The organism is Vibrio sp. 10N.222.55.B11 (genome assembly GCF_041473705.1).
GTDB classification, from domain to species: domain Bacteria; phylum Pseudomonadota; class Gammaproteobacteria; order Enterobacterales; family Vibrionaceae; genus Vibrio; species Vibrio crassostreae_C.
The window spans coordinates 1-41,395 of record NZ_JBFRST010000045.1 but is presented as its reverse complement, the minus strand read 5'-3'; the positions used below and the strand labels follow the sequence as shown (position 1 = coordinate 41,395).

30 protein-coding genes and 10 pseudogenes are annotated in these 41,395 nt (G+C 42.3%); 25 read left to right on the top strand and 15 right to left on the bottom strand.

Translation table 11 applies throughout. The features are described 5' to 3' along the window. The 7 genes and pseudogenes from AB4503_RS16705 to AB4503_RS16675 form a co-directional block, all read right to left on the bottom strand. Positions 1-404: pseudogene (locus AB4503_RS16705) on the bottom strand (IS21 family transposase); the annotation flags it as partial. A gap of 220 nt (positions 405-624) precedes the next feature. Further along, positions 625-849 (bottom strand): annotated as a pseudogene (locus AB4503_RS16700) (transposase); the annotation flags it as partial. A gap of 534 nt (positions 850-1,383) precedes the next feature. Continuing rightward, the gene (locus AB4503_RS16695) at positions 1,384-3,414 is read right to left on the bottom strand and encodes an ATP-binding protein (RefSeq protein ID WP_017100853.1); all 2,031 of its coding nucleotides are present in this window, start codon (positions 3,412-3,414) and stop codon (positions 1,384-1,386) included. After that, on the bottom strand, positions 3,414-4,649 hold the full coding sequence (locus tag AB4503_RS16690) for an ABC transporter substrate-binding protein (protein ID WP_017100852.1): 1,236 nt from the start codon (positions 4,647-4,649) through the stop codon (positions 3,414-3,416). Before AB4503_RS16690 ends, AB4503_RS16695 begins: the two co-directional genes overlap by 1 nt. 148 nt (positions 4,650-4,797) lie before the next feature. After that, complete coding sequence (locus AB4503_RS16685; protein ID WP_017097882.1) at positions 4,798-5,985, bottom strand: EAL domain-containing protein; 1,188 nt, start codon at positions 5,983-5,985, stop codon at positions 4,798-4,800. Positions 5,986-5,994: 9 nt separating this feature from the next. Further along, positions 5,995-10,254 carry a CHASE domain-containing protein gene (locus AB4503_RS16680; protein ID WP_231904336.1) on the bottom strand — a complete coding sequence of 1,420 codons (4,260 nt, stop codon included), beginning with the start codon at positions 10,252-10,254 and terminating at the stop codon, positions 5,995-5,997. A 417-nt stretch (positions 10,255-10,671) separates the two neighbouring features. Next, positions 10,672-12,159 (bottom strand): annotated as a pseudogene (locus tag AB4503_RS16675) (IS3 family transposase); the annotation flags it as partial. A 1,031-nt stretch (positions 12,160-13,190) separates the two neighbouring features. Here AB4503_RS16675 and AB4503_RS16670 point away from each other — a divergent pair. Further along, positions 13,191-14,237 (top strand): replication initiation protein, encoded by a 1,047-nt coding sequence (locus AB4503_RS16670; RefSeq protein ID WP_017099008.1) that lies wholly within the window; start codon positions 13,191-13,193, stop codon positions 14,235-14,237. A 172-nt stretch (positions 14,238-14,409) separates the two neighbouring features. Here the strand turns inward: AB4503_RS16670 and AB4503_RS16665 are convergent, their stop codons facing one another. Continuing rightward, positions 14,410-15,564: an RNA-guided endonuclease TnpB family protein gene (locus tag AB4503_RS16665; protein WP_198594979.1), complete on the bottom strand. Its 1,155-nt coding sequence runs from the start codon at positions 15,562-15,564 to the stop codon at positions 14,410-14,412. A gap of 44 nt (positions 15,565-15,608) precedes the next feature. Between AB4503_RS16665 and tnpA (AB4503_RS16660) the strand changes: the two genes are divergently transcribed. Beyond that, on the top strand, positions 15,609-16,037 hold the full coding sequence (gene tnpA, locus AB4503_RS16660) for an IS200/IS605 family transposase (RefSeq protein WP_102535129.1): 429 nt from the start codon (positions 15,609-15,611) through the stop codon (positions 16,035-16,037). Between the two features lie 151 nt (positions 16,038-16,188). Here the strand turns inward: tnpA (AB4503_RS16660) and AB4503_RS16655 are convergent, their stop codons facing one another. Together AB4503_RS16655 and AB4503_RS16650 are read right to left on the bottom strand one after the other, a co-directional pair. After that, positions 16,189-17,142 (bottom strand): ParB family protein, encoded by a 954-nt coding sequence (locus AB4503_RS16655; RefSeq protein ID WP_371691487.1) that lies wholly within the window; start codon positions 17,140-17,142, stop codon positions 16,189-16,191. A gap of 1 nt (position 17,143) precedes the next feature. Next, positions 17,144-18,391, bottom strand: coding sequence for a ParA family protein (locus AB4503_RS16650; protein ID WP_017098231.1), 1,248 nt, complete (start codon positions 18,389-18,391; stop codon positions 17,144-17,146). Between the two features lie 663 nt (positions 18,392-19,054). Between AB4503_RS16650 and AB4503_RS16645 the strand changes: the two genes are divergently transcribed. The 6 genes and pseudogenes from AB4503_RS16645 to AB4503_RS16620 all read left to right on the top strand — a co-directional run bounded on the left by AB4503_RS16645 (position 19,055) and on the right by AB4503_RS16620 (position 24,615). Then, entirely contained in the window at positions 19,055-19,222 is a 168-nt protein-coding gene (locus tag AB4503_RS16645) for a hypothetical protein (protein ID WP_372115407.1), read from the top strand. A gap of 64 nt (positions 19,223-19,286) precedes the next feature. Then, positions 19,287-19,565, top strand: a complete 279-nt coding sequence (locus AB4503_RS16640) for a hypothetical protein (protein WP_017098235.1) — start codon at positions 19,287-19,289, stop codon at positions 19,563-19,565. A 605-nt stretch (positions 19,566-20,170) separates the two neighbouring features. Further along, the gene (locus AB4503_RS16635; protein WP_102421416.1) at positions 20,171-20,680 is read left to right on the top strand and encodes a hypothetical protein; all 510 of its coding nucleotides are present in this window, start codon (positions 20,171-20,173) and stop codon (positions 20,678-20,680) included. 431 nt (positions 20,681-21,111) lie between these two features. Further along, positions 21,112-21,530, top strand: a pseudogene (locus tag AB4503_RS16630) (Hsp20 family protein). Positions 21,531-21,708: 178 nt separating this feature from the next. Continuing rightward, on the top strand, positions 21,709-23,598 hold the full coding sequence (gene dnaK / locus AB4503_RS16625) for a molecular chaperone DnaK (protein WP_102258078.1): 1,890 nt from the start codon (positions 21,709-21,711) through the stop codon (positions 23,596-23,598). A gap of 141 nt (positions 23,599-23,739) precedes the next feature. Next, a complete protein-coding gene (locus AB4503_RS16620; protein ID WP_102535127.1) occupies positions 23,740-24,615 on the top strand; it encodes a DnaJ C-terminal domain-containing protein in 876 nt (291 codons plus the stop codon). 108 nt (positions 24,616-24,723) lie between these two features. On the opposite strand, the pseudogene AB4503_RS16615 reads toward AB4503_RS16620, so the two are convergent. Next, positions 24,724-25,482, bottom strand: a pseudogene (locus AB4503_RS16615) (transposase); the annotation flags it as partial. Between the two features lie 1,276 nt (positions 25,483-26,758). Here AB4503_RS16615 and AB4503_RS16610 point away from each other — a divergent pair. From AB4503_RS16610 to AB4503_RS16590, 5 genes are all read left to right on the top strand, one after another. Next, positions 26,759-27,340, top strand: coding sequence for a DUF2913 family protein (locus AB4503_RS16610; RefSeq protein ID WP_017100243.1), 582 nt, complete (start codon positions 26,759-26,761; stop codon positions 27,338-27,340). A gap of 67 nt (positions 27,341-27,407) precedes the next feature. Then, positions 27,408-27,608, top strand: a complete 201-nt coding sequence (locus AB4503_RS16605; protein ID WP_102535125.1) for a helix-turn-helix domain-containing protein — start codon at positions 27,408-27,410, stop codon at positions 27,606-27,608. Between the two features lie 2 nt (positions 27,609-27,610). After that, on the top strand, positions 27,611-27,814 hold the full coding sequence (locus AB4503_RS16600) for a hypothetical protein (RefSeq protein ID WP_017100241.1): 204 nt from the start codon (positions 27,611-27,613) through the stop codon (positions 27,812-27,814). Between the two features lie 351 nt (positions 27,815-28,165). Continuing rightward, positions 28,166-28,417, top strand: a complete 252-nt coding sequence (locus tag AB4503_RS16595; RefSeq protein WP_198594980.1) for a type II toxin-antitoxin system Phd/YefM family antitoxin — start codon at positions 28,166-28,168, stop codon at positions 28,415-28,417. Continuing rightward, positions 28,407-28,691, top strand: a complete 285-nt coding sequence (locus tag AB4503_RS16590) for a type II toxin-antitoxin system RelE/ParE family toxin (protein ID WP_017100239.1) — start codon at positions 28,407-28,409, stop codon at positions 28,689-28,691. Before AB4503_RS16595 ends, AB4503_RS16590 begins: the two co-directional genes overlap by 11 nt. Positions 28,692-28,972: 281 nt before the next feature. Here AB4503_RS16590 and AB4503_RS16585 read toward each other — a convergent pair whose 3' ends face one another. After that, a complete protein-coding gene (locus AB4503_RS16585; RefSeq protein ID WP_371693003.1) occupies positions 28,973-29,137 on the bottom strand; it encodes a hypothetical protein in 165 nt (54 codons plus the stop codon). A gap of 368 nt (positions 29,138-29,505) precedes the next feature. On the opposite strand from AB4503_RS16585, the pseudogene AB4503_RS16580 reads away from it, so the two are divergent. The 11 genes and pseudogenes from AB4503_RS16580 to AB4503_RS16530 all read left to right on the top strand — a co-directional run bounded on the left by AB4503_RS16580 (position 29,506) and on the right by AB4503_RS16530 (position 37,636). After that, positions 29,506-29,831: pseudogene (locus AB4503_RS16580) on the top strand (type II toxin-antitoxin system RelE/ParE family toxin). Further along, on the top strand, positions 29,828-30,106 hold the full coding sequence (locus AB4503_RS16575) for a helix-turn-helix domain-containing protein (protein WP_017102026.1): 279 nt from the start codon (positions 29,828-29,830) through the stop codon (positions 30,104-30,106). The pseudogene AB4503_RS16580 and the gene AB4503_RS16575 overlap by 4 nt, the downstream one beginning before the upstream one ends. A 1,150-nt stretch (positions 30,107-31,256) precedes the next feature. Further along, positions 31,257-32,798: a PAS domain-containing methyl-accepting chemotaxis protein gene (locus tag AB4503_RS16570; protein ID WP_017100280.1), complete on the top strand. Its 1,542-nt coding sequence runs from the start codon at positions 31,257-31,259 to the stop codon at positions 32,796-32,798. A gap of 342 nt (positions 32,799-33,140) precedes the next feature. Beyond that, the gene (tnpA, locus tag AB4503_RS16565; protein ID WP_017104947.1) at positions 33,141-33,458 is read left to right on the top strand and encodes an IS66 family insertion sequence element accessory protein TnpA; all 318 of its coding nucleotides are present in this window, start codon (positions 33,141-33,143) and stop codon (positions 33,456-33,458) included. Next, positions 33,455-33,808 carry an IS66 family insertion sequence element accessory protein TnpB gene (tnpB, locus tag AB4503_RS16560; protein ID WP_011154649.1) on the top strand — a complete coding sequence of 118 codons (354 nt, stop codon included), beginning with the start codon at positions 33,455-33,457 and terminating at the stop codon, positions 33,806-33,808. Before tnpA (AB4503_RS16565) ends, tnpB begins: the two co-directional genes overlap by 4 nt. Before the next feature lie 59 nt (positions 33,809-33,867). Further along, positions 33,868-35,409: an IS66-like element ISVa5 family transposase gene (locus AB4503_RS16555; protein ID WP_102556239.1), complete on the top strand. Its 1,542-nt coding sequence runs from the start codon at positions 33,868-33,870 to the stop codon at positions 35,407-35,409. A 33-nt stretch (positions 35,410-35,442) separates the two neighbouring features. Next, positions 35,443-35,955: pseudogene (locus AB4503_RS16550) on the top strand (recombinase family protein); the annotation flags it as partial. A 187-nt stretch (positions 35,956-36,142) separates the two neighbouring features. Continuing rightward, positions 36,143-36,448 carry a type II toxin-antitoxin system RelE/ParE family toxin gene (locus AB4503_RS16545; RefSeq protein ID WP_029225531.1) on the top strand — a complete coding sequence of 102 codons (306 nt, stop codon included), beginning with the start codon at positions 36,143-36,145 and terminating at the stop codon, positions 36,446-36,448. Between the two features lie 89 nt (positions 36,449-36,537). Then, a complete protein-coding gene (locus tag AB4503_RS16540; RefSeq protein WP_017101335.1) occupies positions 36,538-36,831 on the top strand; it encodes a HigA family addiction module antitoxin in 294 nt (97 codons plus the stop codon). A 193-nt stretch (positions 36,832-37,024) separates the two neighbouring features. Beyond that, positions 37,025-37,183, top strand: a pseudogene (locus AB4503_RS16535) (helix-turn-helix domain-containing protein); the annotation flags it as partial. Between the two features lie 183 nt (positions 37,184-37,366). Then, positions 37,367-37,636: pseudogene (locus AB4503_RS16530) on the top strand (hypothetical protein). Between the two features lie 192 nt (positions 37,637-37,828). Here the strand turns inward: AB4503_RS16530 and AB4503_RS16525 are convergent. Continuing rightward, complete coding sequence (locus tag AB4503_RS16525; protein ID WP_241910949.1) at positions 37,829-38,227, bottom strand: hypothetical protein; 399 nt, start codon at positions 38,225-38,227, stop codon at positions 37,829-37,831. A gap of 415 nt (positions 38,228-38,642) precedes the next feature. Between AB4503_RS16525 and AB4503_RS16520 the strand changes: the two are divergent. Then, positions 38,643-40,159, top strand: a pseudogene (locus AB4503_RS16520) (ISNCY family transposase). Positions 40,160-40,309: 150 nt separating this feature from the next. Here the strand turns inward: AB4503_RS16520 and AB4503_RS16515 are convergent. Continuing rightward, the gene (locus AB4503_RS16515) at positions 40,310-40,726 is read right to left on the bottom strand and encodes a VOC family protein (RefSeq protein ID WP_305368090.1); all 417 of its coding nucleotides are present in this window, start codon (positions 40,724-40,726) and stop codon (positions 40,310-40,312) included. 36 nt (positions 40,727-40,762) lie between these two features. Continuing rightward, on the bottom strand, positions 40,763-41,239 hold the full coding sequence (locus tag AB4503_RS16510) for an N-acetyltransferase (RefSeq protein WP_102573270.1): 477 nt from the start codon (positions 41,237-41,239) through the stop codon (positions 40,763-40,765). Positions 41,240-41,395: the final 156 nt, after the last annotated feature.

The window sequence follows — 41,395 nt, the reverse complement described above, 5'->3', positions numbered from 1 at the left end:
TGGCGCATGCTGCGCTTTTGAGTTTTGAACCAACGAGTGAAGTGCTCGCAGAACTGAGTGTAAGCGTAAGCTTGTTCTTGATATTGCTCATGGTATTCCTGCCACAACAACATCTTTGTCATGCCTTTACGTCTGAGTTCGACTGCGTATTGAGTGAAGTCTGGCATGACTTTATCGCGACTGGCTTTCTTGCCGTGATACAGCGCTTGCGTGAGATCAGCATCGCTGCAACTTTCGGGTAGAGGCCAGCCAAGTTGGCTTTGTTTAAAGCGAGTAAGGAGTTCCGATATGGTGGACGGGCCGAGTTTCAGGCAAGAAGCGATACCACGATTGGAGAGACCGCAGTCGTACTTAAGGCGTAATACCTCTTTGATTTTGTTCATTGGAGTTCTCTTTTTGGCCATTGTCGCTTCCTTACGTTCTTGTTTAAGAAGTAAAGAATAGCGAGCTATTGATTTAAAAGAGAAAAAGGAAGGATTTCGGGCATTCCGATCGCGGTTTTCGCTATTCCGATCACCGATTTCGGAGTTAGGCTAAAAGTGATCGGATAATCGCGGAATCAGTGATCGGTTTAAACCGAAATGGGTGATCGGATAATCCCGAAATGACTGATCGGAATGCTCCGAAATATGCAAGCGCTCTCAGTGGCATAGAAAACACGCGTTTCACCATGAGTGCTGTCGTGATAGCCAAATCACTGAACCGACGTGGTCTCCCGCGCTTATTCTGTTTGCTTTGCGCCCAACCGCTTATCGCCTCTTCATCAAACCAAAAGGTCAGAGAACCACGGTTAATGAGTGATTGGTTGTATTGCTTCCAGTTGGTTGTTTTGTAAAGAGGTTTAGGAATAGGGCTGCGAGAGAGAGTGGATGTAGCTGACCAGATCGTAGGTTCTTGATTTAGTTCCATTGAACCACATTGGTTATATACTTACTCATAGCAAGCTACCCGCTCAAGCGTATGTGTTTAGCGCTGCCAATATTCAACGAGTCATGAAGAATTAAGGAATTAGCTGCCAAACCGCTACAATGACACTCGCTTCCAAAAGCAAAAGGTTCTCTATTTAATAAAAACTGCGGTTTATTTGCTTGGTTCCGAAATAATGTTTCACGAGTAAAAGCCTAAGTTAAACCGGATAACCAAACTCGGCGACAAGTATGTACACTATAAGCTCATGGCGTTAGAACAGCGATTGTCAATCTTTTTGGGAAAAAACTGAGATAATGGTGTCGAGGAATTTTAGAAAGAGCTGGGCAATAGTGACCTCCCCGCAAAAACGCCCGGAGCATAAGATTACTGTTACACAACCAAACTGAATATGAAAACTATGCTTTTTATACCTAACATTTCTCTCTGTGCCCAAAGCTAGTCATGCAGATTAATTTATGGACTGTTGGCCTTTTCTACAGCTTGGTTTGACAGATATTGATTAAAGACCGAATCTAACACCCCCTCATTGACTGGTTTTGTGATGATTTCTGCGCAGCCAACCTCACGCATTTTAGTTAGGTTTTCCTCGAAGGCATCAGCGGTACAAGCGATGACGATGCTATCACTATAGGGTGAAGATAAAGCCTTAATACGTTTCGTAGCCTCAGTACCATCCATAATAGGCATATGGTTATCCATCATGATTACGTCATAAAAGGTTCTGCTCGCTTGCTCAAAACCTTTTTGTCCGTCAAGGGCAATATCACACTTAAAACCTCTTTTCTTTAGGAATTTAGATAGGATGATGCTATTTACACGATTGTCTTCAACAATCAAAGCTTTCAGCCCTTCGCCATTAAATAACTTCATTGGTTCATTTATTTGCTCTCTAGGCTGTGATACAACTTTGACAGGCACGCAAATGATAAAGCGTGTCCCTACACCTACTTTACTTTCCAAGTTAAGCGTGCCATGCATAGTATCTACGAGCTTGGAAATAATAGTTAAGCCAAGTCCAGTCCCGCCAAATTTACGCGTAGTTTTCCCATCGCCCTGAGTGAATGGGTCAAATATCGTTGCTTGTTTCTCTGCGGGGATACCAATTCCCGTATCAGACACCTTAATTTCTAGATAATCGTTGTTATTCATTTGCGTGAGCCGGGTAGAAAAATGGATCTCCCCTTTTTGAGTAAACTTCCACGCATTATTGAGAAGATTAAGAGCTATCTGTGCTAACCGGGTCTCATCGGCAACTAGGTGTATTGATGTTTCAGAATAGGCCGTTCCTTCAAACGTTATACCTTTATCTAAGCATAAGGGTCGATAACTATTTTCAATTTTATTGTGTAGGTCAGCCAGTTTAAATTCAGAAAGATTAAGCGTCAGCTTACCAACCTCAATTTTAGAAAAATCTAGTATATCGTTGAGAATTGAGATCATATGGTGCCCGGAAGAGAGCAAGGTTTGTTCAAGCTCATGACGCTCATCTTTATTTTTACACTGTGTCAGCAGTTGAGCTGCCCCCAAAACCCCGTTCATAGGGGTTCTCAACTCATGACTAATAGAGGCTATAAATTGTGATTTAGCGACACTTGCGGTTTGGGCTTCAATGGCTACTTTTTTTAATCGGCGCTCAGACTTTTCTAGTGACTGATAAGGAGATATGAGGAGCTTTTTACCTGTAAAATAGACCAATATATATGTCAACGCACCAGCTATCGATAACGCAACGATGAGTGAACGGATAAATTGGTTACGATTGTTTTGATAGATAGCAGGGTTAATACTGTAAACTAAATCCAAGTCGTATCTAGGGAGGTATGTTGTATGTTGCGTCCAATCAATTGGGGGAGGCATACCCCAACTATTATCGCTTTGAATTAAACTTACTTGATATTGTTCGGAGAACCTCAACGGTGATAAAAAGGCGTCAATATCAAATGGCTTCACATACACAAGTAAACCTTCTAGAAAACCGTTGTACAGTATTGGAAGAGCAACCATTAAGTTATTACTATCATCTTGAAAGGTAAATACCCTAAACACACTCGATAGATCTCCTTGTTCAATCTTAGTGTGCAGTTGAGCGAACAGTTCATCCGGTAAGGTTAACTCTTGATAAATTGGGTCACCAAGAATATCCAAGATCACAATATAGTGCTTACCCGTCACTGGTTTCACGATTGCTAGTCTATCACTAATCTCTTGTGGTGTAGCCCCCCCCCCTAAAGCGGTAGAAATCACCACTTGATGTGAGGCAATTTTCATCGCTAAATTTTCGGTATTATTCAGGGATTGGCTAATATAACTCTCTGCCGTACTTAGTTTAATTGAGGTATTGATTTTCTCCAGGTTTCTTATTGATTGCTGAGCTTGCTGCTCTAAAAGTCCATAAGTGATAAGAGCGAACACAACCATCGAGATAAACAAAAATACACCGTAAAGCTGAATACCACTGAGTTTTGGTCGAGTTTTATAGATCATTAATCTGCCTTATTAATCTTAGCTGAATCTAACAGCTTGATGGCTCCCACTTGAGTGTACCTCGCCATGCACAAATCATCGGCTCCTAGCGCCTCATGAGCATCAGGATGTGCCACGTCATAAACGCTAAATGGTTGTTCATACGTCTTTAGCAAACCTTGAACCGGTGTGTCCATCTGCTCCAACGCCAGCTTAAGTAGCTGTCGATTATTCACCATATCATCGGTGAGGGTGATACTTTGTGCGGCTTGAATAAATACTTTAGCCAGATCATAGCCATGCACAAAGCCAGCTGGGGCGTCAATAAAATCATTTGTAAACTTATCAGGGAATAGCGCCGTAGCTTGGCGGTATACCTCCTTCGATAGATCGTTCTCCGGAGAGCTATAAAAATTAAAACAAGATTGAACAAAGCTTAAGGCAGTTCTCTGGCGAGCATCAAATGAAACTCGCTGAGAGAAACCACCTCCGGTGATCCCCCAATGACTGAAAATTTTTGGTGGTTGTTCAAGATCAGAGAGAGCTTTGACTAATAAGGGGCCTTCTCGTGAATTCCCTACAAACAGGACACATTCAACGCCGGTTCGATTAAGCTCGGCGGCTATCACACGAGCCAGAGCCTCGTCAATTCCCCAATTAAACCAAGTAACCCGAGCTTTTAAGTGTGTGCTGTGGTCGGCTACTGATTGGAAAATCGTTTTGTAATTAGACTTACCCCAAGGCGTTTTTTCTAATAATAAGTCAACAGATTGGCAACCATTATTGATTGCTGTTGAGACCAGTTTCCCCCCAACTTTTGTGTCGTCAACAGAGAGGCGAAATACGAAATTCTTCTCAGACGGGTAGCGAGTTATAGGACCGCCTGCAGCCCATGGCACCAAAATCAACAGTTCACTTTCATTGATATAATCGCGATATTTTATCAGGGGGGAAGAATGCAACCCGGCGAAGAAAACAATTCCATTAGGGTCTTTCTGGTAGCGCTGCATATTGAGCTTGCTTCGCGCCGTATTCCCACGATGGTCAAGTACTTCGAACTCTACTGGAATGCCAAAAAGTTGATTACCATGCTGAGAAAAAGCCGTTTTTACACCCATTTCTATTGCCTCCGCTGAGGCTAGATGCACGGTTCGATCCGAGTCTAGATATACTTTGAGAACAGAAGGGGCTGTTATAGCTGGCGTAGAGCCAACCACAAATAAGCCGATGACTGTAGATTTAAGCCATTTTTTCATTCCGTAGCCCCCTTAATATAAGTTATTGTTTTATTTATGATTTGAATTCTAGACTAGATATTTAGACTTGCAAATGATTTAGGAGGAAAAGTACGGCAGAGGTGCATAAGTGATTCAATATTGACACCATTTACTCTTGAATTGAGGGTTAGCTCTCGACGCCTTCCCATTCATCTAACCATCGAGATAAATGATTTTCAGACATTGGCTTGGCAATAAAGTAACCCTGTGCGACATCACACCCTATCTTACGTAAATACACCCAATCCTCAAGATCTTCCACTCCCTCAGCCACGGTCTGCATTCCTAATTGCTGGGCCATCTTGAAACTGGCTTCAAAAATCACGCGTAAAGACTTATTTTTATGGGCCCCATGCACAAAACTTCGGTCGATCTTAAGCTCACTGAATGGAATATCTCGTAACTGGGCCAACGAGGAATACCCCGTCCCAAAGTCATCAATAGATAAAGCAACACCTTTAAGTCGCAGTCGTGTCAGGATGTCCAACGCTAACTGCCGATCATTCATCAGCCGGCTTTCCGTTACTTCCAAGACTAAGTTTGACAATGGGACTCTAGCCTCATGTGCAATGTTTTGAATCTTATCTGGAAACTCCAAGGACGTCAGACTTTCCATTGAAATATTGATTGACATACAAAGCTTTGCGCCCACAGATTGCCAACGTTTGCTCTGTTCCAGAGCATTAGCTAAGACAACCATCGTCAAGTCATCTATCAGTCCATACTCTTCAACAAGTGGGATAAATTTATCAGGTAACACTAGGCCATCTTTAGGGTGTTGCCAACGTACCAAAGCTTCTACACCGACAATTTCACCATCTCGAAGCCTGACCTGTGGTTGGTAGTAATTGATTAGCTCACCTTGTTGAATAGCTCGACGCAGATCAGCTTCAGAATACTCTTTCAGGTCATCAAAACATTCCGTCTCTAGATGAGCGGCCTGATGCTCAATAATTTCTTTTAACTGAGTGGGACTAAAAGGCTTATGGAGACAACCAAAAATATTAAGTTGATAAGTGGTTGCCAGCTTTTTAGCACTGTCTAGAATGGCTTGTTCTTCACCACTCATCAAAATAACACCTCCCTGGTAGCCTATACGCCCCAAGTGACGGACAAACTCTACTCCGTCCATCTTTGGCATCTGCAGATCACAAAAAATTAGTTCTACCTCTTCAGGATGCATTTCTAATTTTTGAAGAGCATCAACAGCATGTTCATATTGATGAACAACAACCTTTTCATTCACAAAATCCTTTAATTGATGAGCAAGCAACTTCATTAAAAACGGCTCATCGTCAATCAACATTATCGCCATACACTTCTCCTATATAATTTTTTTATCAAGGTAGCAGATCACTTCCTCTTCCGTCTCTGCAAAACACTTATCTAACAGAGTCATGGTCAACTCCACCACTGCGACATCACCTATAGTACAAGCATTTTCAAGCTCGGCACACAAGTCACCTAATCTCATCGCGCCCACTGAACGAGATGAAGATTTGAGCTTATGAGCGATACTGCTCACTTCTCTAATATCCTTAGCGGAAGAAGCGGCTCTTAACTGTTCCTGCTGTCTTGTCATTAAACTCAAAAAATCAGTCAAAAAATCACACATAACAGCTGGCTCATTTCCGACAAGCTCAGCGAGCTTACTGACAGTCAATATTTCAGAGTCCCTAGGCTGTTCCTCTTCAAGTAATCCAAGTTCAGGCACTCCATTCTGGTTGGGCAACCATGTTTCAAGAGCCTCTTTAAGTAAATGAAGCTGGACAGGTTTTGTAAGGTAATCATTCATTCCTACCGCCTTGGCTCGACTCTTTTCACCTCTCAAAGCGTTGGCTGTCAAAGCTAGGATAGGTTTTTGTGCCCTCTCCAAGTTATCCTGTCGTATCGCTTCCGTTAATGCATAACCATCCATTTCCGGCATATGTAAATCCGTTAATAGCAACGCATAACTTCCCTCTTGCCAAAGTTGATAAGCCACCAATCCGTTCTCAGCAACCTCTGCCGCATAACCTAGTAGACTCAACTGTTTAAGGATGACTTTTCGGTTGATGCTATCATCCTCTGCAACCAAGATTAACCGTCCTTCTGCACGGGCTTGTGCCACACTCGGTGCCGCAGTTAACGGCAGAGACTCTTCCCCCACTTGATCAAGTATTATTTCAGGCGAAACAATTCCGGCAGCCACTGAAACAGACTGTAAAAACTCTTTTCGCCGCAATAGGTTACAATTTAGAGCAACAAATTCAGGGGATTCAAATTTCAGGGGCCGAGGCTGATCTCGAGTCATCAACAAGTGCCTAATATACCCACTTTCAATTCGTGAACTTTTCAATGTTTTCAGAAAAGCGATGGTAAGTTCCGGGACATGTTTTTGCGGACCAATAATTATAACGACAACCTCTTCAAGCAACTCAGCAATACGTAACGCTTCGGAATGGGTGCTAACAACTTGAACATTAGCACCCGAATGCTCGAGGTAAACTCGTAGAGCGTCAGTATCAAATACTGAGTTCTCAACTAGGATACACTTTGTCTCTGAGAGTAACGATAAAGGTGGTATGATCTCTTTCTGATAAATTGCCAAAGGTAAGCTAACTGTGAACGTAGAGCCTTCTCCTAACTGACTGTTTACTTTAATATCTCCGCCCATTAAGTCCACTAAGCGCTTCGAGATCGCCAATCCTAACCCAGACCCCCCAAAACGACGCGTTGTGGATGACTCCGCTTGAGAGAAAGAAGTAAATAACATAGCTAAGGCATCCGACGATATTCCAATGCCGTTATCCTCGATATTGACAACCATTTTATTATCAACAATGTTCACGCGGACTGAGACGTCTCCTCGTTTTTCCTTACGACCACCACTAAACTTAATTGCATTACCAATTAAATTATAGAAAATTTGCCGCAACCGGATTGGATCAGACAAAATATAACTTGGAAAAATCGGGGCAATAAATAATTGCAAGTCAACCTCTTGCTTCTCAGAAACGGAGACAAGCGAGGAGCATACCCCTTCTATAAGTTCTTCGACAGATACCGGAAATTTTTCAAGATCTAGCTTACCAGCTTCAATTTTTGAGAAATCTAAAATATCATCGATGAGCCTCAGAAGGGCAAACGCAGAGTCATGAATAGTTTTAACTTCATCAACTTGATGGCACTCCAGCTGACTGTGTGACAAAACCTCTAACATACCAATAACCCCGTTCATTGGCGTCCGTATTTCGTGGCTCATTGCCGCCAAGAAAGCCGATTTAGCATGGCTTGCTTGTTCCGCCTCAATTCGAGCTTGCTCTAGCTTTTCATTTGTTGACCGTAATGACGCTGTGCGTTCAGACACCCGTTGGGCAAGTTTTTTACGCTCCTGCTCTATGACAAAATTGGCCGCTTTTTGCTGCTTGGTTGCCTCCTCAAGTTGTCGTAAAGCCTGATGACGTTCGGTTACGTCCCTAACCATTGAAATACAACGCCTTTTCCCTCCAGGTAGAAAAATGTACTGAAGATTGACTTCGACTGGAATGAGATGACCATCTTTATGTTTATGAACAGTAGAAATATGGACAACCTGCTGTTCGCCATTTAACAAGGGTTCAAGCAACTTCCGGTAACGGTTTTCATCGAACTCAACTTTGAAATCAACGGCAGTAAGATCCAACAACTCTTCTCTGGAATAACCAAGTTGACAAACGGCACCTTCATTAACATAGCTGTGGCGAAGCGTTTCTGGATCAAAGATAAATGCCCCATCTTCAATGGCATTCAGCATAGCCATCGCTTCTTTATTTTTCCTCTCTGACTGAACACGCTGGGTAATATCCCGAATAGCGACGGCCACCTGCAAGCCCTTTTCCGACTCAACAGGGCTTAAACTAATGTCAACCGGAAAATCAATCCCCCCTTTACGTCTAGCCATGGTAGAGAGTTGCTCAACACGAGCTCCTTCACCCAATTCTTCATTCTCGAAGAAAGAGCTATTGATATTTGAATAAATACCAGGTAAAAATCGATCTATTAATTGGCCTTTAAGTACATCTTTCCCCCAATTAAAAACAACCTCAGAATGGCTGTTGGCCTGAGTAATACAACCCCCCCTCTCTATTATCAGTATGGCATCAGGTGCAAACTCAAAAATATCAATGAAACGACGTTCATGACGCCTATTTTCAGTTACGTCGTGCATAGCAACCACAGCACCTAGGCGCTTACCATCGAGATCACAAATCGGAGCTCCACTGGCCAAGACGAAGCGGGGACTTTGACCATTAGCGATTATGCAAAGTAGATCATTTTGAATATGCTCACCATTAAATGCTCTAAGCAACGGTATGTTTTCTTTCGCCATCGGTGTTCGCCCGTCACCTTCATATAAATTGTAATAATTACTCCAGAGTTCGGGGGGAATCTGTAATGGGTCAGATCCATGCCACTCTCTTGCTGTACGGTTAAATAAAGTTAAATTTCCGTCCGCGCCACAAGCCACCACCCCTTCACTCAAACTCTCTAAAAGCATTCGATTGAGCTCTTCTTGTCGCTTTAGTTCTTGAGTGCGTTCATTAACACGATTTTCTAACTCCTGGTTTAGGCTCTTAAGGGATCCTTCGGCTTCTCTCCTCGCCGAGGCCTCATGATGCAGCTTTTCAGTTGTTTGATGTGAAACAATCAACATCCGAAAAAGGAAAAAAAACAGAATACTTAAGAGCCCCCCAGTTCCAGCAACAATACGAGGCAGCGAAAAATCGAGACCGGCTTCAAACACGGGGGTAGAAGTATAGATGATCGTCCAATCTCGACCTGCAACATTAATCACCTCCGAGCGTCGAAATGTCGATATGAATTGCTCGTCCACAATACTTAAGGCGCTATTCCCGTCATACAGCAAACTATTAGGGGTGTCTTCTGCGCCATCATATAACCGAAAGCTTACCGTTGAGACGTTAGATTGAAGGATACCTTGCATGAGATCTCTTGCGCGGAATGGGCTGTAAACATAACCAACAAAGGCCTCCCTTCGCTCTTCAACTGTATCAGGGGAATAAAGCGTTTTGTAGATAGGTAAATAAAGCAAAAAACCAGCTTGTTTATCCTCAGTAATCTCCTGAACTAACTCAACCCTACCGGATAAAGCAGCTCTTCCTGTATCTCTTGCCGTAGACATAGCCTGACGCCGAACGGCTTCAGAATACATGTCAAAGCCAAATGCCTGCCGGTTGCGAGCATCAAAAGGCTCCAAATAGATAATGGCCGTGTATTCATCTCGCGCCCCCTTAGGTTTAATCTCATACTGAGGAAAACCTTCCGCCCGAACTTGCTGCACATGCGCCTCTTTATCTCGCGCCGAAATAGGAATTGAAACACCAATCCCCTGTATACCAGGATAATGCAAGCCAAGATTTAACTTATCGATATAATTCGCCCACTCCTCACGATTGACCTGTTCAGAAGCAGCAAATAGAGCAACGCCCCCTGAGAGGGCCTGTTGATAATTCAACATGCGATTTTGAATCAACGCTTTAACGTCTTGGGTATAATTAGTAAAACGGCTTTCAGCATTGCGTTCAACATAATTTCGTGCCATAGACCAACACGCTATTGTTGCACTGAGTGACAATATTAATATACTTAAAGATAGCTTTATGGCCCGAGGCTTCCCAGTCATACATACTCCAAATCAACGATTGACGACACGAATTCTTACGAAACCAGTAAAAGGACGAACAAACTAGAACCTAATTAATATAAATGTATATCCACTAGTTGTAGTACAACACCAAACATAAGGAAAGGGCTCTATCCGCTTAGATGAGCTTGATTGATTGGTAAAAGTTAGAGTGAGTTTCTAGGATTGAATTTTGTCTAATCTTCAATTTAAAGGGGATTGTCGCACTTATTATCTGAAATCGGGTGTAAACGAAATTCCATATTGATAATCTACAAAATTATAGCCTTGGGATTCCGGTGTTTTTCAAGGTAGTTGTCATCATTTTCTTGCTTATTAAGCAGCTTCTCTTTCTGGATTTAGGTGAATGTCACCAACAGGCGCACAGTTCCTGATATCACCAGACCACCGCTCAAGCTTTCGCTGTTTTGCTGCTAGCAATACCTCTACACGACGCTTCAAGATATCTTTATCTTTTCCATTGTGACGCTCTGAAGGCGTGACGTGACGTAATTTAGCTTACTCTGCTTATGCTCGGTGTTGTACCAGCGTACGAAGGCTTCAACCCAACTTCGACTACTATCGATTGTTTCAAAGCCCTTTGCTGGCCAGCTTGGCATGTACTTTCCTGTACGGAACAATGACTCGACATACGGGTTATCATCACTGACTCTTGGCCGGCTATACGATGAGGTAATACCTAACTCTTCCATTTTTGCTTTAAACGTCAGCGACTTCATCGGTGCACCATTATCTGAGTGAAGAACCAGTGCTTGATTGAAGCATTGCTCTCGCATCAACGTTCGTTGCAGAAGTTGTGACGCCAGCTCACCGCATTCATGCTCATACACTTCATAACCAACAATTTTTCGACTGTAGATATCCTCAATGACATACAGGTAATAGTGTTGGCCTCGAACCCTTGAAGGTAAGTGATTGATATCCAATGCATAAAATTGGTTCGAGTCCGTCGCTGTGTAACTGGTTGGCTTCGTTTGCTTCTGTCTGCTCCGCTGACGACCTCGTTTGTGAAGTTGCCCCTGCGTACTCAGCACTCAATAGTAGATCGACTCAGAGGCGATATACTCACCTCTCTCAAGCAGTGTCAGGACGATTTGAGTTGGAAGCAAGCTTGCGAACTCAGAGCGGTTACACACCTCACGCTCTTCCTGCGACAGCTTGTTAGCAGGCTCTGGTCTGATGCATATGGTCTTTTGTCAGCTTGGACTTCACCTTACTGATACCAGCGACGATACGTTCTCAAGTCAATTTGAACTTCATGGCAAGCTGGCTCTAAACGGCATCCGCATTGCTTCGCTTCAAGGATAATCGTCACTATGGTCTGCCTTTCATCGGTTGAGGTTAGTCGTCCTCTGGCTCTTCCCCGTAAAAGGCTCTCAGCTTTTTTCTTAGTACCAAGAGGGCGGCCGTTTCAGCGAGTGCTTTTTCTTTGAGTCGTAAATCTTTCTTCAACTCTTTGATTTCAAGTTTGTCAGCTTTAGCCTGCTTCTTTGCTTCAGCTTCCCGCTCTTTACTCGACTTAAACCCTTGCATACATTCGCGGCGCCAGCTTTGGATTTGTTCTGGAAAAAGACCTTTTTCACGATCATATTGGTTGAGTTCACTTTCTATCATTGAGTTGGTTTTAGCGATAATGGCAAGTTTAGTTTGAGCAGACCACTGCTCTGATGAAGTGTTGGTATTTGGGACGGCGGCTCCTGAATGTCTGAGTTGCTGGCGCCAATGATACAGGGGCGCAGTGCTAATTCCTTCGTCTTCTGACACTTCTTTAACTGACATCGAATATGGAGGTAATAGCTTCTTTTCTTTCTACTGAGATACGAGACACAATTACTATTTATCGCCCAAACTGGTTAAATTCTAACAGTGACAACTACCCTGCCAGATAGAGATAGTGTACGGTTTCGAGAATGACTTCAGAGGGAAAGTGGCAGCCTTTAAACATGACGATTCAGAGTGTTGAGTGGAAATTGAACAAATCCTAACCTAAAGCTTCAAAGTTTGCGATAGAACCATTTTCAGGTTGTCGAAGAATTGTGTGGGCAAGTTGATGTGGAAGTTGGCCATATTTCAGCAGATAAAATATACGATACCGATGACGTCTATGACGCATTAGCGAGCGAATTTCCAGAAACTGACATAGCGATTCCTCCCTCAGATCATATATTGAAGGTTTCTAAACCTAGATTTGTGTATGGACAACTTTCGTGAGGAACGAGCGAATAGTTGTCCATACACAAATCCGACAAAGCAACGCCAAAGCGTTGCCCGTCAGGTTTATGCATTCGTTACTCTCTATGGCACCAATACTTACGGAAATTGGAAGTCCGTAGTAGAAAAACATTGATCGATGAACGTTAAGCTAGTTTTTCTAATATTCTTTATTCTATGTGGATAAGTAGTTTTTTTATTTAATAAATTGAGTTTATCCACATTATCCACAATCTCTATAACAGTATATAACCTCTATATGATCTATAATTTATATAAGATCTATAATTGCTAAAAAACACTTTAAAATCATAATGATATTGAGGTTTTGGCAACATATTATTAGTGTGATTGATCTTGTAGTTAGTCTTGTTGATCTTTTAATTAGTCTGGGGGTAACAAGAAATTAGTGTTATTGATCTAAATTTTAGTGTGAAGGTTACATTTTTTTAGTGTCCAAACAGACTTTATCCCATAAGTCTTGATATTGAGTGTTTCATTTTAGTATTTCTATTAAGGTTACAGGAATTTAGTCTAAAATTGTGAATTACGTTCTTGAGGTTACTGAAATTTAGTCTTATCCTTGTACTACACTAATAATCTGTTACCTGAAACTAATTACTATGACTGACCATCGACAGTTGATCACAACTGAAGACTACCGTGAATTGCCTAATGACTTTTTTAAGAAAAGCCATGCTTTAGTTTTTAGCCAGCTAGGACTGACGGCGAGAGAGCATGATACATTTGCACTCTTCCTCTCTCGACTACACGAAGACCATTGGGTTGCGTATCAGGAAGGTCGACACGTATACGCACCTGAATATACGTTTCAATCTGAAGTGTTAAAGGAGTGGTTTGGTCTTTCAGCAAAGCAGCTTTATCCAACATTAAAGCCTATGGCTAAAAGGCTCTCATCGCGCAAAGTAGGCTTAATGAACGATGCTGATCAAGAATTTGATTTTATGCCTCTTTTTAGTCGAGTTGCGTATAAAAAAGGGGCGCTAATTATGGTGCCTAACGCTGAATTAATGGATGCTTATCTTGCTCAGTCAGCTGGCCACGCTCAAATTAACCATTTATCTTTTCGTAGTTTGAAGTCAGAACATTCTAAGCGCCTTTACACTATTCTATCTCGCTTTAAAAAGCCTGGAATGAAGTTGCATGAGCAATCGATAGCGCAATTACATGGTTTATTCGGTCTCTTAGATGAGCAAGGGAAGTTAACCAAATCCAGTTATACCAACAACAAGGTCTTCATGGAACGATGTATTCGTAAGCCAATCGAAGAGCTTGCTTCTAACGAAGAAGTGAGAAAAGAGCTAAGCTTTTTGGTTGATGAAGAGTCTGGATCGTATGGTTATAAAGCTCGTTATCGAGGAAAGAGTATTGTTGCGCTTGAGTTCCTTTTCCAATGGAAGCAAAAAAGTGACAATAAAGGTGAGGCATTGGAAAGAGCAAAGTTAGCTGAAGAGCTAGCACCTGATAACCCGATGTTAAAACTCGCAAAAGAAGCCTTTAATATTGTACTTTCATACCCTGTCAATGGTGAGTTAAGTAAACACCATAAACTCGCCATTGAAAGTGTTAGGATGGGTATTATCGTAATGCCTGCAGATATGCAGTTTGATTCTATTTTCTATCACAGGTTAGAGTTAATGGAATTATGATTTTCAGGTAACAGATTTTTAGTGTTTTGCAGTTAACACTAAAAATTTGTTACCTTCAGTGATACTGATCTCAAGTTTTATATTCATCAACTTTGTTATGACATGTGACTACTCACCGCCTTATCAGGCGATGCTTCTTATTTCGTTAGCCGTTGCTCGATAGTATCGAGACTTACGCAGCCTCCATAAGCAGAAACGACCGTCCAGCCGCCTTTAATTCTAGAATGCCTTTATCACGAATATTAAGGGCGGCATTTAAGTCGCGATCAATATCCGTTGTACCGCAAGACGGACAATCCCATTTGCGAACTGATAAAGACATTTCTTCCATTTTATGATCGCAACAGTGGCATGTCTTAGAACTGGCGTACCACTGGTCGAGCTTTACTAGGTGCTTACCTTGCTCTTTCAGTTTGTATTCCAGTTTCGCAACAAAGCTATGCCATGAGGCATCAGCAATGTGTTTTGCTAGTTTGCGGTTTTTCATCATATTTGCTGATTTCAATGTCTCAACTATCACCGCTTGGTTTTCGTCAACGAGAGCTCGAGAGAGTTTGTGTTGAAAATCAGCGCGAGCATTCGCTACCTTTTCATGGCATTTAGCAACAAGTATTCGAGCTTTTGCACGATTAGCACTGCCTTTTGCTTTTCTGGATAGCTGACGCTGCTTACGTCTGAGATTCTTCTCAGCGCGTTTTACAAATCTTGGGTTGGCTGTCTTTCTGCCGTTTGACTCAATCGCAAAATGAGACAAGCCCAGACCGACACCTGTCACTGTTCTTACCGTGTGGAGTGGTTTTGAGGCTTCCACTCCATCATCCGCAAGGATTGATGCGTAGAACTTACCTGTCTTGCTCAGGCTTACAGTGATGCTTTTGACCACACCTGTAATCTCACGGTGAACATTCGCCTCTATAGGCTTAATTTTTGGAAGCTTAATTGCCCCATCAAGCACCTTTACACCGACACAGTGATAGCTCGACTGTTTGCCATGTCTACGTTTGAATTGTGGATACTTGGCTTTCAACTTCGGATTAAAGAAGTTATCGAAGGCTTGATGAAGATTGATCACCGATTGCTGTAAGGCGATTGAATCATATTGCTTCAACCAGTGGTATTTACGGGATTTCTTGGCAACGGCAAGCAGTGGTTTTATATCCTTTTTGGGATTCAGTGTGACGCCATGCTTGCGGTACATGTGCGATTTTAAATGCAGAGCTTTGTTATACGCAAAACGTACGGCACCAAACTGAGCGATTAAAAACTCAGCTTGTTCTTGCGTTGGGTAAATGCGTATTTTTGTTGCTCTTAATATTTCAGTGCTCACATGTATAATTACTTTATATTATTGTCTTATGTGGAGATTGTAAAGTGAGTGTGCACAACAAAGAGTTACTTCAAGATTACCTCAGAAAAAGGCACAGCGTGAGCAAGTTGGTCGTTCATCTAGTATTTACAACGAAGTACAGACGCAAGTTGTTTACTGGAGTTATGATCGAACAGTTAAGAGAAGCCTTTGAGTCAGCGTGTGTAAAACTTGAGTGTGAATTGATAGAAATGGATGGTGAACAGGATCACGTTCATTTACTGATCTCATACCCTCCAAAACTTTCAATCAGTGTAATGGTTAACAACTTAAAAGCTGTTTCATCCCGTATGCTACGACTACAAAACACGCACCTTACGAGGCAAAGTAAAAGCTCTGCCCTATGGTCTCGCTCATACTTTGCTTGCACTGCTGGCGGTGCGACTATTGAAACGTTAAAAGCTTATGTGGAAAGTCAATCGACCCCAGATTAAGACGCTATCGCGTCTTACGCCTTATATCCCCGCCCTCATCGGGCGAGGATTTACGGCGAAATTGCTAAATAATGAGGTGGTTTGTTGTTCATAGGGCAAAACAACCCCCATTGTCCCCATTAAAAACCCCGCTCATTGGCGGGGTTGTTATTTACTTATCTTGCACTTTTTCAGAAACAAACCGTATGATATCGTCATACACCTCAACGGGCAATCTACTCAATTCAATCTTAAGCCCCCGCTTATCACTGCTGTGAGATACCTTTGCATACTTGTTCTTGTCATCGAACAGCGCTAATGGTTTAGTCTTCCAGCTTATTTTATCTTTACCCTTTAAAAGCTTCGACTCCATCTGAGCAAGAACTTGCTTTTGTTTATCTTCTACAGAGACTAAATTATCTACATCCACCTTAAGTGAACTGATGAAATGTGCCGCTGTAGTACCTTCTTTATCTAACTGCTTTTCCACTTTAGCCAGCTTAGCGTAGTAACTATTTGGGATCCCTTCGCAATCAGGAAAGACCTCAATCAAACGCTGATCAACTGATGCTGCAGCAAAGCGCTTCCGGCAAGTTTCACGTCCAATATTCAGATAGTCAGCTAGTTCATCGAGCTTCGTAAAGCCTTGTGCTTGCATCACGCTTTTGTAATCAGCTCCCAATTCTCGGTAAGACAAGCGCTTTACAGATTGAGTAGTTTGAATAAAAGCGATCAAATCAGCTTGGTCGATCTCCCCTTCAATAACCCATAGAGGTAAATCTTTTTTAGCATGGATGCAAGTGAAACGGCGACGTGAGCTATCAAGTAACTGGTAAGTGCCCCGCCCGTCTTTGGTCGCGACGCCTTCAGTATGTACGCCCTCTTCCTGAACGCTTGGTAATATATCACGCACAGCATCAAGCGTGAGCGAATCTTGGCGACGTGGATTTAAAGGGTGAATTGCAGTTTTAACTTCAAGTTCATCTGATTTAACCACCACTCTTTCTGCAGTGGCTGTTTTACCGCTAGCAAACGTGAATGTTTTTTTAGGGGGTTCGGCTTTAACTCGTTTTCCTAATTGATTGCCTTGGTTAAAGCCGGTTCGCTTGTCTTGAGGTCGTAACATGTTATAGCCCTTTTGTTGCTAGCTGCTTAATTTCAGTGATGAATTGGTGGTACACGGCATTCACCGATGTCATAGCTAAATCAAATTGCTTACCACTACAAATCTGCTCTGATTTTCGAATATCCAGTACTGTACGGTTGCTTTCCGCAGCCGCGACAAACGCTTCAGAGTGACGGATCGCTGTTGATAACAAATGCCCTTGCGCCGCCCGCAGCAATTTATCAAACACTTTAACTTCATGAGCGCTCTTCTCATCGAAGTTCACTGGAAGCAATTTAGCCCACTTTAAATTTTTTCCTTGTGATGGTAATGCTCTAAATGTACCTGGCATAGTGGCCATGTAGTTACTCGTTGAGGCAAAATCAAACTCTCGTGGGGTGACTGGAATCAAGACCGCATCAGCCGCCTCATTCACTGCCCAGAGAATTGGAGAGTTCTGTGGGGGCGTATCGATGAAGATTAGGTCGTACTCTTCTTTAAGTATGGGTAAGATTTTTTCACGCAACACACTCAGCAAATTCCGTTGACCTATTTCATCTTGCCCCCAGTAAGAATCGACAAAGCGTTCGTCTGATGGGAAGGCAGGAATCACATCTAAGTTAGGGAGGTGAGTCTTAAACGGAATCGCTTTAACTAACTCGTCATAACGGTAGTCATTAAGGTATTGAGAAAAATCACCTTCGGGCTCTTGGCCTGCTAGCGCGATATCAACAGCTGTCATGTAGACTGATTCATCGTCGGCTTGATGAATCAGGTTTTGGCCTGTTGAGCCTTGGGGATCTAAATCTATCACTAGGCAGCGTGCATTAAGATTAAGATCAAGCGCAGCAGTGGTCGCTAGGGTTACTGTCGTGGTGGATTTGCCAGTGCCCCCTTTATGGTTTTCCACTACAACGGTTGTCGGTTCAAAGCGCTGGTTGTACTTAGGAAAGTTCATGAACTCCATCATATTGGCGACGTCGAAGCGATTATACAGGTGAGTGCGTCCTTGGATAATAGGAGCGCCAACGACGCCCTGCTCGGTTGCTTCATCTATTCTAGAATTGAAGGTCACACGAGATAAGCCAAACAGCTCTTGAAGCTCTTTCTTCTTCAATGAGTGATTATAGATAAGCCTATCGACACTCCCCTCAATTTCTGTATCAGTTACTTTGATCTGCATACGCTCTTTGATAACGGCTTTCAGATCTGACTGCTCTTGCTGCATACGTTCACAAACAAGTTCTAATGAATCGATGATGGTGGTCATTGGGTGCCCTTAATGCCTTAATTTCATGTAACCAATATAAAGCACTAAAGATACAAATTAAACCTTTAAAGAATATTTTTAATTAATAAAGGTTTAAGTTTGATGGGTGTCTAAACGGGGACAATGGGGGTTGTTTTCAAAACAACCTTATCAAATTACTCTGAATATTATTCTTTCATCTGGTTTAACAGTGGTGGTGCACGAGACTTAATTAAGGGCAATAAGTACGTATTTGAGAGAGCACTAGACGTGATTTTAAAAGAGCGATCTGCTATCGGCGTTGGGAAATTTAAGCAGGTCCGCTTTTAATAGCGGTCTACCAGTAATAGTCGGTGCTCTATTTACGGTTGAATTCAAAGAATTCTTCAACGTACTGAATAAACTTAAATAACGAGATTAACCTTGTTATTCTTAGCGTGTTCAAGTCACGCCTTAATTGTTAATTATGTTTGGGCTGAGGCGCGGTTGTATCACCTTGACTACCTTGAGCTCAGGCTTTTCGGACGTTCTTCCACCGGATTATAAGAGTTAGCGACCATTCATGAGCCTTAACTTAAAGTACTATCAAGCAATAGACCAAACGATTTCAAACGCCTCCCCTCTCGTTATTATTCATTTGACCAAAGCCAAGCCTATTGGCCTACAAAAAAAAGAAATGAGTTTTTGGTAGAGTTCATCAAGCCAAAGATAAAACAGCCTCAATATTCTAAATGTAAGAAAGAGCTGAAGACCATGCTGAGTATAGGCAGGAATGCCAAGGGCCACCTAGAGGAAAATTTATGGCAAATGAACGAAATTAACCTCAATTATCAAGCCAAATTCACTGATTAGGATGAGCTCTACATCATGTTGACCGCTCTCTTTGAACAGCAGTGTTTTGCCTCAGTGTTAGAAAATGAAACCTTTTTCTAAGAAGGTTAAAACTCATCGATTAAATACGTTGATTGATAAAGTCCAAGGTACAGGAACCTATCGAGTGGAAGTGGGTCATATTGATGATCAGGAAGTTATTCATCTGCTACTGCATAGGACTGAAAAGCAAATGCTAGTCGATCTGTTGAAAGTTCGGAAATGTCTTGCTGCTCGATTGTTGGTTTATGTCAGTTCTAATAGCGATCCTGATATGAGTGTGGTGATGAAAGCGGTGGAGGGGGGCTGTTGGATGAATGCATGATTCATTCCCTAGGAAACTATACTTATGCTGCAAAGGTATTGGGACTCGATCGTGGCACAGTAAAAAGGAGGTATGAACGCTTTCTCAAAGAGAAAGGTGAGATGAATTGTATAAGGACATAGGTCATGGTTCATTTTCTGGTCGTTATCACTTGATTTTTATCACGTGTGCTTCGTTTTATCTCTAATAGAGTGGTTCTGTTGTTGATGCTTCTTCACTGGGACGTTCTCGCTCCGCTCGGTTTATTCCTTCGTTTTGCTCCTCTGTCGACAACTTGAGTTGCTTTATCGAGCCTGCTCGATGAGCTTCTACGTTCCTGAGAACAATCACCCAAGGCACTTCTCTCTTCGTTCGAGGCACCTCGTCCTCTCTCCTCGTTGATCTCTCTGTCTTTGAATAAGTTCGAATAAGGGCTTGTTTTCTTATGCGCCGATTTCTTTCACTCGCTTCATTTTTGGGTTCGCAGGCTGTTAACCGTCTCTCCCCACAACCTGTTTTTCAAGGGAGGCTTTGCCGCTGTGCGCCCTTGCAAAGCAGAACGATGTTGAGAGAGCGGACAGCCAAGCGGCTCCGAAAAGTGATACTCAAACAGAAAGGAAATTCTCATGGCGCAACAAAACTCAATCCCAACTCTCTCTAATTCAAATTCATCGACCAGCGTTTCGCCGCTGGGGCACGAAAGCTCACCAAAAAATGATATCTCTAGTCCTTTGGCGGTATTGAAGTTGCGCTCTCAAGTCAAAAAGTGTCGTGATGAGGCGAAAAAAAAGTCTGATTGGGTTTCCAAAATCCAGCGTTTGAAAATGTTCAGTCGTCGTCAATCGCCCGAGCAGCAGGCTGATATCGCAGCGTTAAAAGACCAAGGGTTCGTTGAAGCTATCAAGCAGCAGTTTCCGCTATTGGGGTCGCGTCGTTTTGCTTTCCATGAAATCCGTGACTTTTTCATCGAATTAAATGGCGCTGGCTTTGGTGAATGGTTTCTTCACGAGCGAGCGGATCACATCATTCTGTACACCAACTACGGGTCAGTATTTCCAGCATTGCGATTTGTGACAAAGGGGGAGGGGACGTTTAAGTGCTCAGGGTTTTGTTTTGATGTGCGTTTTGGCGCTTAGGGTGTCACATTAAAATACATTATATGCTGACAGATCCAGGCCCGCGATTTGGGTTGTGTGTAGGAATGAGCCAGCGAAGAACCTGTTAGATCGAATCTGACAGAATCGAGCTAGCGCTTTTGCTAAATTAACAATTTATAAACGACCAAAAAAACCTAATGTTAGTATTGACAGGTTTCTCTTGGGATAATATTTTAAAAAAACGAACTGACAGATGAAGTTCTTAAGTTGCCCACTTCGCCTTCTTAGGGAAGCTAGGGCAATTGTAATCAAGGAACGTTGACGTTGTAGTATGCGACATTAGCGAGTTCCTTAAACCTGTTAACACCTGGAACATATGTCTTACGGCGCCTACGTGGTGCAATAGAGTCTGTCTCCGGTCTTGGTGTACTAAACACTAAGAACTATTGCTTATTTATGAGGATAGTATTATGCGTAATGTAGATTTTTCTCCGCTATACCGTCATGCCATTGGTTTTGAACGTCTATTTAACCTAGCGGAGAGTAGCACGAATAAGCCATCTTGTAATGGCTACCCTCCATACAACATCGAGCAGAAAGACGAAAACAACTATCGTATTACGATGGCTGTAGCTGGTTTTTCTGAAGATGCACTAACTCTTACCCAGAACGAAAATATGTTAATCGTTTCCGGTGAAGTTCAGCCTGTAGAAACTAAACCTAATTACCTTTATCAAGGGATCGCAGAGCGTAACTTTGAACGTAAATTCCAGATGGCTGACTACGTAACCGTTAAAGCAGCGAGTATGGGAATGGTTTGCTGCACGTAGACCTCGTCCGTGAAGTCCCAGAAGCAATGCAACCCCGTCAGATCTCAATCCACAAATAATGACTGGGGAAACAGGATCGGATAAGGTGATTTTAGTATTCGATTTTACTAACCTTGTCTAAAAATATTGCTGTTTATCACCACTAGAGTGCAAGACTTAAACGCTTGTACTCATATAGAAGAATAGAATTACATATTTTGCATTAGAAAAAATAATTTTAATAAGAGAGGTCTTATTATGAGTAAAATTATCGGTATTGACTTAGGGACAACAAATTCATGTGTTGCCGTACTTGACGGCGACAAACCTCGCGTACTAGAAAATACAGAAGGCGAACGCACAACAGCCTCGGTAATCGCATACACTGAAGGTGAGACGCTAGTTGGTCAACCTGCGAAGCGTCAAGCGGTTACTAACCCTCAAAACACCCTATTCGCTATCAAGCGTCTAATCGGTCGTCGTTTTGAAGATGAAGAAGTTCAACGCGATATCGAAATCATGCCTTTCAACATTGTTAAGGCTGACAACGGTGATGCCTGGGTTGAAGCGCAAGGCCAAAAAATGGCTGCTCCTCAAGTATCTGCTGAAGTTCTTAAGAAAATGAAGAAAACAGCTGAAGACTTCCTAGGCGAAGAAGTAACTGGCGCAGTTGTTACTGTTCCTGCTTACTTCAACGATGCTCAGCGTCAAGCAACGAAAGATGCTGGTCGTATCGCAGGCCTAGATGTTAAACGGATCATCAACGAACCAACTGCTGCTGCTCTAGCTTACGGTCTAGACAAGCAAGGTGGTGATCGCACTATCGCTGTATACGACCTTGGTGGTGGTACATTCGATATCTCTATCATCGAAATTGATGAAGTAGAAGGTGAGAAAACTTTCGAAGTTCTTTCAACTAACGGTGATACTCACCTTGGTGGTGAAGATTTCGATAACCGCATGATTAACTACCTAGTAGATGAGTTCAAAAAAGAGCAAGGTATCGACCTTAAAACTGATCCACTAGCAATGCAGCGTGTTAAAGAAGCAGCAGAAAAAGCGAAAATCGAGCTTTCTTCTACTACTCAAACTGACGTAAACCTACCTTACGTTACGGCTGATGCGAATGGCCCTAAGCACATGAACATCAAAGTGACTCGAGCGAAGCTTGAGTCTCTAGTTGAAGACCTAGTTCAACGTTCTCTTGAGCCACTAAAAGTAGCTCTTGCAGATGCTGCCCTATCTGTAGGCGAAATCACTGACGTTATCTTAGTGGGTGGTCAAACTCGTATGCCTATGGTTCAAGCTAAAGTAACTGAATTCTTCGGTAAAGAGCCACGTAAAGATGTGAACCCTGACGAAGCTGTTGCAATGGGTGCTGCTGTTCAAGGTGCAGTGCTAGCTGGTGACGTTAAAGATGTTTTACTACTTGACGTTACTCCTCTCTCTTTCGGTATCGAAACGATGGGCGGGGTAATGGCTAAGCTTATCGAGAAAAACACAACTATCCCGACTAAAGCGGTGCAAGTGTTCTCTACAGCTGAAGACAACCAAAGCGCAGTAACTATCCACGTTCTTCAAGGTGAACGAAAGCAAGCGACTTACAACAAGTCTCTTGGTCAGTTCAACCTAGAAGGTATCCAACCAGCTCCACGTGGCATGCCACAAATCGAAGTAACATTCGACCTAGACGCGGATGGGATCCTGAACGTATCTGCTAAAGATAAAGCAACAGGTAAAGAGCAAAAGATCACGATACAAGCATCAGGTGGTTTGTCTGAGGAAGAGATCGAAGCAATGGTACAAGAGGCAGAAGCTAACAAAGAAACGGACAAGAAGTTCGAAGAGCTAGTCATTGCACGTAACCAAGCTGACCAAATGATTCACGGTACTAAGAAGCAAGTAGAAGAAGCGGGTGAAGCTCTACCTGCAGACGAGAAAGTTAAAATCGAAGCGGTTATCGAAGCTCTAGAATTAGCTAAGTCTGGTGACGAAAAAGAAGTGATCGACGCTAAAGTTCAAGAACTTATGCAAGCAGCTCAAAAGCTAATGGAAATTACTCAACAGAAAGCACAAGCACAGCAAGCTGATGAACAACCTAAGCAGGACGACGATGTTGTTGATGCTGAGTTTGAAGAAATGAAGTAACGCCACTGACGGATAATTGCTTTCGAGCTGTTAAACGTTGAGTTATGTATCATGGAGACGTGAACTTATTGGTATTCAGGGCGTAAGAGGTCACTCATACGCCCTTTTTTGTTTGAATGAGAAATTGAGTGAGTTTTTAGCATGTCAAAACGAGATTATTACAGCGTGCTAGGTGTATCTAAGGGAGCCTCGGAGAAAGAGATTAAAAAAGCCTACAAGAAGTTGGCGGTGAAGTATCACCCCGATAAAAATCCCGGAGATGCGACAGCAGAAGCGAATTTCAAAGAAGTAAAAGATGCTTATGAAATTTTAACAGACAAAGAAAAGCGCATTCAGTATGACCAATTTTGTCATACTGAATCTGAGAATCGTGGTTTTGGTGGTCACAGTGGGTTCGAAGACTTCTTTAGTGATGCCTTCCGCCAACGTGGCGGCGGCTTTGGTGGAGGGTTTGAGGATCTCTTCTCACAAACTCGTGGTGGACACGGGCGCCCACGCGGACAAAAAGGTCAAGATCACCAATATACGCTTACTGTAGACTTTATTGATGTGGTTCAAGGGGCTGAAAAAACGGTCGAATTGCTAATCAATGGTAAACAGAAAAAAATCAAAGTTAAGATCCCTTCGGGTATTAAAGATGGTGAAAAGATACGTTACTCCGGTAAAGGTGGTTTAGGCGTTAATGGTGGTCCTTCGGGGGATTTATTATTCATTATTGAAACCAGACCACATGGGTTTCTAGACCGCGATGGTAATGACATTATTTGTCACACCAAAGTTGATATGGTTACTGCGGCTTTAGGGGGGGAAGTTACGGTGAATGTGTTAGACAGTCGCTTTAAACTCAAAATTCCAGCGGGTACTCAAACAGGGCGTAAATTCAAGATGACGGGGAAAGGCGTGACAAGTCGTAAAGGTGAAGCGGGCGATCTATTGGTGGAGGTTCAAGTTGAAATACCCAAAAATCTAACCGATGCACAACGTGAGTTGTTAGAACAATTTGGAGCAACGCTTTAGTCATTTAAAGTAAAATGAACAAAACCAGCTCTAGAGCCAAAGCCGTATAATGTGGGGTTGTATCGCAAAATTATGATGAAGTATAAGTGTACTGGTTTTTAGATGTAATTAGGCTGCTAGTGCGTAAAATTGCTCCCAAGCAGATAAGCCTTCAGGATTATCGAGCTGTCCGTTTTTAATTATCGACCACAGTTCCACGCCTGCCAGGGTGGAACTGGCTCTCTCATACAAATTCCCCCCTAAACACTGATGTATTTTACCTTTCACTTTCCGGTGACTTTGCTCAACTATATTGTTCAGATATTTAACTTGAAATACTTCAATCAAGTTGAGTCTCTTCTCCGTCAGCCAGGGTTGAACATTGATGTTATGCAGCGCTAACGCGTTGGTACCACTCTTATCGATAACCACTTTTTCCGATAAACCATTATAGCCGATTGCCTTGGTAAAGAAGGCGCGAGCCGCTTTCTCATCATGGCGATCGCAGAGTAGAAAATCAATGACATGGCCGTTCGCTTCTCCCACGACACCAGGAAATGGACTGTTTGTTTGAGGATGTATGGCAGCCACTAGGGGGGCCAAGTTCTTCACTCTTGTCCCGCGCAAGTTTATTGCTTGGCTGTAACCTGCTTGGTAAACCATTTTGTGCAATGGCCTTATTCAGAAAGGCTTTGGCAGCTGCCTCACCACGGTTCGGGCTAAGGTAGTAATCGATCACGTTTCCAAATTTATCGACGGATCGATAGTGGCGTGATCTACAACAACTCTACGCTCAAGCTGTATCTCTTCAATTTCACGATAACTGAGTTTATAGGCGAGATAATAACGTACGGTTTCAAGAACAACTTCAGAAGGAAAGTGACAGCCTTACACATTAAGAATCAGTTTCATGAGTAGAAATCAAGCAAACCTTAACTTAAATCCTCAAAGTTTGCGACAGAACCTAAATTAGTCACCGTACGGTGCTTCTTTCTTGGATTGTATTATCGAGCATATGTTAAATTGACAAAATTAGGCTGGCTTTTGCGCGGTAGGGGACGACTCTAGCTACAACCGCTCGAAAGTCAGCCTCTTCTCTTTCCATACTCTAGATTTCCCTTCTGAAAGTTAATTACAGTTTTCTGCTAAATGTTAAACACTTGTGATGCGTTTTCATTTCGACTCGATTTCGCCCTCTAAGTCTCAAAACTAGAGCTTTTTGATTTCAATCTAGCTGACCGCTATCAGACTTTATTTAAAAATTGATCCTGATGCGGGATCTTTTGTTAGCATTAAAAAATCAAGAATAAAAATGGAGTCTTCTTTTATGGTGGAGACTTTACCACCTAATTTGGTGTCCGGGATCATTAGACCACTACAATTGGCTCCCCATCTAGAAATGACTAAGGTGGGAAAGCTGACTCTTTATCTTTCTCCTGATATCCCAGAGCGAAAGTTTTCAATTGATGAGTTACTTGCTGAGGTGAAGTTGTCTAAAAAGCAGACTAAATTATGGGCGGCTTATTTCCGAGATCTTGCTAGCGAGCTAGACGCTCTCATGACGAGAGTAATATCAAGTAAGCTGAAATCTTTTTGGTGCTCTCGATAGGGAAACCAAGGAATGATTAGATGAAAATAGTTAAACAATTAATCAGACAGTTATAGTCAGTTAAACATTAAGTTTATGGCGTGACTGGAAAAAATAATGGAGCTTAATTGGACCTATGCGTTTAAACTTTGAATTTGCCGTTGAATGTAAAAACTGACGCGCGATTGCTTGTCGGCTTTGCACTGTCTCTACATGCAAGCATATAGCAACCAGCACAAATCTATCTTATTGGATTTGAACTTGAATATAAATGAATGGGTGTGTACCGAGGACGGAGAGGGTGATCACGTGGTCGAGCGTTCTGAAGTTCGAGTGAAAGGGAGAAAGCCATTAGTGAACAATAATCCGTTTTTTTCGAAACTGATCTTTGTCACCCAACAATATCTCAATTGCTCTCTTAACATCACCAATGATCTCATTAAGCGAACCGTTTTAAATTTGTCAGAACCATTCACCATTTCAGCAGTCAGGCCATAGTTTGCTCTCTAGCCAGATTCTGTAAGGGCTAACAGGTTTCTGATAACATTACTCTATTCTCAACCTCTAAGTATAAATATGAGTCGTAAGCTGAAATATTTCCAAGCCTTCAATGAACTCGTGACCAACGCGCTTCTTGCTTTGTATTGTTCGATTAAAAACGATGGTGGGTACTGGACAGTAAAAAAAAGAAATGAATATTTGGTGAAGTTCATCAAACCTAAAGTTAAACAGACCCAATTTGCGAACTGTAGAAAAGAAATTAAAACGATGCTGAGTATTGGTCGACATGCCGGCGGCAACCTTGAACAAAGGTTGTGGGAGATGAATGACGTTAATTTGAGCTATCAAGCCCGTTTTTCGCAGGCTGATGAGCTTTACATCATGCTGACCGATATTTTTGAACAACACCAATTTCCCTCTATGCTAGAAAACACGAATGAAGCAATGGAAGTGGATACCCTATATATGACGCAGGAAGAAATCGAAAAAGGATTTGATGCTGAAAATATTCAAATCAAACCACTGGCAATGACCGTGAAAACTCACCGATTAAAAGCTTTGATTGATTCAGTACAAAGCAAAGGCACTTATCGCGTCGAAGTCGATTTTGTTGATGAGCATGAAGTGATTCATTTGTTGCTGCATAGGAAGGAATAGTCACTTGATAGATCAACCAAAAATTAGAGAGTTAATCCAAGCTCAGTTAGTAGAGGTAGGCTCTACAATGGCTACACATGACTTAAGCTACGTGATGAAAGTCGTTGAGGAGCTTCTTATTGACGAGACGGTTATACATACGAGAGGAAATATAACCAAAGCCGCAAGGTTCTTGGGAATGAACAGGGGAACATTGAGTGCTAAATATGAGCGGCTTCTGCAATCGAGAAGGGATTTACACCTCAATTCGTCCCGTAAGGAGATGTAGATATGGCTTTTTATAACGTTAAGCTTTCTATTGGTGATGTTATACTCAACGAGTACAGTGGCTATATGAAAGGAATGAAAGGTGTAAAAACGTCGGCGTCTAATGCCGCTCAAAATAATGAATCAATTCTTATTCAGGTATTTGATGTAGCGGGCATTCTTGTTGCCAAAAAAGTTAACGGGTCGTGGGTTAATATCAATACTTGAGATTGTTAGCGACAAGCTTATTGTATGGTCGAAGTTCATAAAAATAGACAGATATTTCTTGGCTACGATAACTTGTCGCCAGCACATACTGACCGTGTTTTTCAAGATCTTGTGCTTTATCCGTTTTCCCCCAAACCTAGTAGCACCAGTATCTAGAACATTGATTTCTACGCTTTCCACCGTTAGCGTGTGTGTATCTTCGTGTAAATAGGAATTTGCACACATGCCCTGCCTATACTCATCGACAATAACGAGTGTGTTTTTGAGACCTGTTAACAGGTCTTTTTTGACTTTATAACCTTAAAGACTTATTGTTGGTATTGTTAAATGGTCATTAAGGATTAAGTTATGATAACTGTTCGTCCCATTCTCGCTGACAACTCAACTAGTATTAGCGAGCTGAAAAAAAACCCTATGGCAGTCATTGAACAAGCCGATGGGTTTCCCGTTGCAGTATTGAATCGCAATCAACCTGCATTTTACTGCGTTCCTGCTGATGCTTATGAAATGCTCATGGATAAACTGGAAGATATTGAGCTTACTCAGATAGTTAAAGAGCGTGAACATTCAGAAGAAATAGAGATCAGCATCGATGACTTATAAGTTAGTTTTCAAGGTTGAGGCTGAGAAAGAGTGGTACAAGTTGGATAGCACCATTAGATCTCAGTTTAAAAAGAAGCTGATTGAACGTCTAGAAAATCCATATGTGTCATCGGCAAAGTTAAGCAGCATGCAAGACTGTTACAAGATAAAACTGAGAAGTGCGGGATATCGACTTGTTTATCAGGTGAGAGATCAAGAAGTGATTGTTTCTGTAGTGGCAGTTGGTAAGCGTGAGCGTAATCAAGTTTATAAGATTGCAGCAAAGCGATTGTAGAGAGGGAAAATTCGTTGGTGATCAATAATCCGTCTTTTTCGAAACTGATCTTTGTCACCCAACAATATCTCAATTGCTCTCTTAACATGACCAAGGAGCTCATTAGGCGAACCGTTTTAAATTCGTCAGAACCATTCACCATAGAAGAGTACGTCAAGTTGGTTGAATATCTTGAGAGAAACTAAAGTGAGTCATTCAAAGAGTGTGTCATTTACCTGCTCTTAAGTGAAAGGAGCGTTTTTTCCTAACTTTTGCACTGTGGCCAACACAGTTAAATCTGTCTATTCTACTTCCATCATAGCGGCCAACACTGCTAGTCTTTCTTTTGGCTCTAACGCTTGGTAGTTTTTAGCCCATCGTTGGGCTTTTCGTTTAATGCGTAGTCGGTCGGTAAAGTTAACCCCTGCATAAGCTGACCAGTGCAAACTATCGGCTTCGTAATTCATCCACAATTTTTCTCGTCTCACACCACCCCGTGTCATCACGTTAAACTCATACGTCCGCCAGTCCGTTAATAGCGAGTCGTATAATTCGGCCGGATACCCTGAAAGCATGATTTTGACCCCGCGTTTAGATAGGAATTTGAATTGGGTTAGTCGTTCAATGTGTTGCTCTATCGTGAGTCCTTTTCGATAGCGTTTGTTTGAGGTTCTCATTTCATGTTAGGTAACAAGTCTCTCGAAACTACATTGAGGCTGATAGAGACGAATACAGTATGTATATTAGCCATTGCTGATGTGGCTTTTTGATATAGGTGAGCTTATCATATATGATAAGCTCACCTAACTATAATAATAAACGTAGGTACACAACGATGAGTTGGAACCTTCAACTTTATGATGGTGTCGAAGAAGCTATTTTAGATAGGCCGCCTAAGGTGCAAGCAAGAATGTTAAAGCTGCTTGAACTTATGGAGGGACATGGGGCAAACCTTGGAGAACCCCACACAAAATCAATGGGTGATGGACTGTTTGAGATTCGAGTGAAAGCTCAAGAGGGTATTGTATTGGTCGTGGCCTGTTCTGTTATTTAGAAGGTAAAAATATCAACGTGCTTCATGCTTTTGTTAAAAAGAGCCAGAAAACACCTAAGAAAGACATAACTTTAGCCAAAGTAAGAATGAAAGAGGTTAAAAAATGAGTAGCTTACAATCTCTAAAGAAAAAAGCGTTATCGAACCCCAAAGTGAAAGCAGAGTATGACGCGCTTGAGCCAGAGTTTAAGTTTATCAATACTCTCCTTTCTATGCGTGAGTCTTCGGGGCTAACCCAGCAAGAAGTAGCAGAGCGCATGGGTACTAAAGAATCTAATGTTTCTAGGCTCGAAAAGGGAACAGGAAACCCCACTATTAAAACATTAATGAAATACGCTAAGGCGTGTGGTTGCCAATTAGACTTTGGCTTCACACACGCTTAGACGTTATATCAAATCTCGGTTCTGTCGCAAACTTTGAGCCTTTAAGTTAAGATTTGCTTAATTTCTATTCATGATACTGATTCTTAATGTTTAAAGGCTGCCACTTTCCCTCTGAAGTTATTCTCGAAACCGTACGTTATTATCTCGCCTATAAACTCAGTTATCGTGAAATTGAAGAGATACAATTAGAGCGCGGAGTCGTTGTGGATCACGCTACTATTAATCGTTGGGTTATCAAATTTACACCAGTATTGGAGCATAGAGGGAGGCGTAGAAAGAAGCCGGTGTCTGACTCGTGGCGTATGGGTGAAGCAGAAAACACGTCAAGCACTAGGTTGGAAGTCAATGGAAGGAGCCTTGGCAAGTTTGCATGGACGAGAAGTGTGGACGATGTATAAACAAGAGCAGATAGATGTTGAAGGTCAGATGGCCTTTGAGAGATTCTACGCACTCGTAATATAATTGTATCTGTAGAGCTGGTCTGTCACGCCTCTAACTAGATTTGCGACAAAACCGCTAACAAATAAGGATTAAAGTGTTGCGCAGCCAACCCTAAATCCCTAGTGTTGAACAAGCCCGAAGCCACTTTATTAAGTAAAGAGGGGCATTGCGCCTTGAACTGGTCTATTCACGCTGGGCACCAAGTCAATGACTTTCCATACCTGTAGTTATTCATGAGTTGCTAATTTAGCAAAATCACTGACACAGAAATATCCAAAAACGTCACAATCTGAATTTTAACACATGGCATTTTCTAGCTCGAAAATGCCACAAAGCAAGCTAGAGTAAATACTATTTCATTGAATCTAGTAGCTTCGGAGGCTTTCCCTTCGCGAGAATGAGGAATCTAATCCATGCTTCAATTTCAGATTTTGTTCTTAGTTTATTCTCTCTTTGCCAAACTTCCTTAGTGCTCGGTACGACTATCTTTTAGTCGCTACCATCTGTCCGCTTGCCGACAGTTTTGAGGTGATTCATTAAGCTTTTTATAAATAAGTCTACTATTTGATCTACATCATATTTCAAACACTTATGTATAGCGTAGCATAAATGCTTATAAGTTATGAATGTAGCAAGCATCGAATGGTAAAGACATATATTTCGATGACGCAGATGTTCTAGATATAAGAAATAGAGAGACCCGTTAATAGTGAACGACAAACAGCTCAACAATGACTATCCAGAATCAGCAAATTTAATATCAACCACCGATCCTAAAAGCTACATAACTTATGCTAACCAGGAGTTTTGCGATATAGCTGGATATGGTGAAGAAGAACTGATTGCCAACCCTCACAATTTGGTACGCCACAAAGATATGCCAAAAGCGGCATTTAGACAGATGTGGGACTATCTTCAATCTGGCAAAAGCTGGATGGGACTAGTAAAAAATCAATGTAAGGGAGAAAAGCACTATTGGGTATCTGCTTTCGTCACCCCTATCAAAGGTGTAGATGGCTCTACAATTGAGTATCAATCTGTTCGAACTAAGCCTACCGAAGCGCAGACCGATCGAGCAACCAAGCTCTATCAAAAAATAAATACTGGCGCTTATAAAGTTAAGCCAAGAGTCGCGTTTCACAATATTGCAGCTGCCTTTAGTACCATTCTCGCTCTTATTTCTATAGCATCAGCGACGATACAACCGACCATTCCTGCCTTATCGATAGCGCTTATCAGTACGATTTTAATGTCACTGGTGTTTATACAGAGACACCGCTTCAACATCGCTAAAGAGTTGGCAAAGTCGATCTATGACAACCCCCTGATGGAAATGCTATACGCAGATCACTTTGATGATTACTCGCGCCTTGAATTAGCACTAATGATGAAAAGTGCTGAACTTCGCGCGGTCTGTGCCAGAGCAACAGAAACTTCAGGTGATATCTTACTTTCTGCTGAAGACGAGCTCGGCACCATTCAATCCGTAGGACAAAGCCTCGACCGCCAATGCCATGAAACTGAACAAGTAGCTACTGCTATTGAAGAACTTAGCCATTCGATTGATGATGTGGCCAAATCAGCGGGCAATGCCTCCAAACTAGCTGAGGAAGCAGATAATGAATCAAAAGAAGGACTTCGAAGTATTAAGAGCACAATTAATGAGATCAACTCATTAACCCATGAACTGGCACAGACTCGTTCTATCATCACCCAACTTGCACAAGACAGCCAACAAATTGAAACGATTCTTAAGCTAATTACAACTATTTCAGAGCAAACCAATCTTCTTGCTCTAAATGCTGCAATTGAGGCAGCCCGTGCTGGTGAAGCTGGTCGTGGTTTCGCAGTTGTTGCCGATGAGGTACGGAACCTAGCTTCGAAAACAGGCGAGTCTGCGAATGAAATTCACTCTATGATTGCACAGCTTCAGCAAACAGCAAACCGTGCCGTTAATTCAATGGAGAAAGGTGGTGAGTTGTCAGTTCGATGCAAAGAGCAAGCAAATGAGAGTGGTAATGTCTTACAAGCTATTTCTGATAAGCTAAACATGGTTTCAGACAGTAGCATGCAAATCGCCACAGCGGTTGACCAACAAGCGATAGTAACTCAGGAAGTAAATCGTAACGTTTCAAACATCAAAGCACTAGCAAACGAAACTTCAGCGACCTCTCAAACATCAATCGAACGCACGGGCGTATTGGTTGATCGAATAAAAGCATTACAACGTTTGATGAAGCAATTTCAGTAAGTCTTAACTAAGCAAGAGCTGCAACTACCGCATGTCAGAGCGTTGTAGAGCTTTTCGTTGGCTGCTTTTAGCCATTGTTCATCGCTGGGCTAGTAACTTTATGGACATTGCTCACAATCATTTAATAACTGTTCAGTTAATCTTTATAATTTAAAGTGAACATGTACACTTGTGTATCAATATCTTTAAGTTCACTTTAAGGTTCATTCCATGAAAATTGGTTATGCTCGTGTTAGCACCCAAGACCAAACGCTCGATGTTCGTAAACGCGCCATAAACCCCGCATTCTAATCTTTCAGCGCGAAGAATAAGATCAACTCTCCAACCCAAAGGAGAGTTGAAATGGCAAAACGACGCACCAACCTAGAATGGCAATCACTGTTTGAACAATATGAGAGCAGCAGTGTTACCCAACGCGCTTTTTGCGAAGAGCATGGACTGAGTTTATCCACGTTCTTCGCCAAGCGGCGTCAACTCCAAACAGTAAACCAATCGGAATCTGTCGGATTTGTTAAAGCCGAAATCGTCGAAAAGACAACCAAGTATCAGGCCCAGATAGCTACGGCTAACATGACACTTCTCATCAATGATGTGGAGCTGAGCATTCCTCAAGGTACGCCAGCGACCTATCTTGCTGAACTCATTGGAGCGTTGTCATGAAAGGTATGCTCAGCGCTCCAGACATTTACCTTTATCGTGAAAGCGTCGATTTTAGAAAGTCCATCAACGGTCTTGCAGCGATTATCGAAAATGATACGGACTTACCTCTTGGCAGCGGTGCGCTGTTCCTGTTTACCAATAAACAGCGCGATAAGATTAAGGTACTGTACTGGGATAAAACAGGCTTCGCCCTCTGGTATAAACGCCTTGAAAAAGCCAAGTATAAGTGGCCTTCAAAAGAGAAAAATCAGGTGTTTACCCTCACTCAATTTGAGCTTGATAGACTGCTTTCTGGCTTCACAATTATCGGCCATGAACCCGTAAAAATAAACGATTTTACAATGAGCTAATCGAGAATAAAGCCTTATATACCAAGCGTTAACGGCACGATTTTAGTATAATCAATGCCATGAAAAAGACGCCAAATATCAACCCAGAAAGCCAAGATATTGCCGAGCTACAAGCGATGGTGAAAGCCCTGATGCTCTCGCAAGAGCAGAAGGAATCGCAATGGCAACAAGAGCGCCAATCGCTGCTTGAACAACTCAAACTCGCCTTCGACCGCCAGTTCGCTAAACGCTCGGAGGCGTTAAAGCCTTACGATGAATCACAAGGTGACCTCTTCAACGAAGCGGAATGTGAAGCCGTTAAGGAAGAAGAAGTTGAGGTGACAACTACGATCACAACGAAAAAGCGTGGTAAACGTAAACCTCTGCCTAAGACCTTACCTCGTGAGGTTATCGAACTCGATTTAGACGACCATGAAAAGCAGTGTTCTTGTTGTAATCATGGCCTGCATAAAATCGGTGAAGACCGCAGCGAGAAGCTAGAGTTCACGCCTGCGGTACTCAAGGTGTTGGAATATGTTCGCCCTAAGTACGCTTGCCGCCAGTGCGAGAAAACAGGCGACAGCAGCCATATCGTTCAGAAGCCATCCCCTCAGAGTCTCATCCCTAAAAGCTTCGCCACAGAAAGCTTGCTGGCCAACATCATTCTTGGCAAATACCAGTATGCGATGCCACTTTATCGCCAAGAATCGCTGTTTACCCAGTCGGGTATCGAGTTATCACGCACCACCATGGCAAGGTGGGTTATCCAAGTCAGCGAGAAGTTCGCCCCGCTGTATGCAGCCTTGAAGAAGTACCTAGTTCAGCAAGTGGTGGTTCAGGCGGATGAAACGCCGCTCAATGTGCTCAAGGAAGAGAAGAAGTGTTATATGTGGCTCTACTGCTCGGGCGCTGACTCGCCCGAAGCCGCACTGCCTAATGTGAAAAATATCGCCTTGTACGACTATCAAAACAGTCGCGCGAGGGCGTGCCCTATTGCCTTTTTAGGTGACTACAATGGTTATCTACAAACCGATGGCTACGCTGCTTATGATGGACTTCATCAAGTCACCAATGTGGGGTGCTTAGCGCATGCTCGTCGCAAGTTCATGGACGCGAAGAAGCTTCAAGGGAAAGGTAAGTCGGGCAAGGCCGATAAAGCGCTGGCTAAAATCCAAAAACTCTACGGGATAGAATCGCGCTTAAAAGGTGCGCCTGCCGAAGAGCGAAAAGCAGAGCGTCAAGCACTTGCCAAGCCGATACTGGATGAGCTTTACCAATGGATGACAACCCAGAAGGTGATAGGCTCTAGCCCACTGGGCAAAGCGATAAAATACACGCTCGGGCAGTGGTCAAAGCTCACTCGTTATATCGACGATGGCCACTTATCTATCGATAATAATCGCGCTGAACGCGCAATTAAACCGCTGGTTATTGGCAGGAAGAACTGGCTATTCTCTAACACACCAAACGGTGCTGATGCGAGCGCGATGCTTTACAGCATCATCGAGACCGCGAAAGCCAACGGCCTTATTCTCTACGACTACCTAGTCAAGTGCATGAAAGAGTTGGCGAAAGCAGAGCCTGATATCGACGCACTCCTACCTTGGAACTTCAAACACTGACAAGTCGCCCCGTGGGTTCGTGGGGCGGATACCGATGTTCAACTTGAACAACTTAAACGTCTTGGTTGTGAAAAAATTTACCAAGAGCAAGCGAGCGGTAAATCCTCTGATAGAGAACAGCTTAACCTGTTGCTGGATTTTGCAAGGGAGGGAGATGTTATTCATGTTACCAAAGTCGACCGCATTGCTCGAAATACCATCGATGCTTTGCAAATTGCCGATCAACTAGCGCAAAAGAAAGCGGGTTTGGTGTTTCATGACTTGGGGGATTTAGATATCAATAGCGATGTAGGTCGAGTTATTTACACGACCATATCGGCGTTTGCTGAAATGGAAAGAAAACGAATCTTACAGCGCTGTAATGAGGGAAGGGAGCGTGCACGCTCTGAAGGTAGGCACCTCGGGCGATTTCCTGATAAGAGTCTTCATCAACGCATTCAAGACCTTACAGAGCAAGGTATGAATAAACATGCGATCAGTAAAAAGTTAGAATGCAGTCGAACTACTGTTTATAAAGTTCTAGAAGGTGTAAAGATAAATGATTGACACCTGTTACGTTACGGGTTACATTGTAAAGGTTGCAAATACCGACCTCTATGTGAACTGCGTAGGCAAAATATATTCAATAGCTAGGTACGAGTTCTTTGATAACAAAAAAAATTAAAAAGGAATATCAAATGGATATCATTAGCTTAATGAAAATATTTAACAACTGCCTATGGAGGATCTCATTTTGGCTATCAAAAATTTTTCGCATAAAGGGCTTAAGCAATTTTACTATGACGGAAACGAAAGTGGCTTAAACCCAAATCACATCGATAGCATTGCGTTTATACTGGATGCTGTCGATGCTTCACACCACCCTAAAGATCTGAAAGCAATTTATAGAGATAAATTTTCTGAAAAGAAAGGTTCTGGTAAAGGGGTTTACAGTATAAAAGTTAATGGAAATTGGCGAATAACTTTTCAAATACAAGATGAAGGCGCTGAATTTCTTGATTATATCGATTATCACGGGAAAAAAATAAAAGCCCGATAGCTGCCTAATAAAAGATTAGGTTACGGGTCACGATATATGTGACCTTAGTCTATCTCGTTACATACAAGGTAGGCTTTAGGAGAGTAGAAATGAGAATGACGAGAAAACCATCACATCCAGGTAAGTTTTTTAAACACACTATTTTGGATGAAAGAGGAATATCAATTACCGAAGCAGCAGTGAACTTAGGTGTAACAAGAAAAGCACTAAGTGAATTTGTTAACGGTAAAGCCAAATGCTCACATGCAATGGCTAGACGCCTAGCAGAAACGACCGGAACTGGCGTTGGCATTTGGATTATGATGCAAGCTAAATTAGATACTTGGGAAGCTGAAAGCATGGAAATAGAAACACCAATTATCCCATTTAAAACACAAGCTTAATTGTTAATGAGAAAAATATAAAGAACACCAAATAGTAAAAGTAGAATCCCAATAAAAACGGCTCTCAATAAGGAGTCGTTTTTGTGTTTAATGCACAATATGTTATAGCCAACTTTTGAGTGGTTTTTGCACACTTCCTTTCTCTAATAGCTACGAGATCGCAAAAATCACTCACTCTCTTCTTCTAAATCCCTCTGAAGGACGGCATCTTGGCCGATTTCCTAATAAGACGCTTCATACGCGTACTCAAGAGCTTGCAGACCGAGGAATGAACAAGCATGCGATCAGTAAAGAGTTAGAGTGCAGTAGGACTACGGTCTATAAGGTTTTAGGAAAAAATATCTCTCTTTAGAATCGCGAATAAAGCTGTTCTTTAAATGAGTAAAGAGCTGACTGACGTTGCTTCGTTCTGTCGGCTTCATACTGACTCTACATGCAAGCATATAGCAGCCAGCACGAACCTACCCTTGATAAAATAAATAAATTTTCAGAATTTTAATTTAATTATTGTTGCAATGATTAAGAGGCAGAGAGAATGAAAAAAGCAATAATGAGCCAAGTTCAGAAAGAGGTCTTAAGATGTTTGGCCAAGGCGTTCATCAAAGGAGTAAAATAAGGTAAGTCAACCGTCATCAACCTGGCCGTCAATCAAGTGCTTGGGAGAGATATTCACCCGAACAACTTCCGAGTTTCATGTAAAGCTCTTGAAGAGTGTGGACTGGTCATGCGCAAAAAAGTGGAGCTAGATTGGTACATCAATATAACGCCAGAGGGGTTTGATAAGGCACTCACCTGGCTTGATTAAACGATGCTTCTGAAACTCATTTTTGGACAGAAACGTGCTAGTACTTTTTCTAAATTAGCAAATCATCAATAAGTGCAGGTATGGCAAATAGTAAAAATGACGTGCAGGACGCACAATTTACTTATATAGAGGCTCGGGCTTGTTCAACTCTTGGGATTTAACGTTGGCTACGCAACGCTTAATCCTTATTTGTTAGGGCTTGTAGCCATATATTCTCAACCCTACCTTGTCCATCTCTACTTCGAAACTCCCGAGCATATTTAAATGCTCTAATATTGGCGTTAAATCCTGCGTTTTGTATTGCGTTGGTGCATTTTTATATGGCTTAAACTCAACTCGATGAGGCAATAAAAGCCATTCAATACGCCTGAATTCAAAAGGACCATTCAAAGCGCCGCAGTCGCCTACATAATTGTCACCAAGTTGTTCTAAATCGGGAACGAAGCCATTTCGGCATTGCTGTTCACCCACAAGTTTCCACGTACATTGTACGATTTTCAAACTTGAGTCATTAACAACCCCGAACAGTTTTCTCCATTTAGAATCGGACATGCACTTGTATGAAAATTTAGCGATATCTTTGTTTAACACCGTATTCTCCTAGAGCCCTAACGCTTATTAGACAACAAATTGTTGTCTTTCATCCTTAGGTGAGGCATTCATTTTCATATTAACTCAACTGACAATCAATACCTTATGCCACATAAAGGGGAGTTAGCGTACAAGATGTCACCTAGTAACGGAATGATGAGTTATCAGCTCAATCGAATAAGTTTTAGTAGGGTAAACGCACGCCCTCTTAATAGTGTAGAGTCTTTAATCTAAGTGATTTTGGGGCAAAACCTTGTTAGCTTAAATGACTTAGTTGCTGTGATCACCAAGCGATTCTGTCGTATCGTAACTACCAAGCGACTTTGTCATTCGCTTAATTACCGAGGGAAATTGACGGTCTCTATTTTTACGTAATCCTTTGACTAGTGCTACGAATTAGTCAGGGGTGTATAGGATGATCGTTATGAATACTCAATCTCAGCTTACCGTGGATATCATCGCAAAAGTTGCTCTCGGTAAAATCTCAATTACTAATGCCTCTAAGCTCCTCAATAAGTCTCGCAGAACCATTGAACGTTATCTCAGGCGATATCGCTCTGATGGTATCCGATTTGTGGTTCATGGCAACACAGGAAGGGCACCCGCTAATAAAATCCCCATTACCTTAAAGCAACAAGTTCAAGCTCTTATAAAGGCCAAGTATTACGACTTTAACATGCTTCATCTCGCCGATATGTTAGAGGTATTTGAAGGCATCAAAGTAAAACGGGAGACGCTTCGTACCTGGGCACATGAAATCCATCATGTAAAACGAGCCAAACATCGACGTTCTAAGGTAAGAAGACGACGTGAGCGTATGGAAGCCGAAGGCTTAATGCTGCAAATGGACGGCAGTCCGCACCTTTGGTTCGGTGATAAAAATCCTGTCTTATCGCCATGATTGATGATGCAACCAGTGAGGTTCATGCGGAGTTTTTTCCTTCAGAAACCACCGAAGGGTGCCTCAAAGTAATGAAAACTTATATCAAGAAAAAAGGGCTTTTTAAGACTCTTTATGTCGATAGAGCGGGCATCTTCGGTGGACCAAAACGTTGCCACTTCTCCCAGATGCAACGAGCCTGTGAAGAGCTGGGTATAGAAATTATTTTTGCCAATTCGCCTCAAGGCAAGGGTCGCATCGAACGTGCTTTTGATACGTTCCAAGATCGTCTAGTCCCTGAGTTAAGGCTGGCTGGGGTTACTGATATGATCAGTGCAAATAACTACCTACAAAATACCTTCATCCCTGAGTATTGGGCAACGACCCTCACAGTCAACGCCAAATTAATGCGCTCTGAGCATACACCCGTTCCGAAGTACCTCAACATTGACGCGATATGTATTCAAAAAGAATATCGAAAAATCCGTCGAGATCATACCTTCAGCTACGCCAACGCAATGTATCAAATTACCTCCCCATTACGGCACTCTATCGTGAGTCAACAAGTCGAACTACGTAAGCAACTTGATGGTGGTTTTACGGCTTATTTTGCCGACCGAGAGTTATCGATTAAAGAGCTTACTGAGCCTAGCTCTAGGAAAGAATACGGAGAAGAGGTTCAGAAAAAGATCGAGGCTATAGAGCTTGCCAATGAGTTAGGGAATGTTAGAGAAGCGGCTCGACAAAGCGGTTGTTCTGTCAAAAGCATTCACAACAACCGTCAATTACTTGAAGCCCATGGCCCACTTGCTTTGAAACGTCTGTATGGTCAATCACACAACAATAATCGCATCGATGAAAAGACTCGAAATATCGTCATCTCATTAACACTCAAATCGCCTCACCTAACCTCTATTAGGATAAGTGGTGAGATGAGAAAGCGTTTTAACATCTCGATTAGTCACTCAACAGTAAGGAACATCTGGCTTGAAGAAAAGCTGAATACAAGAGAGTTACGGGAGGCACGTGCCGAGGAATCAATTATCGAATAGAAACTAATCTGCAATAGTGGACTACTATGAATAAAGCAACGACAGAATCCTTCGGTATTTAGACCGTCAACCTCCCTCGGTAATCACATTAAATGACTTAGTTGCATCAAGATCAGGTATGAAAAAGTATCTTGAAACCATAGTCTATTGTTATGTGCGTTGCTCCATTTCTGCTTTATAGAGCTCTGAACCTACAGCTATCTCCCACAAGTACCCATCAGGATCAGAGAAGTAACCTGAAAAACCACCCCAAAACACAGGCTGCCCTTGCTTTACGATTTTCCCACCATTTGCATCTGCCTTGTTCAGAAGACTAAGCACTTCACGAGAAGAGTCGACATTTCTAGCCAGTGTAATACCGGCAAAACCTGAACCATCTGGTTCAACACCAACATCTTTAGCTAATTCGGGTTTAGAAAATAAAGCTAACTCCGGACCATCAACATTCATGAATACAATTTCATCAGATTTATAATCTGTACGCTCTAACCCAAGCACCGCTTCATAAAACTTTGCTGAGGACTCGATATTTGATACGCCCAGCGTGATGATTGATAGTTTTTTCATATTTTGCTCCGAGCATATAACTGATTAAATTGTTTGTTAGGTGCGTAGCAAAAGCTGGTAAAAGTCTGTTTCATCGTGTTTGGGATTCTTGCGCACAAACTCCCAACCATGGCGCTTATAGAATGTGAGAGCTCGATGGTTAGTTCGGCTTACTGAAAGTACAGCACGCGAACAACCCGTTTTACTCAAAGTGCTTACAATATAATCCTGCAATTTTGCAGCGAGTCCTGAACCACGAAAATTAGGCTTTAAGTAAATGAGATGTACATAGCCAGTCTCCGGCTCGGGTGAAAAGCTACGAAACTCTAACTGCCCTGCAAACTGACCATCCACAAATATATGGATATAGAACCATCCTGATGTTGCTAACCGGTCTAATACTCGTTCACGATAACCACTGATGAAGTCTTCGAAACCGTCGTAATGCCCAAAACTACAAAAGTATGCATCTTTTCTCGCAGCAACGCACAATTCGAAATCATCAATGTTTATCTGCTGAAAAGCAATTTCCATACTTACCTTTTCCTTCGAGCACCTGACGCCAAATTAAGTAGTGAGCAACGCCACCACCTTACCTAAAGCATTGTGCCGTAAACACTAGAGTTGATCCAAACCGAAAATGCCAAGCATTACGAATCTGCTTAAATTATTGTGTACGCCCAGCATGGG

Excerpts from the sequence above, each read along its gene's own strand:
- AB4503_RS16695 (WP_017100853.1), bottom strand. The coding sequence starts at position 3,414 with ATGATCTATAAAACTCGACCAAAACTCAGTGGTATTCAGCTTTACGGT.
- AB4503_RS16690 (WP_017100852.1), bottom strand. The coding sequence starts at position 4,649 with ATGAAAAAATGGCTTAAATCTACAGTCATCGGCTTATTTGTGGTTGGC.
- AB4503_RS16685 (WP_017097882.1), bottom strand. The coding sequence starts at position 5,985 with ATGGCGATAATGTTGATTGACGATGAGCCGTTTTTAATGAAGTTGCTT.
- AB4503_RS16680 (WP_231904336.1), bottom strand. The coding sequence starts at position 10,254 with ATGGCACGAAATTATGTTGAACGCAATGCTGAAAGCCGTTTTACTAAT.
- AB4503_RS16670 (WP_017099008.1), top strand. The coding sequence starts at position 13,191 with ATGACTGACCATCGACAGTTGATCACAACTGAAGACTACCGTGAATTG.
- AB4503_RS16655 (WP_371691487.1), bottom strand. The coding sequence starts at position 17,142 with ATGTTACGACCTCAAGACAAGCGAACCGGCTTTAACCAAGGCAATCAA.
- AB4503_RS16650 (WP_017098231.1), bottom strand. The coding sequence starts at position 18,391 with ATGACCACCATCATCGATTCATTAGAACTTGTTTGTGAACGTATGCAG.
- AB4503_RS16640 (WP_017098235.1), top strand. The coding sequence starts at position 19,287 with ATGAAACCTTTTTCTAAGAAGGTTAAAACTCATCGATTAAATACGTTG.
- AB4503_RS16635 (WP_102421416.1), top strand. The coding sequence starts at position 20,171 with ATGGCGCAACAAAACTCAATCCCAACTCTCTCTAATTCAAATTCATCG.
- dnaK (WP_102258078.1), top strand. The coding sequence starts at position 21,709 with ATGAGTAAAATTATCGGTATTGACTTAGGGACAACAAATTCATGTGTT.
- AB4503_RS16620 (WP_102535127.1), top strand. The coding sequence starts at position 23,740 with ATGTCAAAACGAGATTATTACAGCGTGCTAGGTGTATCTAAGGGAGCC.
- AB4503_RS16610 (WP_017100243.1), top strand. The coding sequence starts at position 26,759 with ATGAGTCGTAAGCTGAAATATTTCCAAGCCTTCAATGAACTCGTGACC.
- AB4503_RS16605 (WP_102535125.1), top strand. The coding sequence starts at position 27,408 with ATGGCTACACATGACTTAAGCTACGTGATGAAAGTCGTTGAGGAGCTT.
- AB4503_RS16600 (WP_017100241.1), top strand. The coding sequence starts at position 27,611 with ATGGCTTTTTATAACGTTAAGCTTTCTATTGGTGATGTTATACTCAAC.
- AB4503_RS16590 (WP_017100239.1), top strand. The coding sequence starts at position 28,407 with ATGACTTATAAGTTAGTTTTCAAGGTTGAGGCTGAGAAAGAGTGGTAC.
- AB4503_RS16585 (WP_371693003.1), bottom strand. The coding sequence starts at position 29,137 with ATGAATTACGAAGCCGATAGTTTGCACTGGTCAGCTTATGCAGGGGTT.
- AB4503_RS16575 (WP_017102026.1), top strand. The coding sequence starts at position 29,828 with ATGAGTAGCTTACAATCTCTAAAGAAAAAAGCGTTATCGAACCCCAAA.
- tnpA (WP_017104947.1), top strand. The coding sequence starts at position 33,141 with ATGGCAAAACGACGCACCAACCTAGAATGGCAATCACTGTTTGAACAA.
- tnpB (WP_011154649.1), top strand. The coding sequence starts at position 33,455 with ATGAAAGGTATGCTCAGCGCTCCAGACATTTACCTTTATCGTGAAAGC.
- AB4503_RS16555 (WP_102556239.1), top strand. The coding sequence starts at position 33,868 with ATGAAAAAGACGCCAAATATCAACCCAGAAAGCCAAGATATTGCCGAG.
- AB4503_RS16540 (WP_017101335.1), top strand. The coding sequence starts at position 36,538 with ATGAGAATGACGAGAAAACCATCACATCCAGGTAAGTTTTTTAAACAC.
- AB4503_RS16515 (WP_305368090.1), bottom strand. The coding sequence starts at position 40,726 with ATGAAAAAACTATCAATCATCACGCTGGGCGTATCAAATATCGAGTCC.
- AB4503_RS16510 (WP_102573270.1), bottom strand. The coding sequence starts at position 41,239 with ATGGAAATTGCTTTTCAGCAGATAAACATTGATGATTTCGAATTGTGC.